Genomic DNA, 56,180 nt, shown 5'->3' with positions numbered 1-56,180 from the left:
ATAGTCGGGCATCGCCTCGCCGCGCTCGAGGCGCTCGCGGATCTTGGCGTGCGCCTGGTCGCGCGCGACGATGATGGTTCCGGTCAGCGACAGGCGTGTCTTGACCGGATGGCTGGAAAGCTCCCTGAGAATGTCCGCCATCGGCCTGTTGAGGTCGACCTTGACCACGTGCGAGGTCAGTGACTGCTCGTCGATCTCCGGCATGTATTTCGCCGGGTTAGCCTCCAATTTCTCGAGAAAGATGCCGTCCCTGGTGATCTTGCCGAGCGCCTGGCGGTCGGCCGAGCAGGATACGCCGAGGCCGATCGGCAGCGAAGCGCCGTGGCGCGGCAAGCGGATGACGCGCACGTCGTGACAGAAATACTTGCCGCCGAACTGCGCCCCGACGCCCATCTGCTGTGTCAGCCTGTGCACCTCGGCCTCCATTTCGAGGTCGCGGAAGGCGTGGCCGTCTTCGCTGCCGGCCGTCGGCAGCCCGTCGAGATAGCGCGTGGAAGCGAGCTTCACCGTCTTCAGGTTCATCTCCGCCGACGTGCCGCCGATGACGATGGCCAGGTGATAGGGCGGGCAGGCGGCGGTGCCGAGCGTCAGGATCTTCTCCTTGAGGAAGTCGATCATGCGCTCATGCGTCATCAGCGACGGCGTGCCCTGGTAGAGAAACGTCTTGTTGGCCGAGCCGCCGCCCTTGGCGACGAAGAGGAATTTGTAGGCGTCTTCGCCCTCTTCGTAGATATCGATCTGGGCGGGCAGGTTGTTGCGCGTGTTCTTTTCCTGAAACATCGACAGCGGGGCGAGCTGCGAATAGCGCAGGTTCTTCCTCTCATAGGCGTCGAGAACGCCGCGGCCGAGCGCTTCGCCGTCGCCGCCCTCGGTCCATACGCGTCGGCCCTTCTTGCCCATGATGATCGCCGTGCCGGTATCCTGGCACATGGGCAGCACGCCGCCGGCCGCGATATTGGCGTTCTTCAACAGGTCGTAGGCGACGAAACGGTCGTTGTCGGTTGCTTCCGTGTCTTCGAGGATCGATGCGAGCTGCTTGAGATGGCCGGGCCGCAGCAGATGGTTGATGTCGCCAAAGGCCGCTTCCGACAGCAGCCGCAGACCTTCCGCTTCGACGATCAGAACGTCCTGCCCGCGAAAACGCTCCACATCGACATGGTCGGAGGTCAGCTTGCGATAGGGCGTCGTGTCTTCGGCGAGGGGGAAGAGGTCTGCGAGTACGGCGTCGGACACGGGCATGGCTCCTTTGGCTAGCCGGGCATCGTGGAATTTGCGGTCTTTTAGCGCCAGAGGGCGAAATGTCCATCGCTCGGCCGTGGCGCCAAGAGACATTGCCCACAGACGAAGCGTTCAATTTTGTGTGCTTTTTCATAAATGCTTAACGGTGTGCACTCCAATCACTATCATGAGCGGGTGCCTCGGATCGGGTCGTATGCATCTTATTTGGTGTCTAGCGCGTTGAGATATGCCATCCGTTCGCACCTCAACGAATTGGGCCAGGGTCGATGATGATGCGCGTGAGCATGAAGCAATGTTTTATTTCCGTCAGCGTCCTGGCCGCGGCGCTCGCCGCCGGCGCGGCACCGGCCAAGGCACAGAACCTGTTCGAGATGCTGTTTGGCGGCGGGGCCAGGCAGCAGCACCATGGCGCCAATCCTTCTGAACGAAACCGCTTCGGTCAGCAGCGGCGCGCCCAGCCGCAGGCGACAGCCGCACCCAAGCCGCGAAGGCCGATCAAGAAGATCTCGGCGCCGTCATACTACACCTACCGGGCCGATCCGCTTGTCGATGTCGATTTCGCTTCCGTGATCGATGCGCCCAAGCCGGCGGGTTTGGAGCCGACCCTTGCACATGACGGCTTCGGCGAGGCCGTGGGCGAACTCGCCGGCTTCGAGCTGGCGGCCGAAAAGGAGATCGCCGCGGCGCTGCGCGATCATTATGCGCATAACCCGCAATTCATCTGGGTGACCGGCACCAGCGCCAACAGCCGCGCAACCAAGGCCATGCGTGTATTGTCCGAGGCCGCCAGCTACGCTCTCGACCCGGCCGAATATGCCGTGACGGCGCCGCCACCGGGCTTTTCCATGGATGACATGCGCGGCCGCTACCGGGCGCTGATCCGCTTCGAGATGACGCTGTCGGCGCGGGTGCTGCGCTATGCGCGCGACGCCAGGGCAGGGCGCATCGATCCCAACCGGCTGTCGGGCTATCACGATTTCCCGAAGAAGAAGCTCGACCTGACGAGGGCCCTCGCGTCGCTCGCAAGGACACAGGACGTGCGTGCATATCTCGAAGGGCGCCATCCGCAGAACGCGCAATACCAGGCCTTGCGCGTCGAACTGGAGACGCTGCGCGCCAGCGAGGAGAACGAGATCGTCGTCGATCCGAAGCTGCTCATGCGGCCGGGCAGCAGCGATGCCGATTTCCCCAACATGCTCAAACTGATCGTCGCCAAGTCCGACGAGGCCTTTCGCGCCGAGCATGGGCCGACGATCGCCCTCAAGGCAGACACCGAAACCTACTCGGACGATCTGGTGCCGGTCATCAAGGCGGCGCAAAAGGCGCACGGCCTCAATCCGGACGGCATCATCGGGCCGCGTACGGTGGCCGCGCTTGCCGGTCGCTCGCGCGCCGATCGCATCCACAAGGTGGAGATCGCGCTGGAGCAGTTGCGCTGGCATCCTTCCGAACTCGGCAACCCCTACGTCTTCATCAATCAGCCCGCCTACACCGCTTCATTCGTCGAGGATGGCAAGACGAAGATCGCGATGCGGGTCGTGGTCGGCAAGACCACCAACCAGACCAGCTTCTTCCACGACGAGATCGAGCGGATCGACTACAACCCGTATTGGGGCGTGCCGCAATCCATCATCGTCAACGAAATGCTGCCCAGGCTGCGCCGCGATCCGGGTTACCTCGACCGTGCTGGCTACGAGGTCTTCGACAGGCAGGGGCGCCGCATTTCATCGGCGTCCGTTAACTGGGCGCGATATGGCGGCAAGGTTCCCTTCAACGTCCGTCAGACGCCGAGCGAAGCCAATGCACTGGGCGAGTTGAAGATCCTGTTTCCCAACAAGCACGCCATCTACATGCACGACACGCCGTCGAAGAGCCTGTTCAGCCGCGAAAGGCGGGCCTTCAGCCATGGCTGCGTTCGCCTGCAGGACCCGCGCGGAATGGCGGCCGCCGTCCTCGACCGGTCCCGCGATTATGTCGCGGCCAAGATCGGCAAGGGACACTCCTCCGAGAAGGTGACGCGCAAGATTCCCGTTTACGTCGCCTATTTCACCGCCTGGCCGGACGATGCCGGGAGCGTGCATTACTATACCGACGTCTACGGGCGCGACGATCGCGTGATGAAGGCCATGAAGGTGACGGCCGCCACACGCGGTGCGGCAAGCTGAAGTCCGTTCGGTTCACCAATTTGAGAAGACATGGTGGGCGCGACAGGGATTGAACCTGTGACCCTTCGCGTGTGAAGCGAATGCTCTCCCGCTGAGCTACGCGCCCGCTTCGGATCCCGGCCCAAACGCCGTCGCCCGAAAGCTGGCGGCGATATAGTGGCGGGCGCGGGATAAAGTCAAGGACGCTTAGAACATGTCCCGCTCAAACGTTACCGTTTGAGCGAAAGGCACATGTTCCAGAATATTGATCTGGCGCCCCAAATCGTCAGTTGGCGACGGCGCGTATCATTCGATCGGCGAAATCGGGTGTGAGCTCGTCGAAATGCGAAATAACAGCGCTCGGCTCGAAATCGCCGACATGGCGGTCGCTGTAACCGTGATCGACGGCGATCACCGGAACGCCGGCGGCCTTTGCGGTGTCGATGTCGGTCCTCGAATCGCCCACCATGACGGCGCATTCGACCGCACCGCCGGCGCGCAGGACCGTCTGCGTGAGATGGCGGGGATCGGGCTTGCGGAATGGAAACGTGTCGGCGCCGCATATGGCGGCGAAGCGTGGCGCCATGTCCAGCGCCCCGAGAAGCTCATCGGCAAGCGCTTCGCGCTTGTTGGTGCACACTGCCAGGCGGTAGCCGCGCTCGGCAAAACGGTCGAGCATGGCGAGTGCGCCGGGATAGGGCGCCGAACGGCTCGGAATGTTCTTGGCATAGTGATCGAGAAAGGCCGCCAGCAGGGCATCGAGGTCAGACTGCGGCAGCGCGATGCGCCGGGCAGCGTGAACGCGTTCGATCATTGCGCGGGCACCATGGCCGACATATGGACGCATCGCCGCATATGGCTCGGGCTCGTAGCCCGCCGTCGTCAGGGCGTGATTGAGGCTGGCAACCAGGTCGGCGGCGGTGTCGACGAGTGTGCCGTCGAGGTCGAAGACGATGGTCGGCGTCGATGCGCTCATGAACAGTTTCCCTCTGTGTCCGGGTGCTCGTAGGTGGGGCAGGTTGTTGCCTATCCGGGCGCGGACTCGACTTCAAGTCGCGCTCGCCCAAGGCGTGTCGGAAAGCCTTTGCCCCGACAACCAGAAATGCTAGAGCATGTCCCGCTCAAACGGAATCGTTTGAGCGAAAGGTACATGCTCCAGTATATTGATCTGGCGCGCATATCCTTGCTTCAAACGTTTCCGTTTGAAACGAATGCGCGCTAGGAGCGACTTCTTTCTCCTTCGTGCCGGAACGGACTCCCATGGATGCACGACAATTGAAGATCGAGGCTGCGCGCGCAGCACTCGCCCATGTCGAGGATGGCACGACGATCGGCATTGGAACCGGCTCGACGGCCGAGGAATTCGTGCGCCTTTTGTCGGCCCGCGTCGCCGATGGGTTCGTGGTCAAGGGCGTGGCGACGTCGGAGCGCACGGCTGCGCTCTGCCGGGAACTCGGGATCGCACTGACGACGCTGGACGAGACGCCGCATCTTGCGTTGACAGTGGATGGAGCCGACGAAGTCGCCCCCGATCTTGCGCTGATCAAGGGCGGCGGCGGTGCCCTGCTGCGCGAAAAGATCGTCGCTGCCGCATCCGACCGCATGATCGTGATTGCCGATGGTTCCAAGCTCGTCGACGTCCTTGGCCGTTTTCCGCTTCCCGTCGAGGTCAACCGCTTCGGCCTCGGCGCGACGCGACGCGCCATCGATGAAGCGGCCAACCGGCTGGGCCTGACCGGCCCGGTCGCCTTGCGGATGACCGCCGGCGAGCCTTTCGTCACGGATGGCGGACATCTCATCCTCGATGCATCATTTGGCCGTATTCCCGATCCAAGAGCCCTGTCGGATGCCATGCACACCATTCCCGGTGTCGTGGAACATGGCCTGTTTATCGATCTGGCCAGCCTCGCTATCATCGCGGCTGACGATGGAATCAAGACACTCGAATCGACCCGATAAGAAGGGAGTTCACACTTCATGACCTTGTTCAGGACTGTCAGGCGCCATTCCACGGCGATTGTCGCGGCCGTGCTCGTGGCCTGGTCCATTCCTGCCGCCGCGCAGGACATTTCGGAAAGCCATCTCAAGGCGGCACGCACGGCAGTGGCGACGATCAACGCAACCGACGAGTTCGACAATATTCTGCCGCAGGCGGCGCAGGCCCTGAAGATCGAGCTGATCAACAAGGACCCGAACCTGGAGGACTTGATCAATCAGACGGTCGACACCAAGGCGATCGAGCTTGCCAGCCGCCGGGCGGATCTGGAGCGTGAGGCCGCACTCGCCTATGCACGTGTCTTCACCGAACAGGAATTGAACGAAATTTCCGCGTTCTACCAGACCGAAGCCGGCAAGAAGCTCATCGCACAAGGGCCGATCGTCATGCGCAGTGTCTATCAGGCGGCTGAAATCTGGCAGCGCGGCCTTGCCCGCGACCTGGCCCAGGAGGTTGCGGCCGTGCTCGAGGACGAGGCGCCGATCGAACAGGGCGACGGAGCCGGCGGCGGCGCGGAAGAAGCGGCACCCGCCCAATAATCGCGACAATCTTTGCCTGAAAGCCCGGTTCGAGCCGGGCTTTCTTCATTTCGGGCGTTGCGTGGGCCTAGCGCGCGTTCGCTTCAAACGGAACCGTTTGGAGCAAAGATATGCGTGCCAGATCAATATGTTGGAGCATGTACCTTTCGCTCAAACGATTCCGTTTGAGCGGGACATGTTCTAGTTTCGTTGGCGCGGTCCTATATGAGTTGGCGGCACTGTATTGAAGGAATGAATCGGCGTGGCCAAATTCGATTATGATCTCTTCGTCATCGGCGGCGGCTCGGGCGGCGTGCGCGCGGGACGCGTCGCTGCCGGTCTGGGCAAGAAGGTCGGCATCGCGGAAGAATACCGCTATGGCGGCACATGCGTCATTCGCGGCTGCGTGCCGAAGAAGCTGTTCGTCTACGCCTCGCAGTTCCCTGAACATTTCGAGGATGCGGCCGGCTATGGCTGGACGGTGCCGCCGGCAAGCTTCGACTGGCCAACCCTGATCGCCAACAAGGATCGCGAAATCGCCCGACTGGAAGGGCTGTACCGCAAGGGTCTGGACGGCGCCGGAGCCGATATCCTCGATTGCCGGGCCGAGCTTGTCGACGCCCATACGATCCGCCTTGTTGGTGAGAACAGGACGGCGACGGCGGACCAGATCCTGATCGCGACGGGCGGTCGACCCAATCCGCATGCCGCATTGCCGGGCCACGATCTGTGCATTTCCTCGAACGAGGCGTTCCACCTGGAAGAGTTGCCGCGGGCCATTGTCATCGCCGGCGGCGGCTACATCGCGGTCGAGTTCGCCAATATCTTTCACGGTCTCGGGGTCGACACCACGCTCGTCTATCGCGGCAAGGAGATCTTGAACCGTTTCGACGCGGATCTGCGCGGCATGCTGCACGAGACCATGGAAAAGAAGGGCATCCGGATCCTTTGCCACACTATCTTCGAAAAGGTGGAGCGCAACGGAGACGGGCGCCTGTCGGCACATCTGTCGAACGGCGAGACGATTGCCGCGGACCAGGTGATGCTGGCGCTCGGCCGGATACCGAATACGCAGGGGCTGGGCCTGGAGGCGGCGGGTGTCGCAACCGGGCCTGCCGGGCAGATCATGGTCGACGACTATTCCCGGACCAATATCGACAATATTTGGGCCATCGGCGACGTGACCGACCGGGTGCAACTCACTCCGGTCGCCATCCACGAGGCGATGTGCTTCGTTGATACGGCATTTCGCGACAAGCCGACCAGGCCCGACCATGACAACGTGCCCACGGCTGTCTTTTCGCAGCCGGAGATCGGCACGGTCGGGCTGGCCGAGGATGTCGCCGCCAAGCGCTTTGAGGAAATCGAGGTTTACAGGGCCGTGTTCCGGCCGATGCGCCACACGCTCGCCGGGCGCGACGAAAAGATGCTGATGAAGCTCGTCGTCGACGCCGCCAGCCGCCGGGTGGTCGGCGTGCATGTGCTGGGTCCCGACGCCGGCGAAATGGCGCAGATCCTCGGCATCGCCGTGAAGGCACGGCTGACCAAGGAGGACTTCGACCGCACCATGGCGCTGCATCCGAGCGCGGCGGAAGAACTCGTGACGATGTATCAGCCGAGCTACCGGGTGAAGTACGGCGAGCGCGCCGCGGCCTGATGATCGCTGCGGTCGGAAGGACGCATCAAGGTGCCAGGAGCGGCATGACGTTTGCTGCAGGTAAGACCGGCGATGTCGAGGCGTTGCAGCGTCTGGCCGAAGATGGCGGTTTGATCGCCTATTTCGGTTACGGCTCGCTGGTCAATCGCGTCACCCACCGCACCGCCATCGTTGCCGCCGTGCCGGCCCGATTGCACGGCTGGCGCCGCATCTGGAGGCCGCGACCCGACATGCCCGGTTTTCCGGCGGCGCTGCTGACCGTCCGGCAGGAGCCGGGTGAGGCGGTGGATGGGCTACTGGTCTTCGATCACGCTGACAACCTGGCCGCCGTCGATTCCCGCGAAGCGCGATACCGGCGCGTCGAACTGGCCGCGGACCAGATCGAAGGGCAGGTGCCTGCGGTCGACTGTCCCCTCTATGTCTACGAGGCCGACGAAAAGCTTCCGCCGCACCGCGAGGCGCCGCAGATACTGCGCTCCTATCTCGACGCGGTGATGCAAGGCTTCTTGGTCGAGCACGGAGATGACGGTCTGCGTCGCTTTCTCGCCGAGACCGACGGCTTCGACACACCGATCCATGAGGACCGGGAAGCCCCGCTCTACCCGCGCTCGGTTCGTCTGTCGCAAGCGGAGCGGGAATTGTTCGACCGGTTGTTGAACGAGACCTGGCCCCGTCCGGGAAACTGATGCCGATAGGCCCGGCAAGCCCACGACAGCGGGATTGCGGGGTGGTGTCGCAGTGCTGCATCCTGTATAGAGCCGCATCCTGCAATCGTGCAGGAGCCGGGCGTGCCGATCCGCGCGCTCCCCATGTGTCAATTGGGTGTTGTTATGACGAAATGGTCTCCGAATTCCTGGCGCACGAAACCGATCCTGCAGGTTCCCGCCTATCCGGATCAGGCCGCTCTGGCCGAGACCGAAAAGCAATTGGCGACCTATCCGCCGCTGGTTTTTGCAGGGGAAGCGCGCAAGCTGAAGAAGCAGCTCGCCGCCGTCGCCAATGGCGAGGCGTTTTTGCTGCAGGGCGGCGACTGCGCCGAAAGCTTTGCCGAGCACGGGGCCGACAACATCCGCGACTTCTTTCGCGTCTTCCTGCAGATGTCGGTGGTGCTGACCTATGCCGGCGCGCAGCCGGTGGTCAAGGTCGGCCGCATTGCCGGCCAGTTCGCCAAGCCGCGCTCGTCCGACAACGAGACCAAGGACGGCGTCACGCTGCCCAGCTATCGCGGCGACATCATCAACGGCATCGAGTTCGACGCCAAGTCGCGCATTCCCGATCCGGCACGCCAGGAGATGGCTTATCGGCAGTCGGCGGCCACGCTCAACCTGTTGCGTGCCTTCGCCCAGGGCGGTTTCGCGAACCTGGAGAACGTCCACAAATGGATGCTCGGCTTCGTCTCCGACAGCCCCCAGTCGGAGCGCTACGAGGCGCTCGCCAACCGCATCACCGAGACGATCGACTTCATGCGGGCGGTCGGTATCACCTCGGATACCAATTTCGCGCTGCGCGAGACCGATTTCTACACCAGCCACGAAGCATTGCTGCTGGGCTATGAGGAGGCGCTGACGCGCGTCGATTCGACCTCCGGCGACTGGTACGCGACGTCGGGCCACATGATCTGGATCGGCGATCGCACGCGCCAGCCCGATCATGCGCATATCGAATATTGCCGCGGCATCAAGAACCCGCTCGGCCTGAAATGCGGCCCCTCGCTCACGCCGGACGGTCTCATCGAACTGATCGACGTCCTCAATCCGGAGAATGAGCCGGGACGGCTGACGCTGATCGCCCGCTATGGCCACGACAAGGTCGGCGAGCATCTGCCCAAGTTGGTTCGTGCGGTCGAGCGCGAAGGCCGCAAGGTGGTGTGGTCGTGCGACCCGATGCACGGCAACACGATCACGGCGGCGGGCTACAAGACGCGTCCGTTCGACCGCATTCTCGGCGAGGTCCAGAGCTTCTTCGATGTGCATCGCGCCGAGGGCACGCATCCCGGCGGCATCCATGTCGAGATGACGGGCAAGAACGTCACCGAGTGCACCGGTGGCGCGCGCGCCATTCGCGACGAGGAATTGCAGGATCGCTACCACACCCATTGCGATCCGCGGCTGAATGCCGATCAGGCGATCGATCTGGCTTTCCTGGTCTCCGAGCTTCTGAAAAAGAGCAAGGCCGACAGGCCCGTTCGCCAGGCGGTCAGCGCCTGAAGCGAACCGCATGTGCTGCATGGAGGGCGCCGCTATGCCGGCGCCCTTTTTCGTGCTGGACGCTCCGCCGCGCGCCGTGCATTTCACACGACTGATCTGTTCATTGAAAAATATGCGCTTGAGTCGCCCGACGAGAAAAGCGATGCCGGTGAGCAAGGAGGACAGTTCGATGAGTGATGTTCATGCAGGCGGCTGTCTGTGCGGGGCGGTACTCTACACGGTTTCAGGACCGCTGCGCGGTGTCGTCTATTGCCACTGCACACAATGCCGCCGTCAGACGGGCCATATCTACGCCGCAACCAATGTTGCCGACGACCGGATCGAGATCGACGGCGCCGACAACCTGACCTGGTACGCGGCTTCGAACCTGGCGCACCGGGGGTTTTGCCGCATCTGCGGCTCGGCGCTCTTCTGGAAACCCGACGATGGAGGCCATATCTCGATCATGGCCGGGACGTTCGACACGCCGTCCGGGCTCGAGAGTGAGAGCCACATCTTTGTTGCCGACAAGGGCGATTATTACGAGATCTCCGACGGGCTTGCCCAATATGCCGGCCCCGGGCCGTCATCTGCAGCATCTGGACGTTGAACGATATTGCAACACGCGTTCGGCTTCGTTGAACAATCAGTTGCCTTTCCATGCCCTCCCGTGTTGCGTCACGTGGCGCTAGATAGGAGGGCAAGGAGGCTTGTCCCATGAGCGTATCAGCCACAAAGATGCCGACGCTGTTCATCTCGCATGGCGGACCGAACATCGTGATCGACGACATCGCCGCGCGTCACTATCTGGAAGGCCTGTCCGGACTTTTTCCGCGGCCGAAGGCGATCGTTATCATGTCGGCGCATTTCGAGGCCGACGGGGTTGTCGTCGTGTCCGACCCGAAACCGGAAATGATCTATGATTTCGGCGGGTTCGCGCCGGAACTTTACGAGATGCAATATCCGGCGCCGGGCGACCCTGATCTGGCGGGCCGGGTGGTCGGCCTGCTCGGGGAGGCCGGGCTGGAGCCCTCGACCGTCGGCAAGCGCGGCTATGACCACGGCGTATGGACGCCCCTCAAGCTCGCATTTCCCGAAGCCGATATTCCGGTCGTGCAGGTTTCGATCGATCCGCATCGCGACGCCGCCTGGCACTACCGGGCCGGTGCCGCGCTGGCGCCGTTGCGCGACGACGGCGTGCTGCTGATCGGCTCCGGGCACATCACGCACAATCTGCGGGCCTATTTCGGCGCCGCGCGCCTGGGGCGCTCGGTCGATCCCGAGATGCCGCAAAAGGTCAAGGCGTTCACGGACTGGTTTGCGCAGCGCTTTGCCGCCGGCGACCGGCAGGCGATCCTCGACTGGAAGGAGAAGGCGCCTTATCCGGCCGACAACCATCCGACCGACGAGCATCTGATGCCGCTCTTCTTCGCCTATGGCGCGGCGGGCGAGGGCGCGCATGCCGAGCGGACGCATGATTCGGTCGAGCAGGGGTTCTTCGCCTACGATTCCTGGCTGTTCCAGTGACGCTCCACGGTTTCCTTCCTGCGCCGGGCGATCTAAATCTTGGCCGCCCGGCGAATCGGAGGAAGCGATCGTGGAAAGGATCATCAATGCGGCAATCAATTCGTGGCGGGCCTATCGCTATCTGGTCCGACACGAGACCGCATTCCGGCAGGAACTGGTGATCCTCACCCTGGCGCTGCCGCTCGGCTGGCTCCTGGCGGCGACGTGGCGGGGCTATGCGCTGCTGCTTGCCGCGATCCTCCTGGTTATCCTGGTCGAAGTGCTCAACACCGGCATCGAGGCGGCCTGCGACGCCTTTTCGCGCGAATTCAATGTCGACATCCAACTGGCCAAGGATTGCGGCTCGCTTGCCGTCGCGATCGCCATCGTGATTGCCGGCGGAGTCTGGCTACTGGCGCTCGTCGAGCGCCTTACCGGCAGCCCGGTCTGACCGGCGGCGAGTTCAGCCGGCCGTCCGCAAGCGCCCGACCAGCCGCACTGATCGCCTTAGCACCGTGAACGCGGAACCAAGGGCCACGATCCATAGTGCTACAGCCAAAAGTTCGTTGCGGCCGTTCCAGATGGGCTCCAGCAGCGAGACAAGAGCGGCGGCGGAGACCAGCGCCATGCGATGCGGCTTGGCCATGGGGCCGGAAAAATCGGCCGGCAGCCCGCTGGCGCGGCCGAGCTCGCGCACATAGGCGGTGAGCACCGCAAGTGCTGCTGCGGCCCAGCCGAGCGCCGGAAGGCCCACGCCGTAGCCGAGACCGACGAGAATGACGATATCGGCGATGCGGTCGGGAAACTCGTTCCAGAAGGCGCCGTCGGGCGCGTTTTTGCCGGCCTCGATGGCGACCATGCCATCGAGCAGATTGCACAGAAGACGAAGCTGGCAGAACGCCGCCGCCAGGATGAGCAGGAGCGGGCGCAATGTCCCCTCTGCGTCGCCCGCCAGCCAGAAGCTGGCGCCGGCGGCAGCGGCGAAGACGATGCTTGTCGCCGAAATCTGGTTGGGCGTGATCGCGGTTGCGGCCAGCTGGCGCGTGAGAAGCTTCGCCCAGCCCGTGTCGCGGCTGGCCAGCGGGCGGCGGTTTTCGTTCTCATTCATGTCAGTGACCACCAGTAACGCACCAGATGGAAGAAGATGGGGGCGGAAAAGATGACCGAATCCAGCCGGTCGATGAAGCCGCCATGGCCGGCGATCAGATGGCCCCAGTCCTTGACGCCCCGATCGCGCTTGATGGCCGACATGACGAGACCGCCGAAAAAGCCCATCAGCACGATTGCGAACGAGAGCAGCCCCGCCTGCAGCGGCGAAAAAGGCGTGATCCAGTAGAGGGCGGCACCCAGGGCCGTGGCGCTCAGAGCGCCGCCGGCAAAGCCTTCCACCGTCTTGGAAGGCGAAAGATGGGGCGCGATCTTCGTGCGGCCCAGGAGCTTGCCCCAGACATATTGCAGGACGTCGCTCGACTGCACGACGATCACCAGAAAGGCGATCAGCAGCACGTTGCGCCCTTCATAGCCGGGGATCTGCAGGCTGAGCAGGGCCGGCACGTGGGAGACGCAGAAGACGCAGATCATCAGCGCCCATTGCACCTCGGCGATGCGGATGAAAAAGCGGTTCGTGTCGCCGCGCAGCGCCGCGATGATCGGCATGAGCAGGAAGGCGTAGACCGGGATGAAGATCGAATAGAGCCCGTACCAGTCGATATAGATCAGGTAATACTGGATCGGCAGGACCAGGAAGAAGGCGGCGGCCAGCGCCCAGTGATCGGCCCGGCGCGTGTCGGTGAGGGTGATGAATTCGCGCAGCGCCGCAAAGGAGGCGAAGGCGAAGAGCAGCGTTGTGCCGAAGCGACCGAATAGCAGGGCGAGCCCCATCAGGACGATCATGATCCACCACGCTTTCACGCGGTCGTTCAGGTTTTCGATCACATTGTTGGTGCCATCCGGCGACAGGCGGCGCTGGAGGACATGGCCGGCGATCGAGGCGGTGACGAGCACGGCCGCAAGGCCTGCCAGGAGCGCGATCAGATCGGCATGATGGGCGTTCATGCGCCATTCTCCGCGCTTTTGAGGGAAAGAAGGGCGGCCTCGGCGCGCGCGATGAAGGCGTCCTTCTCCTCGTCCGGTTTGACATGCATCGCCTCGCCGAAGGTGACGGTGCAGATGAAGGGGATTGGCACGAACTCACCCTTGGGCAGGACGCGGTTGAGATTGTCGATCCAGACGGGCACGAGATCGACGGCGGGCCGCGCTCTGGCCAGATGATAAAGGCCGCTCCTGAAGGGCAGGAGAGGGGTGTCAGTCTCATTGCGCGTGCCCTCGGGGAAGACGATCAGCGAGGCGTCACCATCGAGCGCCTCGGCCATCTGGGCGATCGGATCGTCGGCGCGTGTCTCGCGGTTGCGGTCGATGAGGACGGCGTTGAAGACGTCGCGGCCGATGAAGCGCCTTACGGGTGATTTCAGCCAGTAGTCGGCGCCGGCCACGGGCCGGGTGCGCCGCTGCAGCCGCTCGGGCAGCACGGCCCAGAGCAGGATGAAATCGCCATGGCTGACATGGTTGGCGAAATAGATTCGCTGACGCTCGACCGGCTCGACACCCTGCCAGATACCGCGCACGGCGGTGATGAAACGCGCAAACAGCGTGATTGCCGTTGCCGCCAGTTCCGCCGCTAAACCCATTCTTCCCCCGCCAGGTGTCGAGCGTTCAATCCGGCGCTTGTATAAGTCGCATCGCAGGAAAGGCCAACAGTCACTGGACATGCGGGCTGCATGTCAGCAGCCTCACAAGAGGTTGGTCGGGGGCAATTGGCGCGGCGACAGGGCTCGGATAGTCTGCCGCCTTGGCAGAATCCCGGAGGTCGCCATGCTCGAATTCGCCAAGATCCGTGCCCGCGCGGCGGCCCGCAAGGGCGGCGAGGAGGAACTGAAGCCGCTGCTTGGTGCAACGCCGGACAATGCCGCCGTGGCCGGTCTCACCGACGACCGTATCCTTTCGGTCATGGCCGAGCGCATCTTTTCGGCGGGCTTCGTGTGGAGCGTGATCGATCAGAAGTGGCCCGGCTTCGAAGAGGCCTTTCTGGGGTTCGAACCCAAGCGGTTGCTGTTTCAGCCGGACGATTTCTGGTACGGCCTGGCGTCCGACAAGCGTATCGTGCGCAACCCTCAGAAGATCAAGGCGGTGCGCGAGAATGCGGGTTTTGTCGATCGTGTGTCGCGCGAGCATGGCGGGTTCGGCAGATTTATCGCAGAATGGCCGGCCGACGACCAGGTCGGACTGATGGCCTGGCTGGCAAAAAGCGGCAGCCGGCTCGGCGGCAATACGGGACAGTATTTCCTGCGCTGGATCGGCTGGGACACGTTTGTCGTTTCGCGCGATATGGCGGCCGCCCTGCGCGATGCCGGTGTGGCGATCGGCGAAAGCCCGAGCTCGAAAAAGGATCTCGCCGCCATCCAGGCGCAGATGAATGCATGGGCGGCCGAATCCGGCTTGCCGAGGGCGCATATTTCGCGGATTCTTGCCCTGTCGATCGGCGAGAACCATTCCCCGGAGAAGCTGCGCGAATATATGGGCGAGTAGCCAAGCCCCGCATATTTTGAGCAGTTGCTGTGCCTGTCCGGTCAGGCTAAACCCCTGTCATGAGCACGAATATGTCACCGCCGCCCGACGTTTTACGCATCGCCGTCGCCCAGCTCAATCCGACCGTCGGCGACATTGCCGGCAATCTCGCAAAGGCGCGCGAGGCGCGGGCCGAGGCGGCTCGCCACGGCGCCAACCTCGTGCTGTTCACCGAACTCTTCATTGCCGGCTATCCGCCGGAGGACTTGGTGCTGAAACCGGCCTTCGTGGCTGCCTGCGAGCGTGCGGTGCACGAATTCGCCGCCGACACCGCCGATGGCGGGCCGGGCGTCATCATCGGCACGCCGCTCAAACGGCAAAGCGGGCTGCACAATTCGGTCATGGTCCTCGACGGCGGCAAGGCGATTGCCGAGCGTTACAAGCTCGACCTTCCGAACTATGGCGAGTTCGACGAAAAACGCGTCTTCCAGGCCGGACCCGACATGCCCGGACCGGTCAGTTTCCGCGGGGTGCGGCTCGGTATCCCGATCTGCGAGGACATCTGGCACGATGTCGGCGTGTGTGAGACGCTGGCCGAAAGCGGTGCCGAAATCCTGCTCGTGCCCAACAGCTCGCCCTATTACCGCGGCAAGGTCGACGTGCGCCATCAGGTGGTCATCCGGCAGGTGATCGAGAGCGAGCTGCCGATCCTGTATGCCAACCAGCTCGGCGGCCAGGACGAGCTCGTCTTCGACGGAGCCTCCTTCGCCATTGCCGCCGACAAGTCGCTGGCCTTCCAGATGAGCCAGTTCGAGGAAGCCGTCGTCGTCACGACATGGAAGCGGGACGGCGATGGCTGGGCATGCACCGACGGGCCGATGTCGCGCATTCCCGAAAAGGAGGAAGCCGACTATCGGGCCTGCATGTTGGGGCTGCGCGACTACGTCAACAAGAACGGCTTTCGCAATGTCGTTATCGGCCTTTCGGGCGGCATCGATTCGGCCATCTGTGCGGCCCTTGCCGTCGACGCGCTGGGCGAGGAGCGTCTGCGCTCCGTCATGCTGCCCTATAAATATACCTCCACCGAGTCCCTGGCCGACGCCGAAGCCTGCGCCCGCGCACTTGGCTGCCGCTACGACATCGTTCCGATCGCCGAGCCCGTGGAAGGCTTCAACCACGCGCTCACCCAGATCTTCGAGGGAACGGACACCGGCATCACGGAGGAAAACCTGCAAAGCCGCGCGCGTGGCACCATTCTCATGGCCATCTCCAACAAGTTCGGCTCGATGGTGGTGACGACGGGCAACAAGTCGGAGATGTCGGTCGGCTACGCCACGCTCTATGGCGACATGAATGGCGGGTTCAACCCGATCAAGGATCTCTACAAGATGCAGGTCTATGCGCTGGCGCGCTGGCGCAACGCCCATATGCCGCCCGGTGCGCTGGGTCCGTCGGGCGAGGTGATCCCGCAAAACATCATCGACAAGGCGCCCTCGGCCGAACTCAGGCCCGACCAGACCGATCAGGATTCGCTGCCGCCCTATCCGCAACTCGACGACATTCTGGAATGCCTGGTGGAAAACGAAATGGGTGTCGACGAAATCGTCGCACGCGGCCACGACCGCGAAATCGTCCACAAGATCGAGCACCTGCTCTATGTTGCCGAATACAAGCGCCGGCAGGCTGCGCCGGGCGTGAAGATCACCAAAAAGAATTTCGGCCGCGACAGGCGCTATCCGATCACCAATCGGTTCCGGGATCGCAGCTAATCAGAGGCCGAGCGCCTGGCGCTCACGCCAGGGGTGGCTCCAGATCCTCGCGGCTTCCGCGCACCGCGTCGACGATGCCCCAGTCGCGCGCTTCCTCGGCACTCATGAAATAGTCGCGGTCGAGCGTGCGTTCGACCTCGTCCAGCGAGCGGCCGCAGTGCTTTGCGTAAAGGCCGTTCAGCCGGCGCTTGACCCTCAAGATGTCCTCGGCATGGCGTTCGATGTCGGACGCCTGACCCTGAAAGCCGCCGGAGAGCTGGTGCAACAGGATGCTGACATTGGGCAGTGCGACACGCATGCCCGGTTCACCTGCCATCAGGAGGAACGATCCCATGGACCGCGCCGTGCCGTAGCACAGCGTCGCCACCGGCGCGCGAATGAACTGCATCGTATCGTAGATGGCGAGCCCGCTCGTCACCACGCCGCCGGGGGAATTGATGTAGAACTGGATTTCCTTCTTCGGATTCTCCGATTCCAGAAACAGCATCTGGGCGCAAATCAGCGAGGCCGAGGCATCGTCCACGATCCCATTGAGAAAGATGATGCGCTCGCGCAGGAGACGCGAAAAGATGTCATAGGAGCGCTCGCCTCGTTGGGTCTGCTCGACCACCGTGGGAACAAGGTTCATTGAGTTGCGCATCGGTTCTTCTCCCCGGATTTCGGTCCAGTCCACATCAAGCCGCCAGCGCCACCGGCGCGGCGTTGGCATTGGCGGGCGTTCCCATGGCGCCGGGAGGCGTATGGTCGAGGCGAAACGCGGTGCCGCCGTTGTCTGCTGGCGCCAGCCTTATCGTGACATATGTGTCGGCAAGGCCACTCTCTCCAGCCTCATGCCAGCGGTAACGCACCAGCGTGAAGGGCCGCGCATCGACAATCTCGAAACCGGCCTGGTCCTTCTCTCCGTCTGACGACGCATCGAGCGGCGCGACACCCAGCCATTCGGCCGCTAGGTCCGGCTCGGTAAGCGCGCGCCAGACCGTCTCGGGCGGCGCGTCGATCCGACATTCGACAGCGACCGTTCCATCTTCGCCGATGCGGGTTTCGGGTTGGTTCATTGATCCATCTCCTTGACCAGTCGCTGGAGCTTTTCGACGCGCGCTGGCCAGTAATCGCGATATCGCACCACCCAATCGAGCAGCGGGCGCAATCCTTCAGGATCGACGCTGTAATTGACATGCCGGCCCGCCCGGCGCTCTCGCACCAGTCCCGCCTTGCGCAAGACGGCGATGTGCTGCGAGATCGCGGGTTGCGATATGGCGAAACCGGCCCGCAGTTCGGTGGCGTTCTTCTCGCCGGCTGCAAGGCTTTCGAAGACCGCGCGGCGGGTCGGATCGGCAAGCACTCGAAAGATCTCTGTGTTCTCCATGCAATTGAGATAAGCATTGACTTATTTGATTGGCAACCCCTTGGTCGAACGCCCAGTCAAAAGCATAGGACCAGCCGGGTTTTGGCCTTTGCCCGGCGCGAAGGCGCGGATAGGATGACAACGCAATCCGATCCGTCCTGACGCCCGGTTCCAGCCGGCATCGCCGCGAGACTTCATGCAGTTTTTCATCTTCATTCGTGACAATGCGCGCTGGCTGGCGGGCGGGTTCCTGCTGACCTTCTTTTCCTCCTTCGGCCAGACCTTCTTCATTTCGCTTTCGGCGGGAGATATCCGCGCCGAATACGGGCTTAGTCACGGCGGATTCGGGGCGGTCTACATGTTGGCCACGCTGGCAAGCGCCCTGACGCTGCCGAAGCTCGGACAGATCGTCGATCGGCACTCGGCGCAGAAGGTGGCGATGTTCATCATTCCCATGCTGGCGCTTGCCACCGTCATGATGTCCATCTCGCATCATATCGCGCTGCTCGCCGTCACGCTCTACCTGCTCAGGCTCTTCGGCCAGGGCATGATGACCCAGAACGCCTTCACCGCCATGGGGCGCTGGTTCTCCGCCCAGCGCGGGCGCGCCGTGTCGATCACAACACTCGGACACAATGCCGGCGAGGCGGTCTTTCCGCTGCTGTTCGTGCTTGTCGCCGGCTGGGTGGGCTGGCGCAATTCCTGGCTCGTCGCGGCGGCCGTCCTCGTCGTGATCGCCCTGCCGGTCGTTGCCTCCCTGATCGCGATCGAGCGCGCGCCGCGCTCAACCGACCCCGTCTCCAGCAAGCCGGCGGTGCGCGACTGGACGCGGAGCGAGGTGTTGCATGACCCGATCTTTTATCTCCTGTTGCTGGGCGTCGTGGCGCCCGGCTTCATCGGCACGACGATCTTCTTTCACCAGGTCTATCTGGTCGAGCTGCGCGGCTGGTCGATGGAGATGTTCGCCACGTCGTTTTCCTTCATGGCCGTCATGACGATCACCTTCGTGCTCATTTCCGGCCATCTGATCGACCGTTTCTCCGCCATATCGCTGCTGCCGGTCTTTCTTGTTCCGCTCGGGGCGTCATGCCTGATCCTGGCAAATTTCGACGCGCAATGGAGCGCCTTTGTCTTCATGGGGCTGATGGGCGTGTCATACGGCTTTTCCTCGACGCTGTTCGGTGCCCTGTGGCCGGAAATCTACGGTCTGAAAAATCTGGACTCCGTTCGTGCGGTCACGGTCGCCATTCTCGTCTTCGCGACGGCGGCCGGGCCGGGCCTTACCGGTGCGCTGATCGACCTGGGTGTTGCCTACGATGCACAGATTGCGGTGATGGGGCTTTATTGCTTCGCCATGGTCTTTCTCATGACCTATGTCACGGCGCGGGTGAAGGCGCGCGTCTTGCCAGCACCAGGCCTTTCGGATACCTCGCAAGCATGACTGTAACCGTCCGCTTCGCCCCGTCTCCGACCGGCAATATCCATATCGGCAATCTGCGCACGGCGCTGTTCAACTGGCTGTTCGCGCGCAACCGCAATGGCCGGTTCATCCAGCGTTTCGACGATACCGACCTTGCGCGCTCGACCCAGGCATTCGCCAACCAGATCCTGTACGACCTGCATTGGATCGGCATATTCCCCGACGCGGTCGAGTATCAATCGAAACGCTTTGCCGCCTATGATGCGGCAGCCGAACGGCTGAAGTCCGCCGGTCTGCTCTATCCATGCTATGAGACGCCGGAGGAACTGGAGCTCAGGCGCAAGGTCAGGTTGTCGCGCAAGCTGCCGCCTGTCTACGGGCGCGAGGCACTGGATCTGACCGAGGAAGACAGGAAGCAGTTGGAGGCGGAAGGACGCCGCCCGCACTGGCGTTTCCTGCTGCCGAATTTTGCCGCCGATCCGCATGAGACGCAGCGCACCGAAATCAGCTGGAACGACGTGGTGCGGGGAGAGGAAACGGTGGACCTGGCGTCGCTGTCCGACCCTGTGCTCATCCGCGAGGACGGCACTTATCTCTATACCCTGCCGTCCGTGGTCGACGATAACGACATGGGCGTGAGCCATGTCATACGCGGCGACGACCACGTGACCAACACCGGCGTCCAGATTGCGTTGTTCAAGGCGCTTGGCGCCGAGGCACCGGCCTTCGGTCATCACAATCTGCTGACCACCGCCAGCGGCGAGGGGTTGTCAAAGCGCACCGGCGCGCTCTCGGTTGCCAACCTTCGCGAGGACGGGCTGGAGCCCATGGCGGTCGCCTCGCTCGCCGTCCTCACCGGGACGTCCGGCAATGTGACGGCCGCCCGGTCGCTGGACGAACTCGCCGACGAATTCGATCCCGCATCCAGCTCGCGGTCGGCAGCGAAATTCGATCCCGCCGATCTCGTCATCCTCAACCGCACTCTGGTTCATGAACTGCCCTTCGAGGATGTGCGCGACCGGCTGATGGCGCTTGGCGTCAAGGGAGAGAAGGCCGAAGCGTTCTGGCTTGCCGTGCGGGGCAATCTCGACAGGGTTTCCGACGCCGCCGCATGGTGGCGCATCGTCACTGAGGGGCCGGAGGCGGGCGCTGCCTTCACCGACGAGGAGCGTCAGTTCCTTCGCGCTGCGTTCGACCTCCTGCCGGACGAGCCGTGGGACCGCTCGACGTGGAAAGAATGGACCGGCGCGGTACGCGAGGCGACGGGCCGCAAGGGCAAGGCGCTATTCATGCCCTTGCGCCTGGCGCTCACCGGCCGCCAGTCGGGGCCGGAGCTCGCAGATCTATTGCCCCTTTTGGGTCGGGAAGGAACTCTGGCCCGACGACCCTGACCTTGCGGTCGCGGGGGACATTCCCCGACGTTCTGGCATCGCTATCCCGTGCAGTTGATGTGCGAGGCTCGGACGCCGTACTCGCTTCCTCCCCGATGACCGAGGAGCTTCCTGACCCACTGCAGCCGCATTGCGGCGGGCGTTCGTAGCCGGGCTGGCGGTAGAGGGATGCGTTTGGCAGTTCCTCGTAGAGTGCCCCGGAGCGCGAGACCACGGGCCCGCTTCCTTCACCATCCTCGCTGGCAATCCGCTGAACATAGAGCTCGACATCCGAGCCGGGGCAACGCGCGGCGCAGGTTTCGGCATCATTGTCGAAGGCTTCGGGCGGCACGTCGTCGGAGATAGGAAAGGTGTAGCCATCGCAGGCGCGAACGCACAGGGTGCGGTAGTGCGGCACATTCTGCCGTGGCTGTTGCGGCATCACGCGATACATGCCCGGTGACTGCTGCACGAGGCCCGGAGCGTTCGCCAGCCCTGCACGGCAGTGATTGGCCTCGAGCGAGGCCATAAGCCGTCTGCGTTCGCGGCGCTCGTCCGGACCGCCGCCGGCGAGCGCGTTGTGCTCGCGTTTCAGCTTGCGCAGATTGTGCTGCATTCGCTCCAGGCTGCGGCTCAGGGAGTGACAGGCATTGCCCGCATCGGACCGGATGATGCTTCCCTCGCAACCGGCCCGCCGACGTTGGTTCCGGACCTTGGCAATCTGCCTCTGCTGGGTCTGAATGGCCCGCGTGTATCGTTGGACCATGCGCCGGTCGGCGCCGCTGTCGCCCGAAAGGGCGGTGAGTCTGCTTTCGAGCCGGTTGCAGATCGGCGACCCGGCGTCGGCTTCACCAGATCCGGCACCGGCCGATACCGCAAAAGCGATGATGGCGATGGCGGCAAGCTGGCGTTTCATGGCCGATCCTTCGCTTCGTCTGCCAAGACTTGCCGCTTCAGCTTCCAGCGCTGACCGGTTGGGATGCCTCGACCACGGCCAGCGCCGTCATGTTGACGATACCGCGCGAGGTGACCGACGGTGTGAGAATATGGGCCGGACGGGCGGTGCCGAGCAGGATCGGTCCGACATGCAGGCCGTCCGTCATGGTCTTGATCGTGGTCAGTGCGATGTTGGCCGCATCGAGGTTGGGGAAGACGAGGAGGTTGGCTTCACCCGTCAGCCTGGAATGCGGAAAGACGCGCTGGCGCAGGACTTCCGACAAGGCCGAATCGCCGTGCATCTCGCCATCCGCCTCCAGGTCGGGCGCGCGCTCGGCAACCAGTTCGGCCGCCCGGCGCATTTTCAGCGTGCTTGGCGTGTCACGCGAGCCGAAATTGGACAGAGAGAGCAGGGCGGCCTTGGGTTCGATGCCGAAGCGGCGAATTTCGTCCGCCGCGAGAACCGTCATCTCGGCGATCTCCTCGGCCGATGGCTCGACCGACACATAGGTGTCGGTGAAAAAGGTGACGCCGCGCTGCATGATCAGCATCGACAGCGCCGAGAGGTCGCGCACGCCCGGCTTGCGGCCGATAATCAGGCCGACATTGCGCAAATGGCGCTCGAACCGGCCCTCCAATCCGCAGATCATCGCGTCCGCTTCGTCGCGCATCATGGCGAGCGCGGCAATCACCGTATTGTTCGTGCGCACCATGGTGCGCGCGGCTTCCTGGGTCACGCCGCGGCGTCCGGCAAGCCGGATCAGAAGGTCGACATAGGCCCGGTAGCGCGGATCGTCCTCCGGATTGACGATATCGAAATCCGTGCCCGGCCTGATCCTGAGCCCGTAGCGCTTGAGCCTGACGTCGATGACGTGCGGCCGGCCGATGAGGGTCGGCTTGGCGATGCCTTCCTCCAGTACGACCTGGGCCGCGCGCAGCACGCGCTCGTCCTCGCCGTCGGCATAGATGACGCGCTGCTTCGCCGCCTTGCGCGCGGCGGCAAAGACCGGCTTCATGATGAGACCGGAGCGGAACACGAACCGGTTGAGCCGATCGATATAGGCCTCCCAGTCGGTGATCGGCCGCATGGCCACGCCGCTTTCGCAGGCGCCGCGCGCAACGGCCGGCGCAATGCGCAAGATGAGCCGGGGATCGAAGGGCGAGGGGATCAGATATTCGGGGCCGAATGTCGGTGTGTCGCCCGAATAGGCGCGTGCGGCGACGTCGGAAGGCTCCTCGCGCGCCAGAGCGGCAATGGCGCGCACCGCGGCCATCTTCATTTCTTCGTTGATCGCCGTAGCGCCGACATCAAGCGCTCCACGGAATATGTAAGGAAAACACAGTACGTTGTTGACCTGATTGGGGAAATCAGATCTGCCTGTGCAGATCATGGCGTCCGGGCGGGCGTCTCGAGCCACTTCCGGCATGATCTCCGGAACAGGATTGGCAAGCGCCAGAATCAGCGGCTTGTCGGCCATCTCGGCCAGCAATTCGGGTTTCAAGACCCCTGCGGCCGACAGGCCGAGAAACACGTCGGCGCCGCCGATGACGTCGGCGAGGCTGCGCGCGTCGGTTTCCTTCAGGTAGGGTTCCTTCCAGCGATCCATCTCCTCGACGCGCCCCTTATAGGCGACCCCGTGCCGGTCGGTGACCCAGATATTGTCCCGGCTGGCGCCCAGTTCGACGAGCAGGTTGAGGCAGGCGAGTGCGGCGGCGCCGGCACCCGAGGTGACGATCTTGACCTTGTCGATGTCCTTGCCGGCCAGTTCAAGGGCATTGAGCACGGCGGCAGCGACGATGATCGCCGTGCCATGCTGGTCGTCGTGGAAGACCGGGATCGCCATGCGTTGTTTCAGTTGTTCTTCGACCTCGAAGCATTCCGGTGCCTTGATGTCTTCGAGGTTGATGCCGCCGAATGTCGGCTCGAGCGCTGCGATTGTCTCCACCATTTGCTCGATCTCGGGAGCGTCGATCTCGATGTCGAAGACATTGATGCCTGCGAACTTCTTGAACAGGACCGCCTTGCCCTCCATGACCGGCTTGGAAGCGAGCGCGCCGATATCGCCGAGCCCCAGAACCGCCGACCCGTTGGACACCACGCCGACGAGGTTGGCCCGTCCGGTATAGTAGGCCGCGGTGGCCGGATCGGTGTTGATCTCGAGGCAGGGCACGGCCACGCCGGGAGAATAGGCCAAAGCCAGGTCGCGCTGGTTGCCCAGCGGCTTGGTCGCCTGGATCTCCAGTTTTCCCGGAGAGGGATAGCGATGGAAGAAGAGGGCGGCTTCGTCGAATTCGGATTTGGCGGGCTTGGGTTTCTTCTCGGTCATTTGTGCGGGTCCGGATTGCCTGTCGGTTGCACGCTACCATGACCGTCGGGCATTTTAAGTTGCGAAACGGCGAAACAGCTTCCTGTTCCGCCGCGACAATTGGGCCGCGGCCACATGGGCCCGGTTTGGACGACGGCCGCGTTCAGCGCGCGACCACCGTTTGACGCTGCTCGCCAAGGCCTTCGATGCCCAGATGCATCGTCTCGCCGGCCTTGAGGAAGCGGGGCGGCTTCATGCCGAGGCCGACGCCGGGCGGCGTTCCCGTGGTGATGACATCGCCGGGTTCCAGCACCATGAAGCGCGACAGGTAGGAAATGATCGCCGCAACGGAAAAGATCATGGTCGAGGTATTGCCGGTCTGCATGCGCTCGCCGTTCACGTCGAGGAACATGGCCAGGTTCTGCACGTCGCCGATCTCGTCGGGCGTGACCAGCCAGGGGCCGAGCGGGCCGAATGTGGGCGCGCTCTTGCCCTTGATCCATTGTCCGCCGCGCTCGGCCTGATACTCGCGTTCGGAGACGTCGTTGCAAAGCGCATAGCCGAACACGTGATCGAGCGCGTCCTTCTCCTCCACATAGTCGCATCGCTTGCCGATGACCGCAGCGAGTTCAACCTCCCAATCGAGCTTCTGCGAGCCCTTGGGCAGGAGCACGTCGTCGTCCGGTCCGCAAAGCGAACTCGGCGCCTTCGAAAAGACGATCGGCTCCTCGGGTATGGCCGCCCCCGTTTCGGCGGCATGGTCGGCATAGTTGAGGCCGATCGCGATAAAATGGCCGACACGGGCGACCACCGGCCCGATCCGGGCGTCGCCCGGCGCTTTCGGGAGCGCGGAAAGGTCGGCCGCCTGAAGCGTGTTCTTCAGGTCCGGCGACAGGGTCTCAGGCCCGTAATCCGCGACGAGGCTGGAGACGTCGCGGATCGCGCCGTCGGTATCGATCAGGCCCGGACGTTCCGATCCTGGATTTCCAAAACGTATGAGTTTCAATTAACTACCCTCGCTCTTTGAGAGATGTCTTCAATTTTTGGGTCAGAAAGCACTGTTGTAGAGGCCGCCATCGAGGATCAGGTTCTGTCCGGTGATATAGCCGGCATGGGCCGAACACAGGAAGGCGCAGGCCTTGCCGAATTCCTCCGGTGTGCCGAGGCGGCGCGCCGGAATGTCGTTGGCCACCTTGCCTGCCTGCTCGTCGACGCTCACGCCCGCCTTTGCGGCGGAAAACTCCAGCGTCTTCCTGATCCGATCGGTGTCGAACTTGCCCGGCAGGACGGCATTGATGGTCACGTTGGAGCGGGCGACGGTGCGCGCCACGCCGGCCAGGAATGCAGTCAGCCCGGCCCGTGCGCCGGAGGAAAGGTCGAGGCCGGAGATCGGCTGATAGACCGACAGCGAAGTGATGTTGACGATGCGACCGAACCCGCGTTCGCTCATGCCGTCGATGACGGCCTGGATCAGTTCGATCGGCGTGACCATGTTCTGCGTGACGCCTTCGAGCAGAGCCTCGCGGTCGAGCTCGCGGAAATCCTTTGGCGGCGGCCCGCCATTGTTGTTGACCAGAATGTCGGGGTCCGGACAGGCCGCGAGCAGGGCGGATTGGCCCTTGGCGGTCGAGACATCCGCCGCCACCTCCGTGACCGAAACCCCGAACAACTCGCGGATCTCGGCAGCGGTGGCCGCCAGCACCGCCTCGTCACGCCCATTGACGACGAGATCGCAGCCAGCTTCGGCAAGCGCCATCGCACAGCCGCGGCCCAGCCCTCTGCTCGACGCGCAAACGATCGCCTTTTTGCCCTTTATCCCAAGTTCCAACGGCCTGTCCTCCGTGCCAAATCAACCGGCGCGCACACTATCCCACGGTGCCCGGAAACCTCAACCGTCATATGGCTGTGACATGAATCATGTCTTGCAGTCATATCGAACATCCGGGGACCCGCACATGACCGGCACACCGATCAAGACCTTCCGGACCCTCTTCATTTCCGATGTTCACCTCGGCTCCAAGCCGGCCAAGGCGGAATTCCTCATCGATTTTCTCCGCTTTCACGAGGCCGAGACGATCTATCTCGTCGGCGATATCGTCGATGGATGGCGGCTGAGACGTTCCTGGCATTGGCCTCAGGCGCACAACGACGTCGTGCAGAAGATATTGCGCAAGGCGCGCAAGGGCACCAGGGTGATCTATATCGCCGGCAATCACGACGAGTTCCTGCGGCCCTTCCAGGGTGTGCATTTCGGCGGGATCGTCGTGGCCGACCGCGCCATTCACGAAACGGCCGACGGCCGTCGCTACCTCGTCATCCATGGCGATCAGTTCGATTCGATCGTCCACAATGTGCGCTGGCTCGCCTATATGGGCGACAAGGCCTACGACATCGCGATCGTCATCAACCGGGCCGTGGGCACCGCGCGGCGCCTGTTCGGCCTGCCATACTGGTCGTTTTCCTCCTGGGCAAAGGTGAAGGTGAAGAAGGCCGTCTCCTTCATCAGCACCTTCCAGACGATCGTGGTGCAGGAAGCGCGCCGGTCAGACGTCGACGGCGTCATCTGCGGTCACATCCATCATGCGGCGATCGAGCACATGGGTGATGTCGAATACATCAACACCGGCGATTGGGTGGAAAGCTGCACGGCGATCGCCGAAACGCATGACGGGCGTTTCGAGATACTGACCTGGACGGGCGTGAAAGGCGGCAAGCGGGCCGTCTCCCCCGAAACGGTCGTCAGCTTCCCTGACAAGACATTCGAAGCCGCCTGACGCGCAGCTGGCCGAGCCAAGATGTCTTCTGGCCTGCATACGGCGCCTTTCGCTCTGCCTTTCGCCGACCGTCCGGTTGCCCGGACATCGCGCCAGCGCCTCGGCGCTTGCGGTCCGCCTGTGCGCCCCCATGCAGAGCGGCTGGGCGCGTTCACCGTACCGTGCGTCCGCGCGGCCGGCGAGCGAACATCGTTTCGGTGCGGACCGGCCTACCCCCAAAGGGCAGGTTCGGGCGGTGAAATGAGAGAGCCGGCATATGTCAGGCCGGGCGCGCGGTCCCTGGCCAACAGCAGCGGCCCGTCGAGATCCACATAATCGGCGTCCTGGGCCAGCAGCACGGCCGGCGCCATGGCCAGGGACGTGCCCACCATGCACCCGACCATGACGCCGTAACCGCGTGCGCGCGCCTCTTGGCGCAACTGAATTGCCGCGGTCAGGCCGCCGGTCTTGTCGAGCTTGATGTTGACCGCGTCATAGAGCCCGTTGAGTTCGTCCAGCCTCTCGGCGGTATGAACGCTTTCGTCGGCGCAGATCGGCACCGGATGTGGCATGTGACGCAGGATCTCGTCCTTGCCGGCCGGCAAGGGCTGCTCGACGAGCGCCACGTGGAATTGAGCGGCGGCCAGCAGGTTTTCCTTGATGTTGTCCTCGGTCCAGCCCTCATTGGCATCGAGGATGATGCGGCTGTTGGGAGCCGCGCTGGCGACGGCATGGATGCGCGCGACGTCGTTGGTCGAGCCGACCTTGACCTTGAGCAAGGGGCGCAGGGCGTTGGCCCGGGCCTGGGCGGCCATTTCGCCGGGCTCGTCGAGCGAGATGGTAACGGCGGTGACGACAGGCCGCGGAAGGATATGGCAGGCTTTCTGGTGGGCCCTGTGACCAATCATCTTGGCTTCAAGGTCCCAGAGCGCACAGTCGACGGCATTGCGTGCCGCACCTGGCGCCATCGCCTCGAGCAGTTCCGTTCGGCCGATGCCCTTCTCGATTTCGGCGCGCGCCTTTTCCAGCGTGTCGGCAACGCTGTCCATGCTTTCGCCATAGCGCGCATAGGGCACGCATTCGCCCTGGCCGCTATGAATGCCGTCGGTGATTCGGCACGTAACCACATCGGCCTGGGTCTTGGCGCCGCGCGAGATCCTGAACTGTCCCTCGATGGGAAAGCTCTCGACCTGATAGTCCATGCGACGCGACATATTTCAATCCTCGATAACGCTCCGCCGGCATGTGGTAAATCGACATGGCGGAAATGAATCTTTATGAACATGAGCATGTTGACCGAAGACGGAACGGATGCAAGCCCGCCTGAAGTGGGCGGAGCGGAACCACCGCCTCAGTTCGAAGAGAACGAGGCCGACGGCGCAATGCGCGTGCGTTTCAGCGGCACATGGACAACCGCCGAGATCGGCGCGGTCGATCGCGGGATGCGTGAGCTTGAAAAGCGCCGGGGGATTCGTTCGCTCGTGCTCGACCTGTCGGAGCTCGGGCGCATCGACACGGCCGGAGCCTGGCTGATCAAGCGCCTTGCGGTGACGCAGGAGAAGTTCGGCGCGCAAGTCGCCATCGAGGGCGGGACGCGCTCTGCCGGCATTCTGCTTGCCGCGGTCGATGACGCGATCCGGCACGAACAGGAACCCGACACTGTGCCCGCCCGCAGGGGGATCCTGGGGTTGTTGGAGACGATCGGCCGCAGCGTCTACCAGTTCGGCGGAGAGTTCATTCTTGGCATGCACATTCTCGGCGCGACCATTCGCGGCTCGCAGATGAAACTGGGCCGCGGCCACGCCGTCAATCCGGCGGCGGTCGTCAGCCAGATGGACCGCATGGGCGTTCGGGCCGTACCCGTGGTCGTGCTGATGTCGACCATCGTCGGCGCGATCGTGGCACAGCAGGGAGCGTTCCAGCTGCGCTATTTCGGCGCCGAGATCTTCGTCGTCGATCTGGTCGGCATTCTGGTGCTGCGCGAGATGGGCGTTCTGTTGACGGCGATCATGATTGCCGGCCGATCCGGCAGCGCAATCACCGCCGAGGTCGGTTCGATGAAGATGCGCGAAGAGATCGACGCGCTGACGGTCATCGGGCTCAATCCGGTGGGCGTTCTCGTCATGCCGCGCCTGGCCGCGCTGGTTATCATGCTGCCCTGCCTGACGGTCGTTGCCAATTTTGCCGCGATCGGCGGTGCGATGGGTGTGAGCTGGGTCTATTCCGGCATCACGCCGGAAGCCTTCATCGATCGGATGCGCGATGCTATCGACTTGTCGACCGTTCTCGCCGGGCTGATCAAGGCACCGTTCATGGCAATCATCATCGGCATCATCGGCTCGGTTGAGGGCATGAAGGTGGAAGGCAGCGCCGAATCGCTCGGTCGCCATGTCACGTCGTCGGTCGTGAAGTCGATTTTCATCGTCATTGTCGTCGACGGCCTGTTTGCCATGTTCTACGCAGCGATCGATTTCTGAGGCCCTGTCGATGGTCGATACGAAGCCAAATGGCAAGCCTGCGGCTGCCGCGCCGAAAGAGACGAAAGAGGTCATTCTTTCGGTGCGCGACATCTCCGTGTCGTTCGGTTCGCAGACCGTTCTCGACCGCCTGTCGCTCGACGTCTACCGCGGCGAGATATTGGGCTTCGTTGGCGCGTCGGGATCAGGCAAGTCGGTCCTGTTGCGCACGATTCTCGGCCTCAACAAGAAGCAGTCGGGCACGATCCGCCTCCTGGGTGTCAATTTCGACCGCGCCGGCGATGCCGAACGTTTGCGGCTGGACATGCAGATCGGCATGCTGTTCCAGCAGGGCGCGCTGTTTTCCGGGCTCAATGTGCGCGAGAACATCCAGGTGCCGATGCGCGAATATCTCGATTTACCGCAGCGTCTCATGGACGAACTGGCCATGCTCAAGCTGGAGCTGGTCGGCCTGCCGGCCAATGCGGCGGAAAAATACCCCTGGCAACTGTCTGGCGGCATGGTCAAACGGGCCGCACTTGCCCGCGCCCTGGCCCTCGACCCGGCGATCGTATTCCTCGACGAGCCGACATCGGGCCTCGATCCGATCGGCGCGGCCGAATTCGATGAACTCGTGGCGCAGCTTCGCGATACGATGGGATTGACGGTCTACATGGTCACACACGACCTTGACAGCCTGTTTTCCGTCTGCGACCGCATAGCGGTGCTTGGGAACAAGAAAGTGCTGGTCGAAGGAACCATCCAGGACATGCTTGCGGCCGACGATCCCTGGGTGAAGTCCTATTTTCACGGCAAGCGCGCCCGGCGCATCGTCGTCGAAGGCAATGACGCAGATCACGTCGCGGGGGCCGCACACTGATGGAGACCAAGGCCAACTACGTCATCGTCGGCATTTTCACCGTTCTGGCGGTGCTGGCCATGTTCGGCTTCATCTACTGGGCCGCCGGCATCAGCCTCAACGGCGAAACCACGATGCTGCGCGTGCGCATCCCCGGTTCGGCGGCAGGGCTCGGACGCGGCAGTTTCGTACTTTTCAACGGCGTGAAGGTGGGCGACGTGCGCCGCGTCTATATCGACGTCACCAATCCAAACGTGGCGATTGCCGATGCCGAGGTCGACCGACTGACGCCGATCACGCCGTCAACGGCTGCCGATATCGGCATCGCCGGGCTGACCGGCCAAGCCAATATCGAACTGCGAGGCGGCAATCCGCAGGAAACGAACCTGCTCGAAAAGGCGGAAGCCGACAATACCGTCGCCGAGATCACGGCCAACCCTTCCGCCGTGACCAGCCTCCTGCAAAGCGCCCAGGATATTTTTACCCGCGCCGAGAAGGTGATGACGCAGCTCGAGGATTTCACCAAGGAAGCGCGTGGCCCGCTCGTCGAAACGCTCGACAATGCGCGCACCTTCTCGCAGGCCCTCAGCCGCAATGCCGACGGTGTGGATACCTTCCTGTCGAATTTCTCCGAGCTGTCGCAAAAGCTCGGCACCGTTTCCGACAGGCTCGACACGACGCTGGCGGCAGCGGAGGATCTGCTGCGCTCGGTCGACCGCGACAAGATTGCGACCATCGTCGGCAATGTCGAGCAGTTTACGGAAAAACTCGATTCCGCGACCGGCGATCTCGACACCGTCGTCGCCAATGTGAACGAGACCGTTACGTCGGTGCGTCGGCTGTCGGATGGAGCGGGTGAAACGCTGGGCAAGGTCGACGACATCCTCGCAAGTGTCGATCCCGAGCGCGTCAAGTCGACAATGGACGATATCGACGGGGCCGTGACCGACGCACGGCAGGCCGCGGCGAATGTCGCAAAGCTGACCGATCGTTTCGCAATGCGGGGCGACGACGTCGACCGCATCATCACCGACGCGCAGGAGATGTCGGCCAGGCTGAACCGGGCGTCGGTGCGCGTCGACGGAGTGCTTGCGAAGGTCGACAGCCTGCTTGGATCGGGCGACGCCGAAGGGGTGATGCAGCAGGCGACCGAGACGTTGCAGGCGTTCCGTCAGGTTGCCGACACGCTCAATGCGCGGCTGGGCACGATCACCGACGGCCTGGCGCGGTTCAGCGGCCAGGGGCTGCGCGATACCGAGGCACTCATTCGTGACGCGCGCCGTTCGATCAACCGCATCGAACAGGCGGTGAGCGACCTGGAGCGCAACCCGCAACGCATCATTACCGGTGGAGCAGGGGGCGTTCCACAATACGACGGGCGCACACGGCGTTGACAAGCCGGCCCGCCCACCGCAAGTAACTAATTAAGCGATGGTCCGTAGGAGAGGGCCCGTCGGAGGGGTGGATGACGACGGGGACAAACGGGTGAGAAACACTCGCAACACAGTCCTGGCGACGATTCTGGCCGCGACGCTGTCGGGTTGCGCCCTTTTGCCCGGCGGTGGCCCGGCGCCTCTTGATACGTTCGAGCTCACGGCTCCACAGGTCGTGGCCGCGCGCGCGTCGCGTTCGCGCACCCAGGTTCTGGTAGCCGAGCCGACGGCCCTCAAATCGCTCGACAGCCAGAATATCGTCATCAGGCCGGGATCCGGCTCCGTCGCCTTTCTGAAAGGGGCGCAGTGGAGCGATCGCCTGCCACGCATCGTCCAGGCCAGGCTTGCCGAGGCGCTGCAGCGGTCCGGCGGTTTCGGCGGTGTCGGCAAGCCGGGTGAGGGCCTGGCGATCGATTACCAGGTCATCGTGGACGTGCGCTCTTTCGACATCAGCCTGGCCGGCGGCGACCAGGCCCATGTCGGGCTGTTCGTGCGCATCCTCAACGACCGCAACGGCGTCGTGCGCGCTACACGCCTTTTCGAAGCCAGGTCACCGCTGACCGGCCGCTCGAACGCCGATTATGCGGCTGCGCTCGACCGGGCTTTCGGGCAGGCCGCAATGGATATCACCGACTGGGTCAACGCCACGATCTGACGGACGGGCGATAGTGAATTTCCAAGTTCTCGTCGCGGCAACAAAAAACGCGGCGGAGTGGTCCGCCGCGTTATTGCACGAATCGTGCGTCCTTGCCGTCCTGTCAGCGCAATCGGCCGCTCGCATGGGCCAGCATCGTGTAGACCTTGCCCGTATCCGAGGTGAGATAGGTCTGCGTCATCATGTTGTCGCGGTCGTTGCTCGAGACATCCTGCAGCAGCTTCTCGAAATCCTCGCAATAGCGGTCGACGGCGCTGCGGAATTCCGAATCCGACTGATACTTGCGGCGGATCTCGTCGAACGTCTGCTGGCCCTTCAGCGTATAGAGGCGGCGCGTGAAGACGTTGCGCTCGCCGCGCCTGTAGCGCTGCCACAACTCGATCGACGCCTCGTGATCGATCGCCCGGGCGATGTCGACCGACAGCGAGTTGAGCGATTCCACGACATGCAGCGCTGAACGGTCATCCTTGGCTGGCTGCGCCGCTTCATCCTGCGAGGCGCGACGGAGCAGGTTCTGGACCCAGCCGCCCTGGTTCGCATCGCCGCCGGCATTTTCCGGGCGGGCAGGAGAGACGGATCCGCGCAGCGCGCCGTTCGCTGCTGGAGTGGGGGTTGGAGCCGGAGCCGGATTGCTCGGCGCCGCACGTGGCGCGGGCCGCGGGGCGGCCGCAGGCGCAGGCGCCTGGCGCTGTGATGCGGACGCGGTGGCATCGTACATCCGTCCCGACTTGGTGACGATGTCGGAGAGTTCCTTGAGCGCATTGATCTGCTCGCCGACGGCGCGGCGGATCGCACCGGTCGAACGCTTGGTTTCCTCCGGCAGCTCCAGGACGCCCTTGCGCAGTTCGCCACGCGTCTCCTCGAGCTCGCTGCGGATGGTCTGGGCGGTGCGACGGATCTCCTCCGTTGCGCCGGCAAAACGCTCGGTCGCCCCTTCGATGACCGACGAGATCGACTGGCTGATCTGCTCGGTGGTCGCGCGCGTGCGGCCCTCGGCCTTCTCGACCGTCTTGCCGACGAGATCCTCGAATGAGCGCATTGTGCGTTCGATATCTTCCGACTTCTTGACCAGCCCGACCGCCAGTTCCTCGAGCGCCGTCTGGCGGTCTTCCAGCGTCGTGCTCAGGTTTGACTGCGCCGACCCGATCAGATCCTGGGCGTTGGACAGAACACGGCTGTGTTCGTCGAAGCGATTGGCGATTGTGGCAATCTCCTTGAGCGTCTGCGATGCGAGATCGGTAAGGCGATTGGCGTTCGTATCGATCATGCGGGCGGAACTGGAGAAAGTCTGTGCCGCTTTTTCCGCATTGGCCGCGAACGTTTCCGTCGAGCCCGAAAGCTGCTTGTCGAGCGCGCCGAGGTTCTCCGTGGCCGCGTCGATGAGCGACGACAGCCGGCCGTTGGAATCGCTCAGCCGGTCGATGAGCGTGTTGACGTGATCGCCCAGCGTCTCGCGCGCGCCTTCGACGGCGGTAAGCGTTTCGGCAGTGCGGCTGGCGATCGCGTTGACCAGTGCGGCATGTTCGGTGCGCAGCCGCTCCGTGGCCTTGTGCGTCGCGTCCTCCAGGCTCTTCTGCAACTCGCCGCCGCTCTGGGCGAAGCTGTCGGCCAGCGGCCGCGCCTGCTCCTCCAGCACCTTGCCGATCTCGGCCGTGCGGCTTGCCAGAAGCTGGTTGAGCTCGCGTGTCTTCTCGTCCAGCGTCTCCGACGCCCGGCCGGTGCTCTGGCTGATATGCTCGTTGACCGCCGAGAATGTCTCGGCGATGGCGTTGGCGCGGGCAACGAGCTGTTCTTCGGTGCTCGAGACCTGCTCGACCAGTTTTCCGCCGACATATTCGGCGCCCGAGCGCAGGCGTTGCTCGGCCTGATCGAGTTCGCTGTTGATGCGGCTGACGATGGCTTCGGCGCCGCCGCCGAGACGTTCTTCGACACCGGCCAGTTCAGAACCGAGACGCTGCGACAGACGTTCCGCACTTTCGTCAATGCGCGTTTCGACGCCGGCGATCGAGGCGCCGATCTGCTGCGCCCGGGCGTCGACCTGGGAGGCGATGTCCTCGGTGCGCTGGACGATCGACTGGGCCGTGTTCTCGGCGCGTGCGGCGAGCTTCTCGTCGGCTTCGTCGAAGGTGCGGGCGATCTCGGAGGCGCGTGAGGACAGCAGGATCGCCGTTTCGCCTGCGCGTTCGGAAAGGCGCCGGTCGGTGTCCTCGAAGACGCTGGCCAGTTCGCCGGCCCGTTCCGTCAGGCGGCTGGCCGTAGTCTCGACGCGCTCGCCGAGGCTGTGCTCGGCGTTGTCGAAGGCGGCGGCGATGTCGGACGCGCGCTGCGACAGCATTGCCGAACTGCTTTCGACACGTGCCGCAATCCTTTCATCGGCATCGACAAATGCCTTTTCGGCGTCTCCGGTGAGGGTTGAGGTGATCTCGACCACGCGGTCACGCAACGAGCCGGCGACCACGATCGCCGAATTCTCGATCGTCTGGCGCACATGGTTGACACCCCCCTCGAGCGCTTCGCGGATGGTCGAGGTGCGCTCGTCGATGACACCCGTCTGCTGGCGGAAGGCGTCCTCGATGCGCTGGACGTCGGCGGCAAGGGCGTCCGTGATCTGGCCGCGGCTCGAGGCCAGCAGCTCGACATGCGCCTGGACCGCCGCATCGACGGCGGCACGGGTATCGGACAGCTTCTGCAGGTCGTGCTCGAGTGCCCGGGCCATGATGTCCCGGCCCTCGGAAAGCTTGGCGACGTGACTGGTAACGGAGGCGTCGATGCCGGCGCGCGTGTCGCCCAGCCGGCGCAGGTCCGCCGCCATGGCCGTCGCCATCTGGTCGCGCGCCGAATTCAGCCCCGAAAGCTGCTCGGCGACAACGGAATCGATCATGCCGCGCGTTTCGGTCAGCTTGGCCAGGTCCGACTCCAGGGCCTGGGTCAGCCCGTTTCGACCCTCGGCGAGACGGTTGACGTGATCGGCAACGGTGGCATCGATCATGCTGCGCGTTTCGGTCAGTTTGGCCAGGTCGCCTTCGAGGGCCGAGGTGAGCTGGTTGCGGCCCTCTGCCAGGCGGGCAATCTGTTCGGCGACGAGATTGTCGACATCGGAACGCACCGAGGCGATCCTTTCGAGGTCGCTCTGCAGGGCAGCGGTGAGCTCGTTGCGGCCCGAGCTGATCCTGCTGACCTGCTCGGTGACGAGATTGTCGATCTCGGCCCGGGTTTCGCCGAGTTTCCCAAGATCCGTCTCCAGAGCCTGGGCGAGGGAGGTGCGCCCCACATTGAGCTGGTCGAGGTGGCTCGCCACGATGGCGTCGATTCCCGAGCGGCTCTGCTCGAGTCGGTTGAGATCCTCTTGTAGCGCCTGCGTGAGCGCGTTGCGGCCCTCTGACAGCTTGTCGAGGTGCAACGAGACCTCGCTGTCGATGTCCGAGCGCGTGGCCGCCAGGCGGTCGAGGTCGTGCTCGAGCGCCTGGGTGAGGCCGTCGCGGCTCTCCGACAGCTTGGTGAGGTAGCCCGAGACGATCTCGTCCATCGTGCCGCGCGAATCCTCCAGCTTCTGGAGATCGGTTTCGAGCAGCTCGACCATGCGCGCGCGGCCGGCTTCCAGCCTTTCGCCGAAATCGGCGGCACGCGATTCCAGCATCGTCGACGTCGACATGACCAGGTCGGCCATTTCGTTGCCGATCTTTGCCTTGCCGTGGTCGATCGCCTGGGAAAGTTCGTCGCGGCCGCTGTTGTAGGCTTCGGCGATCTCGCGCGTGCGTTCCACCAGCGATTCGTTGATCTGCCGTGCCCGCGCCTCGAGTGCGGCATTGAGCTTTTCGGTGCCGGTATCGAGCGCGTGGACGCGCGTTTCGAACTCGCTGATGAGCGTCTGGCCGCGTTCGGCCAATGTGCGCTCGATGCTTTCCAGGCGCGTGTCGAACTCGTCTGTCAACGACTTGGTGGCGCCGCCGAGCACGGAGACCATGCCGGATGTGCGCTCGTCCAGCATGTCCGAAAGCGACCGCGTGACCGTCTCGGTGCTTTCGGTCAGTGAGGCAATGCGTGTATCGAGCAGGCTGGCGAAGGCTTCGCCCGAGGTGGTGATGCGGTCCGCGATCGTGTCCATGCGCTCGTCGATGGCGCCGTAGATTGCAGAGCCGCTCTCGTTGACCCTGCTGATGAGTGTGTCGCCGGCATTGGAAATGGTGAACTTGAGCTCGGTGGCGGCATTGAGCACGTTCTCCTGGATGATGCCGCTGGCCGCCGAGAGTTCCCCCTTCAATTGCTGATGTGCGCCGGTGATGGACGAGCGAACCCGCTCTGCATGGCTGATGACTGATTCGCGTTCGTTGCCCAGGCCGTCGACGAGCGTGCGGATACGGCGCTCGTTGTCGGAATAGGCGCGCTCCAGCTCGTTGACCTCCGTATGAACCAGGGTCTCCAGTTCCACCGCGCGCGCCAAGGTACGCTCGATGCCGTCGCCCATCGCCTGCACCTCGCGACGAACGGCCTGTCCAACCGTCATCACCCTTTCCTGTGCAAGCGATTCGGGTTCGGCGAGCCGGAAGGCGGCTTCCGTCATCGACTGGGCGGCAAGACGCATCTCCTGGGCACGGCGAATCATCACCGCAAATCCCCAGAACAGAACGATCGGCAGGACCGTCCCGACGCCGATGCCGATAGCCCCGGGCATCGCGGCAAGCTGAGACAGCGAACTGATCTGCCAGATTTCCGGTGCGTAGAGCATGTGGCCGAGGGCGATGCCGCCTGCGATCCACAAGACCGACAGAAGGGCGGCGCCCCAGTAGACTGTGCGCGGGGCGCGACGATCGATCGTGGAAAAAGCGGTGCGGAAATCTTTCTGGCGATCGTCATTTGCGGCCGACAGGGCAGCGGCCGTGCTGGCGGGTGACGGCGCGGCGGGGCGCAGGTCCGGGCGTGCCGTTTCTATGGACGGTTTCGTGGTCGGCGATGCGGCGATAGCGTCGTCTTCACTCTCCGGGCCGGACGTCGCCGGCATGGGCTCATCCGCCGTGCCTGCCGTCTGTATGGATTCGATTGCATCGGCGTCGGCGCGGCCTTCGCGCGCAAGCTCCTCGGCGGCCTGCGAAATCTGCGCCTCCAATTCCTCCATAGAGGCGGTCAAGTCGATATCGGGGTCGTTGAGATCCAGGTCGAGGGCTTCTTCGAGCTCCCGCTCGACATCGCTGTCGAGAGCCTGCGTCATCGTGGTTTTGCGAGCCATGCCGTCTCTACCCTGTACTGTTACGCCCGGAACCGCCACTTTCCGGTACATATTTACCCCGTATGTGCCGCGCATTTCCGGCTGGCGTATCGTAGTGGCACACCGGGGTAAAGAAAACATGCATTCCGCGACATGGGTAAAAGTTTAAACATAAGGTTAATGCCCGTCGTTCGCCGCGCGTCGAAATTCCGCCACATCAGCCGGCTTGTCGTTAACCGGTTATCCACTGGCGAAGGCTAGCCTGACCCGGTGGAACGCAATGGTGCGGCGCCGCGCAGGCGTCGGGAGACGGGCAGTGCGGGGCTCCGGACCCGCCGAGCGAGGCCCAAGGCGACGAAATTGCCGGCCGGGGCGGCAAGTGCGAGTAGAGTAGATGGCGTATCCGAGTGTGGACACCGTGGCGTTTTCAAAGCCCGGTGGCGAGTATTGTGTTCCCTCCCGTCAAAGGCCGATCGATCTGGTCCATCTTGCACGTCAGACATTGGGCGACCGAGACCTGGAGCAGGAAGTGCTGTCGCTGTTTCTCCAGCAGGCCGTGTCGGTGAAGGACAAGATTGTCGAGGCGGAGCCGGCACAGCGGAAATTCCTGGCCCACGGGCTGAAAGGCGGCGCACGCGGTGTCGGCGCCTTTTCCGTGGCGGAAGCGGCCGAGAGGGTGGAGGAGGATCCGCTCGACAAGCGCAAACTCGGCCGGCTGGCCAGCCGGATCGACGAGGTCCGCGAATTCATGGCTTCGATCAACCGCTGATCGTCCGGCCGACATGCCGATGCGGCCGTGCGTCCGGTTGACAAGGTGGCGCGAAACGCTAATTCGGCATGGCCAGTTCAAGCAGGGCGATGCCGAATGACGAAGCTTACCTATATTGCGCATGACGGAACGCGGTTCGAGGTCGAGGCCGAAAACGGCTCCACGGTCATGGAGAACGCGATCCGCAATGCCGTGCCGGGCATCGAGGCCGAATGCGGCGGCGCCTGCGCCTGTGCGACCTGTCACGTCTATGTCGACGAGGAATGGAGCGATGCCGTCGGCGAGCCGGAGGCGATGGAAGAAGACATGCTCGACTTCGCCTTCGACGTACGTCCCAGTTCGCGCCTTTCGTGCCAGATCAAGGTGAGCGACGAGCTCGACGGACTGGTCGTGCGCGTCCCCGAGCGCCAGGCCTGACACGCAGCAGAGGCTTGCGCCGGCACACGGCTTTGGGCAAGGCTGCAGGCGGTATCCATTGCCGCAGGGTCAGTCCATGACGAAGAAGACCGACATTGTCATCATCGGCGCCGGACCGGTCGGCCTGTTTGCCGTGTTCGAACTCGGCCTGCTCGATCTCGACTGTCATCTGATCGACATTCTGGACAGACCCGGCGGACAATGTGCCGAACTCTATCCGGAAAAGCCGATCTACGACATTCCGGGTTGGCCCGTGATCTCGGCGCAGGGACTGGTCGACAAGCTGATGGAGCAGATCGCCCCCTTCAAGCCGGAATTCACCTTCAACCGGGTCGTGGCCGGGCTCGAAAAGCTTGCCGACGGCACGTTTCGGCTGACAACGGACGAGAACGAGGTGTTCGAGGCGAAGGCGGTGGTCATTGCCGCGGGTGGCGGTTCCTTTCAGCCCAAACGTCCGCCCATTCCCGGAATAGAGGCCTTCGAGGGCACGAGCGTGCATTATGCGGTGCGGCGCATCGAGGATTTCCGCGGCCATGACATCCTGATCGTCGGCGGCGGCGATTCCGCGCTGGACTGGACGCTCAACCTGCAACCGGTCGCCCGCTCTGTCACGCTGGTGCACCGGCGGCCCGAATTTCGCGCTGCCCCCGACAGCGTCAACAGGATGCGCGCCCTGGAGGCAAGCGGCGACTTGCGGTTTCAGCTCGGTCAGATCACCGAACTGCGTGGAAGCGATGGCGCCCTGACATCCGCGCTCGTCAAGGGGCCGGAAGGGGAGACGGAAATCTCCTGCACGCGGATGCTGCCCTTTTTCGGCCTGACCATGAAGCTCGGCCCTGTCGCCGAGTGGGGGCTCAATCTGCACGAGAACACGATCCGCGTCGACACCGAGAAGTTCGAGACGTCGACGCCCGGCATTTTCGCCATCGGCGACATCAACTGGTATCCGGGCAAGCTCAAGCTGATCCTGTCGGGTTTCCACGAGGCGGCGCTGATGGCCCAGGCTGCCAAGCACATCGTTCATCCCGACGAGCGCGTCGTCTTCCAGTACACGACATCCTCGACAAGCCTGCAAAAGAAGCTCGGCGTGATCTGAGAGGCGGCTATTTGCGCCTGCGGGCTGCTTCGATGCGCTCCAGCCGGTAGGTCAGGATGCGCAATAGCCGGTCTTCGAAATTCTTCGCTTCGATACGGTCGAAACGCGCCTGTGCGCGGTCGTGCTTTGCCAGTATGCGCTGATTGATCACGGCGGCCCGGCGCTGGACATGGGCGCAATCGCGCATGCGGCCGATGGTCTCCAGGGTCTGCTCAAGCTCGCGGGCATGGCGCTTGGCGATCTGGACGTGGAAATCCTCATGGCGCTTGATGTCCGAGGCCAGCGTGTCCCAGATCAGCCGCGTATCGTAATCCGCGCGACGGCGCTGCCGCCAGCGCGGAAGGATGATCTTGGCCTTCAAGGTCACCGTCGCGTCGTCGATCGCGCACCAGCGATCGGTGCTGGCAAATGACAGCTTGGTGGAAAACTGCATGCGTGTTGCGCCGGGATGGCGACGGCCGGCGCCGTTGATCTGCGGCCCGCGGCGCGACAGCTCCTTGTCGATTTCCTCGATCGTCGAACCGCCGACGGAAAAATAGCTGTAGCTGCGCGAAACGGTCTGCGCGTCGGCCGGCCCGGCGAAGAAGGGGAACGCGGCAAGTGCGAGAACTGTTCTTCTAATCATGGCCGATCCCAGCTATTTGCAGCATGCGCCAGCGTCACAATCCGCGCAAGAGGCTGGCGTGGCCGGTGCGAGATCGTATGAAGGATATGGGGCACATGCAAATGTTTGAACCGCGGCAATGGCAGCTCGCGCATGGCCGGCATCTCGAACTGGGGCCGCGGGCCGTGATCATGGGCATCTTGAACGTCACGCCGGACAGCTTCTCGGACGGCGGATTTTTCTCCGACACCGCAAGCGCGGTCGAACATGCAAAATCGATGATCGCGGACGGTGCGGCGATCGTCGATGTCGGCGGCGAAAGCACGCGGCCCGGCAGCGCAGCCGTTTCGGCTGCCGAAGAGGAGAGCCGCGTGCTGCCCGTCATCGAAGCGCTGGCCCGCGATACCGACGCCATCATTTCGGTCGACACCTACCGGGCCTCCACGGCGCGCAAGGCGGTCGCGGCGGGTGCCCACATCGTCAACGACATCTGGGGCCTGCAACATGATCCGGCCATGGCTGTGGCGGTTGCCGCTCTGGATGCCGGCGTCGTCATCATGCACAATAGCCGGGACCGGCAGACGGCGCCCGATCCGGTCGACGATCAGTTCGACTATCTCAAATCGTCGCTCGACATCGCCGCCGGGGCAGGCATACCAAATGAGCGCATCGTGCTCGACCCCGGTTTCGGCTTCGGCAAGGATGCGCAGGAAAATATCGCGCTGATGGAACGCTTCGACGAGCTTGCGGCGCTCGATTTTCCGCTTCTGGTGGCAACCTCGCGCAAGCGGTTCATCGGCCATATGACGGGCCGGGATTCCGGCGACAGGGATGCCGGAACGGCGGCGACGAGCGTCATCCTGCGCCTGAAGGGGGCGGTCCTATTCAGAGTGCACGATGTCGCAATCAATATGGACGCGCTGAATGTCGCCGATGCTATCGTTGCGCGACGGGCGTCGAGTTGAACCACAGGGACCACCCATGTACACGATCACCATGAAGAATTGCGCCTTTTTCGGTCGTCACGGCGTGCACGACGAAGAGGAAATGCTCGGCCAGCGCTTCTATGTCGACGCACGGCTGACGATCGACGCCGGCGATGCGCTGGAAGGTGATTCCATAAAAGGTACAGTGGATTATGGTGTCGCCTTCAAGGTGATCGAAAAGATCGTCACGGGCGAGCGCCGCTTTCTCATCGAGGCGCTGGCGCATGATGTGGCTCGTACCATGGTCGAGACGTTCCCGGAGATTGCGCGTGCCGAAGTCACCATTCGCAAGCCCAACGCTCCGGTGCCCGGCGTCCTTGACTATGTGGAGGTCAGCGTTGCCTGGCCGCGATGATGTCCGTGCCTTTCTGGGGCTGGGGGGCAATCTCGGAAATCCGCTCCAGGCCATGGCCGAGGCCCTGAGAATTGTCGATGCCGATCCCCTGACACGGGTCGTGGCCGCGTCGTCGGTCTATCTGACACCGCCCTGGGGACCGATCGAGCAGCCGGATTTCCTCAATGCGGTGGCGGAACTGCGGACCTGTTTGCCGGCGCGCGGGCTGCTGGAACTGTGCCTGGGGGCGGAGCAGAAGCTGAAACGGATACGCATGCAGCCGGGCGGTCCCCGCCTGATCGATGTCGACATCCTGCTCTATGATGACGAACGCCACAACGAGCCGGACTTGCAGGTGCCGCACCCGCGCATGCTGGCGCGCGCCTTTGTCCTGTTGCCGCTGAGCGAGATCGCACCGGATCTCGTCATCGGCGGCCGCGCCGTCACCGAAAGGCTGGATGAGGTCGATCGCACCGGCATTGCCGTCGCCACTGCCGGCGGCGATTGGTGGCGGGAATAGGCGCTGGAGACCGAAATTCAGTCGCGTGCGATTGCGCCGACTGCTGTCGTGTCGACGCGCTTCAAGTTGACGCCGATGACGGGCACGAGTTCGTCCTCGACGCGCACAGAGACCGTAACGTTCATCGTGTCCGGCCCCTTCATGCTGGCCAGCATGGCGCCGTTGAGCTTGTTGCGGTTCAGGCCCATGACGACCTGATGCTTGTCGACGCTGCCCGAAACGATATCAAGCCCCTTGCCCTCGGCACCGTCGAGAAAGGTGCCGCGATAGGAATCGCCGGCGCGTTCGATCACCGCCGACATCTTCTGCGAGAAGACGCCGACCCGACAGGTGCCGTCGAGCGCCATGCCCGTCTTGTCGTCCGCGGAGTCGCCGACAAGCCGGCAGGTAAAGCGTGTTCCCTTGTATTTTCCCGCAACGATCTCGCCCGGGCCCGTCCACTCGCCCTCCACGGCACGGAAGAAGTGATGGTCCTTATCGGCCGCAACGCCAGGGGCCGATACCGACGCCGCCAGAGCGCCGGCGGCCAGGACGGAGTGGATTGCACGCGTGAACATCGGACACCTGATAGCGGGGGATTCGAACTCGTCGGAGTGTGAGCTCGGAATGGTTAACGGTTCGTCTAGTTAAGTCAATTTGACATGTTCATCTTGACACCCGGATCGCTGTTTTGCGGTGAAGGCGTGATATTCTGGACACCGGCAGGGTCGGGAGGATAAGAAGCCGTTTCGGTTTTCAGGGCGGGATATTGTCCGCCCCTTCTCAAGAAGGTTGGGCATGAGCGGCGTAAACGCGATTCGGTCGGCATTTCTGGACTATTTTGGCAAGAACGGGCACGAGATCGTCGCCTCGGGCCCGCTTGTGCCACGCAACGACCCGACCCTGATGTTCACCAATGCCGGCATGGTGCAGTTCAAGAACGTCTTCACCGGCCTGGAGACGCGACCCTATTTGCGCGCCGTGACTTCGCAGAAATGCGTGCGCGCCGGCGGCAAGCACAACGACCTCGACAATGTCGGCTACACCGCGCGCCATCACACCTTCTTCGAGATGCTCGGCAATTTCTCCTTCGGCGACTATTTCAAGGATGTTGCCATCGAACTTGCCTGGAAGTTGATTACCCGGGAATTCGGCCTCGATCCCGAAAAGCTGCTGGTGACGGTCTACCATACCGACGACCAGGCGGCGGATCTGTGGAAGAAGATCGCCGGCCTGCCGGACGAGCGCATCATCCGCATTCCCACCTCGGACAATTTCTGGGCCATGGGCGATACCGGACCCTGCGGCCCGTGCTCGGAGATCTTTTACGATCATGGAGAGGGCATTCCCGGCGGCCCGCCCGGCAGCCCCGACGAGGACGGCGATCGCTTCATCGAGATATGGAACCTGGTCTTCATGCAGTACGAGCAGGTGACGCCGGACGAGCGCATCGACCTGCCGCGACCCTCGATCGACACCGGCATGGGCCTGGAGCGCGTCGCAGCAGTGCTGCAGGGGGTGCACGACAATTACGATATCGACCTCTTCAGGGCCCTGATCGAGGCCTCCGTGGAGGCCACCGGCGTTGCCGCCGACGGCAAGCACCGCGCCAGCCACCGCGTCATCGCCGACCACCTGCGTGCCACGAGCTTCCTTATCGCCGACGGTGTCCTGCCGTCGAATGACGGCCGCGGCTACGTGCTGCGCCGCATCATGCGCCGCGCCATGCGCCATGCGCAATTGCTGGGCGCCCGCGAACCGCTCATGTGGCGCCTCGTGCCGGCGCTGGTGCGCGAGATGGGCCAGGCCTATCCCGAACTGGTGCGCGGCGAGGCGCTCATCACCGAAACGCTGAAACTGGAAGAAAGCCGCTTTCGCAATACGCTCGCCCGCGGGCTGGGCCTGCTGGAAGAGGCAACCGGAAGCCTGGATGCGGGCGCCAGGCTCGATGGCGAGACCGCTTTCAAGCTCTACGACACCTACGGTTTTCCGCTCGACCTGACACAGGACGCCTTGCGCCAGCGCGACATCACCGTCGACGTCGACGGGTTCAATGTCGCGATGGAACGCCAGAAGGCGGAGGCGAGGGCCAATTGGGCGGGCTCCGGCGAGGCAGCGACGGAGGTGGTCTGGTTCAGCGTGAAGGACAAGGTCGGCGCGACCGAGTTCCTCGGCTATGAAACCGAGGACGCCGAAGGTGTCGTGACGGCTCTGGTCAGGGACGGCGCGCAGATCGATGCGGCACAGACCGGCGAAGAGGTGGCAATCGTCGTCAACCAGACGCCGTTCTACGGCCAATCGGGCGGCCAGGTCGGCGACACCGGCATGATGAAGGGCGAAGGCTTCTCCGTCGCAATTTCCGATACGCAGAAGAAGGGCGACGGCGTATTCGTCCATTACGGCAAGGTCACTTCTGGCACCATGAAGACGGGCGCAGTGGTCGAGATGCAGGTCGACCATGCGCGGCGCACGAAACTGCGCGCCAACCATTCCGCGACCCATCTCCTTCACGAGGCGCTGCGCGAGACGCTTGGCACGCATATCGCACAGAAGGGTTCGCTCGTGGCGCCCGACCGGCTGCGGTTCGACTTTTCGCATCCCAAGCCGATCGGGCCGGAGGAACTGGAACGGGTCGAAGACATGAGCAACGCCATCGTGCTGCAGAACAGTCCGGTCGAAACCCATCTGATGGCGGTCGACGACGCCATCGCCAAGGGCGCGATGGCTCTGTTCGGCGAGAAATATGGCGACGAGGTTCGTGTCGTCTCGATGGGCACCGGCATTTCCGGCGAGAAGGCCGGCAAACCCTATTCGATCGAGCTTTGCGGCGGCACCCATGTCAGGGCGACCGGCGATATCGGCCTCGTGCATATCGTCTCCGAAGGGGCCGTATCGTCCGGCGTGCGCCGCATCGAGGCGCTGACGGGTGCGGCCGCGAGGCATTATCTCGATGAGCAGGAGCAGCGTCTGAAATCCGCCGCCGCGACGTTGAAGGTTGCGCCGGCTGAGGTGCCTGCGCGCCTGGAAAGCCTGCTCGACGAGCGCCGGCGCCTCGAGCGTGAACTGGCCGAGGCGAAGAAGAAACTGGCGCTTGGCGGCGGTCAGGCGGGCGGTGCCGAATCGTCCAGCGAAACGGTCGCCGGCGTTGGCTTCATGGGCCGCGTGGTGGAAGGTGTTTCGCCGAAGGATCTGAAGCCCCTTGCCGATGAGGGCAAGAAGGCGCTCGGCTCAGGCATTGTCGTCTTCGTCGGCACGTCCGAGGATGGCAAGGCGAGCGTCGTCGTTGGCGTGACCGAGGACCTGACCGGGCGCTTCAGCGCCGTCGACCTGGTGCGCAAGGCCTCCGAGGCGATCGGCGGCAAGGGTGGCGGCGGCCGCCCCGACATGGCACAGGCCGGCGGTCCCGACGCCGCACAGGCCGGCGCCGCCATCGAGGCGGTCAAATCGGCGATGGACGGGTAGGGCGCTGCTGCGCCCGCTCAGCTTGTGGGTTCGCTTGCCTGAAAGCTCGTCCTTGCCTGAACGGCGTGCCACCAGCGGGCAACGGCCGGATAGTCCGCCACGAGCGCCGCGCCTTCCGGCGCCTTGACGAAATAGGCAAGCATCGAAGCAGCGTAGAGGTCGGCAAGCGTCAGCGCATCGCCGATCAGCCACGACTTGTCGGCAAGTTGCCTGTCCAGCACCGACAGGCAGGTGCGCGCCGTTTCGAGCGATGCGGCGATCAACCTCTCGTCCGGCGTATTGTTTTCTCTGGGCTTGGAAACGCGCTCCACATAGACGCCCCAGACCATCGCGCGATAGGCATAGGCATCGAGCAGACTGACGATCTGGTTCATCACGGCCCGCCCGAACGCATCGGGCGGCTGCAATAATGGTCCGTCATAGGCTTCGTCGACATAACGCGTGATGGCGCTTGTCTCGAACAGCTTTAGCGAACCGTGTTCGAATGCGGGAATGCGTTTGAAGGGATGACGCTCCTGATACCAGTCCGGAACGCCGTCCTTGGAAAAGATGTCGACCGGAATGCATTCATGGTCGACACCCTTTTCCAGCAGAGCAAGCCGCGCGATGCGCACATAGACGCTGTAGTCAGCGCCAAACAGGCGCGGCTTGCCTGTCATTGCGGGCTCAGCCCATCGCCTTTTGCAGGTTCTCGTCGATCTTGTCGAGGAAGCCAGTGGTGGAAAGCCACGGCTGGTCGGGGCCGATGAGCAGCGCCAGGTCCTTGGTCATGTGACCGGATTCGACCGTGTCGATGCAGACCTTTTCGAGCGTTGCTGCAAACTTGGCCAGCGTCTCGTTGCTGTCGAGTTTGGCCCGGTGCGCCAGACCGCGCGTCCAGGCGAAGATCGAGGCAATGGAGTTGGTCGAGGTTTCCTCGCCCTTCTGGTGCTGGCGGTAGTGGCGCGTCACCGTGCCGTGTGCCGCTTCGGCCTCGACCGTCTTGCCGTCCGGCGTCATCAGCACGGAGGTCATCAGGCCGAGCGAACCGAAGCCCTGCGCCACGGTGTCGGACTGCACGTCGCCGTCATAGTTCTTGCAGGCCCAGACATAGCCGCCCGACCATTTCAGCGCCGAGGCCACCATGTCGTCGATCAGGCGATGCTCGTACCAGATCTTGGCGTCCTCGAACTTCGCCTTGAACTCGGCCTCGTAGATCTCCTGGAAGATGTCCTTGAAGCGCCCGTCATAGACTTTCAGGATCGTGTTCTTGGTGGAGAGATAGCAAGGCACCTTGCGCATCAGCGCATAGTTCATCGAGGCGCGCGCGAAGTCGCGGATTGAATCGTCGAGATTGTACATGGCCATGGCGACGCCGGAGGAGGGCGCGTCGAACACCTCGTGCTCGATTTCCTGGCCGTCCTCGCCGACGAACTTGATCGTCAGCTTGCCCTTGCCGGGGATCTTGAAATCGGTGGCGCGGTACTGGTCGCCGAAAGCGTGACGGCCGACAATGATCGGCTTGGTCCAGCCCGGCACCAGGCGCGGCACGTTCTTGCAGATGATCGGCTCGCGGAAGATCACGCCGCCGAGGATGTTGCGGATCGTGCCGTTGGGCGAGCGGTACATGCGCTTCAGCCCGAATTCCTCAACGCGCGCCTCGTCCGGCGTGATGGTGGCGCACTTCACGCCCACACCATGCTTCTTGATGGCGTTGGCGGCGTCGACGGTGATCTGGTCGTCGGTCGCGTCGCGCGACTCGATGCCGAGGTCGTAATATTCCAGGTCGATGTCGAGATAGGGATGGATCAGCTTATCCTTGATAAAGTGCCAGATGATGCGCGTCATCTCGTCGCCGTCGAGTTCGACGACAGGATTGTCCACCTTGATTTTCGACATTGGATAAGGCCTCGTCTTCGGAAAAATGGCGGGGATCCACCGTGGATGGGAATGAAGTTGGCGTCCCTATAGCAAAGCCGCATTGGGCGCGCAAACGCCTCGACCGGGATCAGCGGCACCTCGGCCGCCCGCGCAGAACGGAGGTGTATATTGCGACCATTGCCGCTACAGTTCGCGGCGGCATGACCGATTTTCGCATGAGCATGGTCGACACGGGCGAGGTTCGCCTACAGGTCGCGGAGGCTGGGGATACCGCCCGGCCTCTGATCGTTCTTCTGCACGGCTTTCCCGAATACTGGGTCGCCTGGCGGGCGGTCATGGAGCGACTGGCCGCGACGTTCCATGTCGTCGCGCCCGACCAGCGCGGCTACAACCTGTCCTCCAGGCCGGACGGGGTGGACGCCTATCGCGTCGGGCATATGGTCTGCGATATCGACGCCCTGGTGCGGCAATATTCGCCCGACCGCCCATTCGTGCTGGCAGGTCACGACTGGGGCGCCTCGGTCGCCTATGCCTATGCGATCGCCCGTGGAGAGCGGCTGAGCCATCTGGTCGTGGCCAATGGCGTGCATCCCGCCTGTTTCCAGCGCGCCATCCATGACGATCCGGGCCAGCGCGCCGCCAGCCAGTATATCAACCGTCTGCGCGCGCCGGATGCGGAAGAGCGCCTCGGTGCCGACGGCTACCGACGCCTGCTGAAGATGATCGCCGGATTCTCGAAATCGGACTGGATGACGCCGGAGATGGAAGACGAGTATCGTGCGGCCTGGAGCCGAACCGGCGCCCTGACGGCGATGCTCAACTGGTATCGGGCCTCGCCGATCGACGTGCCGGCGGTCGGCGTGCCGGCGGCGGCGAGCAATATTCTCTCCCAACCGGCTGACGCCTTTCGCGTGGCGATGCCGCATCTCGTGATCTGGGGGGAGGCGGACGAGGCGCTCAGGCCCACCTGTCTTGCCGACCTGCCGCGATATGCGCCGGACCTGACGGTGCGGCGCGTGCCCGGCTGCGGTCACTGGATCCTGCACGAGCGGCCGGACGATGTGGCCGCGGCCATTCGCGAGTTCGTCGCCCCGCGTTAAACTATTCGACATCGTTCCTCGTCGGCGATTTTCCAGCCTTGGGCGGCATTGCCCCGACATAGGCCGTCGCCATGGCAATCCACGATCGAAGAGCGTCCTGATCGAGCGTGGCGGGGTCGACGACGACGAACCCCATCATTTCGCGGTTCGTGAACGCCATACGCGTTGCTCCGGGTCTCGAGAGCGCATCGGCCTCCTGCGCCTCGCCAACCCGCACCAGCAGGCCATCTTCGCGCATGGCACCCACCAGCATGTTGCCGTTCAGCGTGAAGCAGACGCCGCCGAACATGCGGATCTCGCCGCAATTGGGATCGTCCGCGAGGATGGTGCGGATGCGGTCTGCAAGTTCGCTCATCTCGGCATTTCCCTCGACACGCTTCATTTTCGCGTCCGAATATGGCAGGGACGCCGAAACGCCGCAATTGACAGGCAATTGCCATCCAACATGACCGAAAACACAATCGATCCCAATTCCCGGCCGGCCGAGCCGGTTGTCATCCTCGTCGAACCGCAGCTCGGCGAAAATATCGGCATGGTCGCCCGCGCCATGGCCAATTTCGGGCTCGGCCAATTGCGCCTTGTCAGTCCGCGCGACGGCTGGCCGAACGACAAGGCGCGTGCGGCGGCGAGCCGCGCCGATCATGTGATCGAGGCGACCCGGCTGTTCGGCAGCGTTCAGGAGGCAATCGCCGACCTTTCCTTCGTCTTTGCCACGACCGCACGCCAGCGCGACGGCTTCAAGGAGGTGCGCGGTCCCGTTGAAGCGGCACGTATGCTGCGCGGACGTGCCACGGCCGGACAGCGGACCGGTATTCTGTTCGGGCGCGAGAAGTTCGGCCTTTCCAACGAGGAGGTTTCGCTCGCCGACGAGATCGTGACCTTTCCCGTCAATCCGCAATTTTCATCGCTCAACATCGCGCAGGCGGTGCTCCTGATGTCGTATGAGTGGATGAAGTCGGGGCTGGACAAGGAAACGGACACGGCCTTTTCCGGTCCGTCCGTCGTGCCTGCCGACAAGCACCATCTGCAAAGTCTCGTCGATCATCTCGAACATGCGCTGGAAAGCCGGGGCTATTTCCGCCCGGCCGAGAAGAAACCGAAGATGCTCGACAATCTGCGCGCCGTGCTGACGCGGCCCGGCTTCAGCGAGGCCGAGATCAAGGTACTGCGCGGCGTTCTTTCCTCGCTCGACTATTTTTCCCCCAGGGAGCCGCGCGGCGCCGGCTATCCCGAACGCAAGGCGCGCGCGGCGAGCGCGGCAGGCACTGGCCGTGGCAATGCGGGCCGTTCGGATGACTGATCGACCCGTTCTGGTCTTCGATTCAGGGATCGGCGGCCTCACCGTGTTGCGTGAGGCGCGGGTCCTCATGCCGGATCGGCCCTTCGTCTATGTCGCCGATGATGCAGCCTTTCCCTATGGCGCCTGGGAGGAGCCGGCTTTGCGGGCCCATATTCTGGCGCTCTTCGCCCGGCTGTTCGAGCGCTTCGACCCGGAACTCTCCGTCATCGCCTGCAATACGGCGTCCACGCTGGTCATTCATGCCCTGCGCGAGACCTTTCCGGAGCGCGTCTTCGTCGGCACCGTTCCGGCGATAAAGCCGGCCGCCGAACGCACGCGGTCGGGCCTCGTCTCCGTGCTTGCCACGCCCGGCACCGTCAGGCGGCAATATACGCGCGACCTGATTCGCCAATGGGCGAGCAAATGCCATGTCCGCCTCGTGGGCAGCGAGCGGCTTGCGGCGCTGGCCGAGGCCTATATGCGCGACGGCTTCGTCGATGAGGAAGCGGTGCGCGATGAAATCGCACCCTGTTTCGTCGAGGCCGGAGATCAGCGCACCGATATCGTCGTGCTCGCCTGCACGCATTATCCGTTCCTCGTCAATCGGATGCGCAAGACCGCCCCATGGCCGGTCGACTGGATCGATCCGGCCGAGGCGATCGCGCGTCGCGCGCTTTCGCTGCTCGAAACTGTGCCGGAAGGCGCCGCGGCCGGACCGCGGCAGATGGAAGACGTTGCGATCTTCACCTCCGGTCATGCCGACAATGCCAGGCGGCGTCTGGTGCGCGGCTTCGGGCTGGCATATCGCGACGCCTTCGCCCGCAGGGGCTCGGGCGAAGGCCATGATACGAAGGTGGCCCCATCCACCGCGATATCGATGGAGACCGGGGCAGCGCGCGGCGTGTAGGAACAAGCAGGTCACGCCATGTCTCGCCCGGTCCGGAACCTGGTCGGCGGCGGAGCCGTTGTTCACCTTGCACGAAGGAGACTACAATGCCCGCCACCTCGAAAGCGCAGCAAAAGGCCGCTGGCACCGCCCTTGCGGCCAAGCGGGGAGACATCAACGAGAGCGAACTCTACGGCGCCTCGCGCGAGATGTATGAGACGATGACCGAAAAGGAACTGGAAGAACTGGCCGAGACCAGCCGCGAGGGTTTGCCGGAAAGGAAGGACGGCTGAAGTGTCGGGGAACGGGCGTCGTTGACATGGGCATGAAACTCCACTAAGTCACCGCGACCGTCGGGCAGCGATGCTCGATTTATTGACGTGTCCCGTGGATTCAAGCGCGCAGCGTGCGCAAGAATCCTGTCAGGCTTCGAAAACGGAGGCCAGAGGAGGGCGCGTTTCCTTCACCCGGAACACGAGGTTTCGGGTGTATTGTTTTGAAAGGGAATGCGATGAGCAAACGCGATTCTGCAAAATACAAACTCGACCGCCGTCTTGGCGAAAACATCTGGGGCCGTCCGAAATCCCCGGTCAACCGCCGCGAATATGGTCCGGGCCAGCACGGCCAGCGCCGCAAGGGCAAGCTGTCGGACTTCGGTCTGCAGCTGCGCGCCAAGCAGAAGCTCAAGGGCCACTACGGCGACATTTCGGAAAAGCAGTTCCGCAAGACCTACGAGGAGGCCAACCGCCGCAAGGGCGACACCTCCGAAAACCTGATCGGCCTTCTGGAGTCGCGGCTCGACGCGGTCGTCTACCGGGCCAAGTTCGTCCCGACCATTTTTGCCGCCCGTCAGTTCATCAACCACGGTCACGTCAATGTGAACGGCCGGCGCGTGAACATCGCCTCCTATCGCTGCAAGCCGGGCGACGTTATCGAAGTGCGCGAGAAGTCGAAGCAGCTCGCACTCGTGCTCGAGGCCGTGCAGCTGGCCGAGCGCGACGTGCCGGACTATATCGAGGTCGACCACAACAAGATGGTCGCGTCCTATGGCCGCGTTCCGACGTTGGGCGACGTACCTTATGCCGTGCACATGGAACCTAACCTGGTGGTCGAGTTCTATTCGCGCTGATTCGCCTTCGTTCCTTCGAAGCAAAATGTGGAGGGAGCGGTCCATGATCGCTCCCTTTTTTGTTGCCTAAAGTGAAAATCCCCGATTTCGTTGCGGTCGCTGGAACATGTCCCGCACAAACGGAATCGTTGGAACGAAAGGTCCATGTGCCAGCATACTGATCTGGCGCGCATATCTTTGCTTCAAAACGTTTCCGTTTGAAGCGCACGCGCGCTAGCGGGCGCACCACGAATTTCGGATTCGAGTTCGGATGAAATTCCCGACTATACGGTTGGCAAGATTCAACACGACCGCTCGAACGGAGAACAACGGCACCAGCATGGATAGCCCTATGATGAAGCCGTCGACCAGCATGTCGGCCCCACGCACCCGGCGCTACGTCGCGGCGATCGTCCTTGGCTTTTGCGCGCTGTGGACGCTCTATTCGAGCCTCAGCCGCTACAATCTCGATATCCATGGCGACATGGTCGAGAATTTCGCCTGGGGCATCGGCTGGCAACTCGGCTACTACAAGCATCCGCCGCTGTTCAGCTGGATCGCCGCGGCGTGGTTCTCGGTCTTTCCGCGGACGAACGTGTTCTACTTCCTCCTGTCGGCGGTCAATATCGGCGTGACGCTTTTGGTGATGTGGCGGATCGCCCTGCGCGTCCTCGACGCAAATCAGCAGGTCGTACTGGTGGCCTGCGCCGTCGTGCTGCCGCCGCTGACATTCCTTTCGACCAATTACAACGCCACCTCGGCCATGCTGCCGTTCTGGGCCCTGGCGTTCCTGTTCTATTTGCGCACGATCGAGCGGCGCAGCGCCTTTGACGCGGTGCTGCTCGGCGCCTTTTGCGCGCTCGCCATTCTGGCCAAATACCATTCCGTAGTGCTGGTGCTGGCAATTGCGATCCATGGTCTCACAGACCGCGACGTCAGGCCGATTCTGGCGACGCGCCTTCCCTGGCTGGCGGCGCTGACAGGTGCAATCGTTCTGGTGCCACATGCCTACTGGATGGTGCAGAACGATTTCGAGACGGTGCGCTACGCGTCCAACCAGGGCGACGGAGACATTGCCAGCGCGCTGATCTCGGTGATCGAATTCATCGTGGCCATCCTTCTCTACTCGGCACCCGCCTACCTGCTCCTGTGCCTGCACCGCTATTGGAAAGACGGGCTGCCCGTCGTCGGCGTCTACCAATTCCGCGCCCTGTGGCGGATCGTCGAGGGCAGGGCGCTCTTTGCCCTTATGGCTCTGCCGGTCGTGCTGACGATCGTCCTCGGCCTCGCCACCAATGCCGAGCTGTCGTCTCTGTGGGCCATTCCCTTCTTCGTCTTTTTGACCTTCGCCATGGTGCTTTGCCTGCCCGGGCCGCTGGCAGCGCGGTATCCCAAGGTGGTTCCGCCGTTCCTCGCGCTCTATGCCGTCCTTCTGCTTGTTGCCGCACCCTTCGTGCGCCAGGAAACGCTCGATGTGGCACGCAGCAACAGCGCCATGCCGATCACCACGATCGCAGAGGCCGTCCAGGCAACATGGCGCGAGCGCACCGGCCGGAAGTTGGCCATCGTGGCCGGAGAGGCAAATTTCCTCGCCAATGGCACGGCTTTTTATGCATCCGACCGTCCCTTTGCGATTCAAGGGCATTCATTCGCCCAGACGCCCTGGGTATCGCAGGATGACATCGCGCGCGATGGTGCAGCCGGCATATGTCACGCCAGGAAGTCGGATGGCTGCATGAAACGCATGGCGAAGCTGTTCGGCCGCATCGACGGCAAGGCGCGCATCACCGTGCCGGCGGTGGAGGGGGCGGGTGGGCCGCAGAGCTGGATCTTCGACGTCTACTTCCGCGATCCGCAACAGGCCGAATCGTGATTCCGTTTGAAGCGAATGCGCGCTCGAACATGTCCCGCTCAAACGGTGACGTTTGAGCGAAAGGTACATGTTCCAGCATATTGATCTGGCGCGCATATCTTTGCTTCAAACGATTCCGTTTGAAGCGAATGCGCGCTAGCGCCCTACAACAACCGGTCCTCGATCGACCATCGCGCGGCAATGAAGTTGAGGATGGCGGCGACGATCACGCCGAAGATCTTCGCCGGCATAACCCCGATGACGCCGGTCAGCGCCAGCAGGAAGCCGCTCGATATGCCGAGCGAGATGACGGCGCCGAGCGAGATGAAGCGCAGCGCCGACCGCGCGTCGGACAGGCGCGTGTCGCGGTCGAACGACCAGCGCGAATTGACGGCATAGGAAAAGACAACCGCCACCAGCCACGCCAGCACGTTCGCCACGAGCGCGGCCATGCCTGCGGCCACCAGTAGGCTGAAGACCGCAAGGTCGATCAGCGTGTTGGCGATGCCGACCAGCACGAAGCGTCCGGACTTGGTGGCGAGCGATTTCTGTCGGTTCGGCTCTTGCGTCATGGGTCGATCCCGGCCAGGGCAACGCCGCTTTCCGAAAGAAGCGCCTCGAAATCCTGTGAGGCGAGGAAGTCGAGTTCTACCGGGCGGGCTTCGATCAATTTGTCGCGCCGGCGCAACGCAGCGTCCGTCCGACCCGGATGGCACATGAAGACGGCGCCGTCGGGCAGTCTCTTCAGGCTCTCCCGCATCGTCGGAGCAAATTTATCCGGCCTTTCCCACGGGTAAAAGCCGGCAAGCGGCCCGCGCACCATATAGCCGCTTCCGGTTGCGCTGCCGGCGAAGCCGGCCGCCAGAAGGCGCACGAAGCCGGTCTTGCCCGGCAGGGGGGATTGCCCGACCGCCGGGGCGCCGCGCAGCCAGGGCTTTGCCGCGAAATCGGGCGCGCGTTCACGCAGCCAGGTGCGGACCGGCTGCAGGAAATGGACATGCTGGTGTCCGTCGATGAAGGCGGGCGGCCGCTGCATTGCCTCAAGGAAGCGCCCGATCTGCGCATCGAGCTCGCGCGCAATGTCGCTGGTACGAATCTGCCCGAAAAGAAGCCCCCGCAGCAACCGCGGCAAGGATGGCATGGTTCCGTCCGGCGCAAGCGTGCTGCGGCCCGTCAGCGACGGCTGGTCGGTCAGGGTCAGATGCAATCCGACTGCAACGGTGCCTGCAACGTCATGCAGACGTCTTGCCTCGTCCGGCCAATCGGAAAACACCGTCATGCAGCCGGTGCCGGAAATCATGCCCGCGGCAAGCAATTCTAGGATTCCGTCATCGACGGCCGGGGAGAGACCGTAATCGTCGGCGATCAGCCAGATGCGGCGCATCACAGCGCCGAACGGCCCGTGCGGCCAGGTTCCAGAATGTCGCGGACGACATAGATCGGCCGGTCCTTGGATTCGCTGAGTGCCACCCAGACATACTCGCCGACCAGCCCCAGAAGAGCGAGATTGAAGCCGCCGAGGATGGTAACGGCGACGAACAGGCTCGGAAAGCCCGGGACGTCGATGCCGTGGAACAGCACCTCCAGCACGATCTTGACGCCATAGAGCATGCCGGCCAGCGCCACGACCAGCCCGGCGCCCGAGACAAGGCGCAGCGGCACGGCGGAAAAGGAGGTGATACCCTCGACCGACAGCGCGAACAGTCCGCGCCGCGACCATTTGGTGTTGCCGGCCGCGCGCTCGGCCGGCCGGTATTCGATCGCCTTCTGGCGAAAGCCGATCCAGGCGAACAGTCCCTTGTTGAAGCGGCGCCGGTCGCGCAACTGCGCAAACGCGTCGACGGCCCTGCGCCGCATGACACGAAAGTCGCCGGCATTCTCGGGAACCTTGTAGCGCTGGCCGAGATTGATAAGCCGGTAAAAGAGCCGCGCCATGCCGGCACGCCGCCAGCCCGTCTCGCGGCGGTCGGAGCGCACCGCATAGACGACGTCCATCTCGGGATCGGCGAGGATTTCTCCGATCAGCGTCATGCAGACTTCAAGCGAATGCTGCAGGTCGGCATCCAGGAGCAGGACGAGATCGCCCTTGGCGTGGTCGATGCCGGCGAGCAGCGCGTACTCCTTGCCGAAATTGCGGCTGAGCCGCAGGATCTTCCAGCGGCCCGACAGCATGCTGGCGAAGGTTTCCGCGCTGCCGTCGGTGCTGCCATCGTCGATCAGAACCTTGTCGACCAGCAGGCTGTAGCGCCGTTTCACCTCCGTCTCCAGCCGCTCCAGCATGGAACAGAACTGCGCGGCGGGCGCCGCCTCGTTGTAGAAGGGGGAGACAATCGTGAGGGTCGGCATTGGGTACGGATCTGGCCTTGCTGGTTTACGGGGTGACCGCTTCTATCGTAAGTGCGGAGCAATTCCTACACTCAGCCGGTGGCAGATCATGAATGCACCCACGACGTTAGAAGCCGAACCGGGCCTGGAGGCCATTCCCGCAGTCTATGCCGGCGCACCGTCCTCCGTCGAGTTCAACAAGCTGCGCAAGCGCCTCATGCGCCACACGCGGCAGGCCATTGTCGATTTTGCCATGGCGCGGGCAGGGGAGCGCTGGCTGGTGGCTCT

Annotated in this window: 54 protein-coding genes and 1 tRNA gene (2 of these 55 only partly in view); 32 read left to right on the top strand and 23 right to left on the bottom strand. The window is 63.5% G+C overall.

Annotation, left to right across the window (positions count from 1 at the left end; all coding sequences use genetic code 11):
- Positions 1-1,233: the 5' portion of a fumarate hydratase gene (locus GM909_RS06865; protein WP_328600448.1), read on the bottom strand. 387 nt of this gene lie to the left of the window's left edge; only the first 1,233 of its 1,620 coding nucleotides appear in the window; its start codon is at positions 1,231-1,233; the stop codon falls past the left edge of the window.
- 275 nt (positions 1,234-1,508) lie between these two features.
- Between GM909_RS06865 and GM909_RS06860 the strand changes: the two genes are divergently transcribed.
- Positions 1,509-3,404, top strand: a complete 1,896-nt coding sequence (locus GM909_RS06860) for a L,D-transpeptidase family protein (RefSeq protein WP_407941255.1) — start codon at positions 1,509-1,511, stop codon at positions 3,402-3,404.
- A 31-nt stretch (positions 3,405-3,435) separates the two neighbouring features.
- Here GM909_RS06860 and GM909_RS06855 read toward each other — a convergent pair.
- Together GM909_RS06855 and GM909_RS06850 are read right to left on the bottom strand one after the other, a co-directional pair.
- A tRNA-Val gene (locus tag GM909_RS06855) sits at positions 3,436-3,510 on the bottom strand.
- Positions 3,511-3,669: 159 nt separating this feature from the next.
- Positions 3,670-4,359, bottom strand: coding sequence for a phosphoglycolate phosphatase (locus GM909_RS06850; RefSeq protein ID WP_157015462.1), 690 nt, complete (start codon positions 4,357-4,359; stop codon positions 3,670-3,672).
- 284 nt (positions 4,360-4,643) lie between these two features.
- Between GM909_RS06850 and rpiA the strand changes: the two genes are divergently transcribed.
- The 8 genes from rpiA to GM909_RS06810 all read left to right on the top strand — a co-directional run bounded on the left by rpiA (position 4,644) and on the right by GM909_RS06810 (position 11,697).
- Complete coding sequence (gene rpiA, locus GM909_RS06845) at positions 4,644-5,342, top strand: ribose-5-phosphate isomerase RpiA (RefSeq protein ID WP_157015461.1); 699 nt, start codon at positions 4,644-4,646, stop codon at positions 5,340-5,342.
- Between the two features lie 18 nt (positions 5,343-5,360).
- Positions 5,361-5,918, top strand: coding sequence for a DUF2059 domain-containing protein (locus GM909_RS06840; RefSeq protein ID WP_157015460.1), 558 nt, complete (start codon positions 5,361-5,363; stop codon positions 5,916-5,918).
- 241 nt (positions 5,919-6,159) lie between these two features.
- On the top strand, positions 6,160-7,554 hold the full coding sequence (gene gor / locus GM909_RS06835; protein ID WP_157015459.1) for a glutathione-disulfide reductase: 1,395 nt from the start codon (positions 6,160-6,162) through the stop codon (positions 7,552-7,554).
- A 44-nt stretch (positions 7,555-7,598) separates the two neighbouring features.
- Positions 7,599-8,240 carry a gamma-glutamylcyclotransferase family protein gene (locus tag GM909_RS06830; protein WP_157015458.1) on the top strand — a complete coding sequence of 214 codons (642 nt, stop codon included), beginning with the start codon at positions 7,599-7,601 and terminating at the stop codon, positions 8,238-8,240.
- Positions 8,241-8,384: 144 nt separating this feature from the next.
- Entirely contained in the window at positions 8,385-9,761 is a 1,377-nt protein-coding gene (locus GM909_RS06825; protein WP_157015457.1) for a class II 3-deoxy-7-phosphoheptulonate synthase, read from the top strand.
- Between the two features lie 169 nt (positions 9,762-9,930).
- Complete coding sequence (locus tag GM909_RS06820) at positions 9,931-10,350, top strand: GFA family protein (protein WP_157015456.1); 420 nt, start codon at positions 9,931-9,933, stop codon at positions 10,348-10,350.
- A 107-nt stretch (positions 10,351-10,457) separates the two neighbouring features.
- Positions 10,458-11,267 (top strand): DODA-type extradiol aromatic ring-opening family dioxygenase, encoded by an 810-nt coding sequence (locus tag GM909_RS06815; protein ID WP_157015455.1) that lies wholly within the window; start codon positions 10,458-10,460, stop codon positions 11,265-11,267.
- A 70-nt stretch (positions 11,268-11,337) separates the two neighbouring features.
- Entirely contained in the window at positions 11,338-11,697 is a 360-nt protein-coding gene (locus GM909_RS06810; protein ID WP_157015454.1) for a diacylglycerol kinase, read from the top strand.
- Between the two features lie 12 nt (positions 11,698-11,709).
- Here the strand turns inward: GM909_RS06810 and GM909_RS06805 are convergent, their stop codons facing one another.
- The 3 genes from GM909_RS06805 to GM909_RS06795 are packed head-to-tail and all read right to left on the bottom strand — an operon-like array spanning position 11,710 to position 13,933.
- Positions 11,710-12,354: a CDP-alcohol phosphatidyltransferase family protein gene (locus GM909_RS06805; RefSeq protein WP_157015453.1), complete on the bottom strand. Its 645-nt coding sequence runs from the start codon at positions 12,352-12,354 to the stop codon at positions 11,710-11,712.
- The gene (locus tag GM909_RS06800; RefSeq protein WP_157015452.1) at positions 12,351-13,301 is read right to left on the bottom strand and encodes a phosphatidate cytidylyltransferase; all 951 of its coding nucleotides are present in this window, start codon (positions 13,299-13,301) and stop codon (positions 12,351-12,353) included. The genes GM909_RS06805 and GM909_RS06800 overlap by 4 nt, the downstream gene beginning before the upstream one ends.
- On the bottom strand, positions 13,298-13,933 hold the full coding sequence (locus GM909_RS06795; protein WP_157015451.1) for a lysophospholipid acyltransferase family protein: 636 nt from the start codon (positions 13,931-13,933) through the stop codon (positions 13,298-13,300). The genes GM909_RS06800 and GM909_RS06795 overlap by 4 nt, the downstream gene beginning before the upstream one ends.
- Positions 13,934-14,117: 184 nt before the next feature.
- Between GM909_RS06795 and GM909_RS06790 the strand changes: the two genes are divergently transcribed.
- Together GM909_RS06790 and GM909_RS06785 are read left to right on the top strand one after the other, a co-directional pair.
- On the top strand, positions 14,118-14,831 hold the full coding sequence (locus GM909_RS06790; protein ID WP_157015450.1) for a DNA-3-methyladenine glycosylase I: 714 nt from the start codon (positions 14,118-14,120) through the stop codon (positions 14,829-14,831).
- Between the two features lie 59 nt (positions 14,832-14,890).
- Positions 14,891-16,579: an NAD+ synthase gene (locus tag GM909_RS06785; protein ID WP_407941254.1), complete on the top strand. Its 1,689-nt coding sequence runs from the start codon at positions 14,891-14,893 to the stop codon at positions 16,577-16,579.
- Between the two features lie 22 nt (positions 16,580-16,601).
- Here the strand turns inward: GM909_RS06785 and GM909_RS06780 are convergent, their stop codons facing one another.
- The 3 genes from GM909_RS06780 to GM909_RS06770 are packed head-to-tail and all read right to left on the bottom strand — an operon-like array spanning position 16,602 to position 17,945.
- A complete protein-coding gene (locus GM909_RS06780) occupies positions 16,602-17,219 on the bottom strand; it encodes an ATP-dependent Clp protease proteolytic subunit (protein WP_157015449.1) in 618 nt (205 codons plus the stop codon).
- 34 nt (positions 17,220-17,253) lie between these two features.
- Positions 17,254-17,634 (bottom strand): SRPBCC family protein, encoded by a 381-nt coding sequence (locus GM909_RS06775; protein WP_157015448.1) that lies wholly within the window; start codon positions 17,632-17,634, stop codon positions 17,254-17,256.
- Positions 17,631-17,945, bottom strand: a complete 315-nt coding sequence (locus GM909_RS06770; protein ID WP_157015447.1) for an ArsR/SmtB family transcription factor — start codon at positions 17,943-17,945, stop codon at positions 17,631-17,633. Before GM909_RS06770 ends, GM909_RS06775 begins: the two co-directional genes overlap by 4 nt.
- 175 nt (positions 17,946-18,120) lie before the next feature.
- Here GM909_RS06770 and GM909_RS06765 point away from each other — a divergent pair, with 175 nt between their 5' ends.
- Complete coding sequence (locus GM909_RS06765; protein WP_157015446.1) at positions 18,121-19,365, top strand: MFS transporter; 1,245 nt, start codon at positions 18,121-18,123, stop codon at positions 19,363-19,365.
- Positions 19,362-20,735, top strand: coding sequence for a glutamate--tRNA ligase (gltX, locus tag GM909_RS06760; protein WP_157015445.1), 1,374 nt, complete (start codon positions 19,362-19,364; stop codon positions 20,733-20,735). The genes GM909_RS06765 and gltX overlap by 4 nt, the downstream gene beginning before the upstream one ends.
- Here the strand turns inward: gltX and GM909_RS06755 are convergent.
- The 4 genes from GM909_RS06755 to GM909_RS06740 all read right to left on the bottom strand — a co-directional run bounded on the left by GM909_RS06755 (position 20,653) and on the right by GM909_RS06740 (position 25,784).
- Positions 20,653-21,630: a DUF2865 domain-containing protein gene (locus GM909_RS06755; RefSeq protein ID WP_157015444.1), complete on the bottom strand. Its 978-nt coding sequence runs from the start codon at positions 21,628-21,630 to the stop codon at positions 20,653-20,655. The genes gltX and GM909_RS06755 overlap by 83 nt on opposite strands.
- A 37-nt stretch (positions 21,631-21,667) precedes the next feature.
- On the bottom strand, positions 21,668-23,977 hold the full coding sequence (locus tag GM909_RS06750) for an NADP-dependent malic enzyme (protein WP_157015443.1): 2,310 nt from the start codon (positions 23,975-23,977) through the stop codon (positions 21,668-21,670).
- A 142-nt stretch (positions 23,978-24,119) separates the two neighbouring features.
- Positions 24,120-24,962: a fumarylacetoacetate hydrolase family protein gene (locus tag GM909_RS06745; RefSeq protein WP_157015442.1), complete on the bottom strand. Its 843-nt coding sequence runs from the start codon at positions 24,960-24,962 to the stop codon at positions 24,120-24,122.
- 42 nt (positions 24,963-25,004) lie between these two features.
- The gene (locus GM909_RS06740) at positions 25,005-25,784 is read right to left on the bottom strand and encodes an SDR family oxidoreductase (protein ID WP_157015441.1); all 780 of its coding nucleotides are present in this window, start codon (positions 25,782-25,784) and stop codon (positions 25,005-25,007) included.
- 127 nt (positions 25,785-25,911) lie between these two features.
- Here GM909_RS06740 and GM909_RS06735 point away from each other — a divergent pair, with 127 nt between their 5' ends.
- On the top strand, positions 25,912-26,730 hold the full coding sequence (locus GM909_RS06735) for a UDP-2,3-diacylglucosamine diphosphatase (protein WP_157015440.1): 819 nt from the start codon (positions 25,912-25,914) through the stop codon (positions 26,728-26,730).
- A gap of 209 nt (positions 26,731-26,939) precedes the next feature.
- On the opposite strand, the gene dgcA is transcribed toward GM909_RS06735, so the two are convergent.
- The gene (gene dgcA, locus GM909_RS06730; RefSeq protein WP_157015439.1) at positions 26,940-27,923 is read right to left on the bottom strand and encodes an N-acetyl-D-Glu racemase DgcA; all 984 of its coding nucleotides are present in this window, start codon (positions 27,921-27,923) and stop codon (positions 26,940-26,942) included.
- A gap of 75 nt (positions 27,924-27,998) precedes the next feature.
- Here dgcA and GM909_RS06725 point away from each other — a divergent pair, with 75 nt between their 5' ends.
- From GM909_RS06725 to GM909_RS06710, 4 genes are all read left to right on the top strand, one after another.
- Positions 27,999-29,186, top strand: coding sequence for an ABC transporter permease (locus GM909_RS06725; RefSeq protein WP_157015527.1), 1,188 nt, complete (start codon positions 27,999-28,001; stop codon positions 29,184-29,186).
- A gap of 10 nt (positions 29,187-29,196) precedes the next feature.
- The gene (locus tag GM909_RS06720) at positions 29,197-30,045 is read left to right on the top strand and encodes an ABC transporter ATP-binding protein (protein WP_157015438.1); all 849 of its coding nucleotides are present in this window, start codon (positions 29,197-29,199) and stop codon (positions 30,043-30,045) included.
- Positions 30,045-31,418, top strand: a complete 1,374-nt coding sequence (locus tag GM909_RS06715; protein ID WP_157015437.1) for an MlaD family protein — start codon at positions 30,045-30,047, stop codon at positions 31,416-31,418. The genes GM909_RS06720 and GM909_RS06715 overlap by 1 nt, the downstream gene beginning before the upstream one ends.
- Before the next feature lie 91 nt (positions 31,419-31,509).
- The gene (locus GM909_RS06710) at positions 31,510-32,112 is read left to right on the top strand and encodes an ABC-type transport auxiliary lipoprotein family protein (RefSeq protein WP_235911698.1); all 603 of its coding nucleotides are present in this window, start codon (positions 31,510-31,512) and stop codon (positions 32,110-32,112) included.
- 103 nt (positions 32,113-32,215) lie between these two features.
- Here the strand turns inward: GM909_RS06710 and GM909_RS06705 are convergent, their stop codons facing one another.
- Complete coding sequence (locus GM909_RS06705; protein WP_157015435.1) at positions 32,216-37,336, bottom strand: apolipoprotein A-IV repeat region-like domain-containing protein; 5,121 nt, start codon at positions 37,334-37,336, stop codon at positions 32,216-32,218.
- 373 nt (positions 37,337-37,709) lie between these two features.
- On the opposite strand from GM909_RS06705, the gene GM909_RS06700 reads away from it, so the two are divergent.
- From GM909_RS06700 to GM909_RS06690, 3 genes are all read left to right on the top strand, one after another.
- The gene (locus GM909_RS06700; RefSeq protein ID WP_157015434.1) at positions 37,710-38,084 is read left to right on the top strand and encodes an Hpt domain-containing protein; all 375 of its coding nucleotides are present in this window, start codon (positions 37,710-37,712) and stop codon (positions 38,082-38,084) included.
- Between the two features lie 96 nt (positions 38,085-38,180).
- Positions 38,181-38,501: a 2Fe-2S iron-sulfur cluster-binding protein gene (locus tag GM909_RS06695; RefSeq protein ID WP_157015433.1), complete on the top strand. Its 321-nt coding sequence runs from the start codon at positions 38,181-38,183 to the stop codon at positions 38,499-38,501.
- A gap of 76 nt (positions 38,502-38,577) precedes the next feature.
- Positions 38,578-39,597 (top strand): NAD(P)/FAD-dependent oxidoreductase, encoded by a 1,020-nt coding sequence (locus tag GM909_RS06690; RefSeq protein ID WP_157015432.1) that lies wholly within the window; start codon positions 38,578-38,580, stop codon positions 39,595-39,597.
- 7 nt (positions 39,598-39,604) lie between these two features.
- On the opposite strand, the gene GM909_RS06685 is transcribed toward GM909_RS06690, so the two are convergent.
- Positions 39,605-40,222, bottom strand: a complete 618-nt coding sequence (locus tag GM909_RS06685; protein ID WP_157015431.1) for a DUF922 domain-containing Zn-dependent protease — start codon at positions 40,220-40,222, stop codon at positions 39,605-39,607.
- A gap of 95 nt (positions 40,223-40,317) precedes the next feature.
- Between GM909_RS06685 and folP the strand changes: the two genes are divergently transcribed.
- Genes folP through folK form a run of 3 tightly spaced genes read left to right on the top strand, consistent with a single transcriptional unit; the run spans position 40,318 to position 42,041 of the window.
- Entirely contained in the window at positions 40,318-41,166 is an 849-nt protein-coding gene (gene folP / locus GM909_RS06680; RefSeq protein ID WP_235911696.1) for a dihydropteroate synthase, read from the top strand.
- Between the two features lie 16 nt (positions 41,167-41,182).
- The gene (gene folB / locus GM909_RS06675; protein ID WP_157015430.1) at positions 41,183-41,542 is read left to right on the top strand and encodes a dihydroneopterin aldolase; all 360 of its coding nucleotides are present in this window, start codon (positions 41,183-41,185) and stop codon (positions 41,540-41,542) included.
- Positions 41,526-42,041: a 2-amino-4-hydroxy-6-hydroxymethyldihydropteridine diphosphokinase gene (folK, locus tag GM909_RS06670; RefSeq protein WP_235911694.1), complete on the top strand. Its 516-nt coding sequence runs from the start codon at positions 41,526-41,528 to the stop codon at positions 42,039-42,041. The genes folB and folK overlap by 17 nt, the downstream gene beginning before the upstream one ends.
- Before the next feature lie 17 nt (positions 42,042-42,058).
- On the opposite strand, the gene GM909_RS06665 is transcribed toward folK, so the two are convergent.
- Entirely contained in the window at positions 42,059-42,598 is a 540-nt protein-coding gene (locus GM909_RS06665; protein WP_157015428.1) for a hypothetical protein, read from the bottom strand.
- 220 nt (positions 42,599-42,818) lie between these two features.
- On the opposite strand from GM909_RS06665, the gene alaS reads away from it, so the two are divergent.
- Positions 42,819-45,482 (top strand): alanine--tRNA ligase, encoded by a 2,664-nt coding sequence (gene alaS, locus GM909_RS06660; protein WP_157015427.1) that lies wholly within the window; start codon positions 42,819-42,821, stop codon positions 45,480-45,482.
- Between the two features lie 17 nt (positions 45,483-45,499).
- Here alaS and GM909_RS06655 read toward each other — a convergent pair whose 3' ends face one another.
- Both GM909_RS06655 and GM909_RS06650 read right to left on the bottom strand, forming a co-directional pair.
- Entirely contained in the window at positions 45,500-46,141 is a 642-nt protein-coding gene (locus tag GM909_RS06655) for a glutathione S-transferase family protein (protein WP_157015426.1), read from the bottom strand.
- 7 nt (positions 46,142-46,148) lie between these two features.
- Entirely contained in the window at positions 46,149-47,360 is a 1,212-nt protein-coding gene (locus GM909_RS06650; RefSeq protein ID WP_157015425.1) for an NADP-dependent isocitrate dehydrogenase, read from the bottom strand.
- Between the two features lie 143 nt (positions 47,361-47,503).
- Between GM909_RS06650 and GM909_RS06645 the strand changes: the two genes are divergently transcribed.
- Complete coding sequence (locus tag GM909_RS06645; protein WP_157015424.1) at positions 47,504-48,442, top strand: alpha/beta fold hydrolase; 939 nt, start codon at positions 47,504-47,506, stop codon at positions 48,440-48,442.
- A gap of 1 nt (position 48,443) precedes the next feature.
- Here the strand turns inward: GM909_RS06645 and GM909_RS06640 are convergent, their stop codons facing one another.
- Positions 48,444-48,797 carry a TfoX/Sxy family protein gene (locus GM909_RS06640; protein ID WP_198174152.1) on the bottom strand — a complete coding sequence of 118 codons (354 nt, stop codon included), beginning with the start codon at positions 48,795-48,797 and terminating at the stop codon, positions 48,444-48,446.
- A gap of 90 nt (positions 48,798-48,887) precedes the next feature.
- Here GM909_RS06640 and GM909_RS06635 point away from each other — a divergent pair, with 90 nt between their 5' ends.
- The 5 genes from GM909_RS06635 (at position 48,888) to GM909_RS06615 (ending at position 53,588) form a co-directional block, all read left to right on the top strand.
- Positions 48,888-49,742: an RNA methyltransferase gene (locus GM909_RS06635; RefSeq protein WP_157015422.1), complete on the top strand. Its 855-nt coding sequence runs from the start codon at positions 48,888-48,890 to the stop codon at positions 49,740-49,742.
- A complete protein-coding gene (murI, locus tag GM909_RS06630) occupies positions 49,735-50,628 on the top strand; it encodes a glutamate racemase (protein WP_157015421.1) in 894 nt (297 codons plus the stop codon). Before GM909_RS06635 ends, murI begins: the two co-directional genes overlap by 8 nt.
- Positions 50,629-50,714: 86 nt before the next feature.
- Positions 50,715-50,900: a DUF3008 family protein gene (locus GM909_RS06625; protein ID WP_157015420.1), complete on the top strand. Its 186-nt coding sequence runs from the start codon at positions 50,715-50,717 to the stop codon at positions 50,898-50,900.
- Between the two features lie 218 nt (positions 50,901-51,118).
- On the top strand, positions 51,119-51,736 hold the full coding sequence (rpsD, locus tag GM909_RS06620; protein ID WP_157015419.1) for a 30S ribosomal protein S4: 618 nt from the start codon (positions 51,119-51,121) through the stop codon (positions 51,734-51,736).
- A gap of 331 nt (positions 51,737-52,067) precedes the next feature.
- Positions 52,068-53,588 carry a glycosyltransferase family 39 protein gene (locus GM909_RS06615; RefSeq protein ID WP_198174151.1) on the top strand — a complete coding sequence of 507 codons (1,521 nt, stop codon included), beginning with the start codon at positions 52,068-52,070 and terminating at the stop codon, positions 53,586-53,588.
- Between the two features lie 143 nt (positions 53,589-53,731).
- On the opposite strand, the gene GM909_RS06610 is transcribed toward GM909_RS06615, so the two are convergent.
- Genes GM909_RS06610 through GM909_RS06600 form a run of 3 tightly spaced genes read right to left on the bottom strand, consistent with a single transcriptional unit; the run spans position 53,732 to position 55,913 of the window.
- Entirely contained in the window at positions 53,732-54,139 is a 408-nt protein-coding gene (locus GM909_RS06610; protein ID WP_157015417.1) for a GtrA family protein, read from the bottom strand.
- A complete protein-coding gene (locus GM909_RS06605) occupies positions 54,136-54,951 on the bottom strand; it encodes a ChbG/HpnK family deacetylase (protein ID WP_328600446.1) in 816 nt (271 codons plus the stop codon). The genes GM909_RS06610 and GM909_RS06605 overlap by 4 nt, the downstream gene beginning before the upstream one ends.
- Positions 54,951-55,913 (bottom strand): glycosyltransferase family 2 protein, encoded by a 963-nt coding sequence (locus GM909_RS06600; protein ID WP_157015415.1) that lies wholly within the window; start codon positions 55,911-55,913, stop codon positions 54,951-54,953. Before GM909_RS06600 ends, GM909_RS06605 begins: the two co-directional genes overlap by 1 nt.
- 88 nt (positions 55,914-56,001) lie before the next feature.
- Here GM909_RS06600 and ttcA point away from each other — a divergent pair, with 88 nt between their 5' ends.
- Positions 56,002-56,180: the beginning of a tRNA 2-thiocytidine(32) synthetase TtcA gene (ttcA, locus tag GM909_RS06595; RefSeq protein ID WP_157015414.1), read on the top strand. 706 nt of this gene lie beyond the right edge of the window; 179 of the gene's 885 nt are visible here — the first part of the coding sequence; it begins with the start codon at positions 56,002-56,004; its stop codon lies off the right edge, out of view.

This window comes from Mesorhizobium xinjiangense (assembly GCF_009749525.1).
GTDB lineage: Bacteria > Pseudomonadota > Alphaproteobacteria > Rhizobiales > Rhizobiaceae > Mangrovimarina > Mangrovimarina xinjiangensis.
Note: the sequence above shows the minus strand (reverse complement) of the source record. Positions and strands in the feature narration are given on the sequence as shown.

Coding starts and splice junctions, on each gene's coding strand:
- GM909_RS06615 (WP_198174151.1), top strand. CDS start 52,068: ATGATGAAGCCGTCGACCAGCATGTCGGCCCCACGCACCCGGCGCTAC.
- GM909_RS06665 (WP_157015428.1), bottom strand. CDS start 42,598: ATGTTCACGCGTGCAATCCACTCCGTCCTGGCCGCCGGCGCTCTGGCG.
- GM909_RS06820 (WP_157015456.1), top strand. CDS start 9,931: ATGAGTGATGTTCATGCAGGCGGCTGTCTGTGCGGGGCGGTACTCTAC.
- GM909_RS06790 (WP_157015450.1), top strand. CDS start 14,118: ATGCTCGAATTCGCCAAGATCCGTGCCCGCGCGGCGGCCCGCAAGGGC.
- GM909_RS06850 (WP_157015462.1), bottom strand. CDS start 4,359: ATGAGCGCATCGACGCCGACCATCGTCTTCGACCTCGACGGCACACTC.
- folB (WP_157015430.1), top strand. CDS start 41,183: ATGTACACGATCACCATGAAGAATTGCGCCTTTTTCGGTCGTCACGGC.
- gltX (WP_157015445.1), top strand. CDS start 19,362: ATGACTGTAACCGTCCGCTTCGCCCCGTCTCCGACCGGCAATATCCAT.
- alaS (WP_157015427.1), top strand. CDS start 42,819: ATGAGCGGCGTAAACGCGATTCGGTCGGCATTTCTGGACTATTTTGGC.
- GM909_RS06715 (WP_157015437.1), top strand. CDS start 30,045: ATGGAGACCAAGGCCAACTACGTCATCGTCGGCATTTTCACCGTTCTG.
- GM909_RS06685 (WP_157015431.1), bottom strand. CDS start 40,222: ATGATTAGAAGAACAGTTCTCGCACTTGCCGCGTTCCCCTTCTTCGCC.
- GM909_RS06860 (WP_407941255.1), top strand. CDS start 1,509: ATGATGCGCGTGAGCATGAAGCAATGTTTTATTTCCGTCAGCGTCCTG.
- GM909_RS06770 (WP_157015447.1), bottom strand. CDS start 17,945: ATGGAGAACACAGAGATCTTTCGAGTGCTTGCCGATCCGACCCGCCGC.
- GM909_RS06800 (WP_157015452.1), bottom strand. CDS start 13,301: ATGAACGCCCATCATGCCGATCTGATCGCGCTCCTGGCAGGCCTTGCG.
- GM909_RS06655 (WP_157015426.1), bottom strand. CDS start 46,141: ATGACAGGCAAGCCGCGCCTGTTTGGCGCTGACTACAGCGTCTATGTG.
- GM909_RS06700 (WP_157015434.1), top strand. CDS start 37,710: ATGGCGTATCCGAGTGTGGACACCGTGGCGTTTTCAAAGCCCGGTGGC.
- GM909_RS06805 (WP_157015453.1), bottom strand. CDS start 12,354: ATGAATGAGAACGAAAACCGCCGCCCGCTGGCCAGCCGCGACACGGGC.
- GM909_RS06625 (WP_157015420.1), top strand. CDS start 50,715: ATGCCCGCCACCTCGAAAGCGCAGCAAAAGGCCGCTGGCACCGCCCTT.
- GM909_RS06695 (WP_157015433.1), top strand. CDS start 38,181: ATGACGAAGCTTACCTATATTGCGCATGACGGAACGCGGTTCGAGGTC.
- GM909_RS06840 (WP_157015460.1), top strand. CDS start 5,361: ATGACCTTGTTCAGGACTGTCAGGCGCCATTCCACGGCGATTGTCGCG.
- GM909_RS06755 (WP_157015444.1), bottom strand. CDS start 21,630: ATGAAACGCCAGCTTGCCGCCATCGCCATCATCGCTTTTGCGGTATCG.
- GM909_RS06775 (WP_157015448.1), bottom strand. CDS start 17,634: ATGAACCAACCCGAAACCCGCATCGGCGAAGATGGAACGGTCGCTGTC.
- GM909_RS06690 (WP_157015432.1), top strand. CDS start 38,578: ATGACGAAGAAGACCGACATTGTCATCATCGGCGCCGGACCGGTCGGC.
- GM909_RS06830 (WP_157015458.1), top strand. CDS start 7,599: ATGACGTTTGCTGCAGGTAAGACCGGCGATGTCGAGGCGTTGCAGCGT.
- GM909_RS06750 (WP_157015443.1), bottom strand. CDS start 23,977: ATGACCGAGAAGAAACCCAAGCCCGCCAAATCCGAATTCGACGAAGCC.
- murI (WP_157015421.1), top strand. CDS start 49,735: ATGACTGATCGACCCGTTCTGGTCTTCGATTCAGGGATCGGCGGCCTC.
- GM909_RS06605 (WP_328600446.1), bottom strand. CDS start 54,951: ATGCGCCGCATCTGGCTGATCGCCGACGATTACGGTCTCTCCCCGGCC.
- GM909_RS06765 (WP_157015446.1), top strand. CDS start 18,121: ATGCAGTTTTTCATCTTCATTCGTGACAATGCGCGCTGGCTGGCGGGC.
- GM909_RS06600 (WP_157015415.1), bottom strand. CDS start 55,913: ATGCCGACCCTCACGATTGTCTCCCCCTTCTACAACGAGGCGGCGCCC.
- dgcA (WP_157015439.1), bottom strand. CDS start 27,923: ATGTCGCGTCGCATGGACTATCAGGTCGAGAGCTTTCCCATCGAGGGA.
- GM909_RS06720 (WP_157015438.1), top strand. CDS start 29,197: ATGGTCGATACGAAGCCAAATGGCAAGCCTGCGGCTGCCGCGCCGAAA.
- GM909_RS06785 (WP_407941254.1), top strand. CDS start 14,891: ATGAGCACGAATATGTCACCGCCGCCCGACGTTTTACGCATCGCCGTC.
- rpsD (WP_157015419.1), top strand. CDS start 51,119: ATGAGCAAACGCGATTCTGCAAAATACAAACTCGACCGCCGTCTTGGC.
- GM909_RS06780 (WP_157015449.1), bottom strand. CDS start 17,219: ATGCGCAACTCAATGAACCTTGTTCCCACGGTGGTCGAGCAGACCCAA.
- GM909_RS06635 (WP_157015422.1), top strand. CDS start 48,888: ATGACCGAAAACACAATCGATCCCAATTCCCGGCCGGCCGAGCCGGTT.
- GM909_RS06735 (WP_157015440.1), top strand. CDS start 25,912: ATGACCGGCACACCGATCAAGACCTTCCGGACCCTCTTCATTTCCGAT.
- GM909_RS06815 (WP_157015455.1), top strand. CDS start 10,458: ATGAGCGTATCAGCCACAAAGATGCCGACGCTGTTCATCTCGCATGGC.
- GM909_RS06640 (WP_198174152.1), bottom strand. CDS start 48,797: ATGAGCGAACTTGCAGACCGCATCCGCACCATCCTCGCGGACGATCCC.
- GM909_RS06795 (WP_157015451.1), bottom strand. CDS start 13,933: ATGGGTTTAGCGGCGGAACTGGCGGCAACGGCAATCACGCTGTTTGCG.
- GM909_RS06610 (WP_157015417.1), bottom strand. CDS start 54,139: ATGACGCAAGAGCCGAACCGACAGAAATCGCTCGCCACCAAGTCCGGA.
- GM909_RS06725 (WP_157015527.1), top strand. CDS start 27,999: ATGTTGACCGAAGACGGAACGGATGCAAGCCCGCCTGAAGTGGGCGGA.
- folP (WP_235911696.1), top strand. CDS start 40,318: ATGCAAATGTTTGAACCGCGGCAATGGCAGCTCGCGCATGGCCGGCAT.
- GM909_RS06705 (WP_157015435.1), bottom strand. CDS start 37,336: ATGGCTCGCAAAACCACGATGACGCAGGCTCTCGACAGCGATGTCGAG.
- GM909_RS06825 (WP_157015457.1), top strand. CDS start 8,385: ATGACGAAATGGTCTCCGAATTCCTGGCGCACGAAACCGATCCTGCAG.
- GM909_RS06650 (WP_157015425.1), bottom strand. CDS start 47,360: ATGTCGAAAATCAAGGTGGACAATCCTGTCGTCGAACTCGACGGCGAC.
- rpiA (WP_157015461.1), top strand. CDS start 4,644: ATGGATGCACGACAATTGAAGATCGAGGCTGCGCGCGCAGCACTCGCC.